The 42,345-nt window shown below is 48.7% G+C and carries 35 protein-coding genes and 1 tRNA gene; 10 read left to right on the forward strand and 26 right to left on the reverse strand.

Annotated features, from left to right (window positions below; genetic code table 11):
• Positions 1-52: 52 nt before the first annotated feature.
• From PY479_RS16085 to PY479_RS16110, 6 genes are all read right to left on the reverse strand, one after another.
• On the reverse strand, positions 53-1,099 hold the full coding sequence (locus tag PY479_RS16085) for a hypothetical protein (protein ID WP_275484382.1): 1,047 nt from the start codon (positions 1,097-1,099) through the stop codon (positions 53-55).
• 433 nt (positions 1,100-1,532) lie between these two features.
• The gene (locus PY479_RS16090; protein ID WP_275484383.1) at positions 1,533-1,841 is read right to left on the reverse strand and encodes a hypothetical protein; all 309 of its coding nucleotides are present in this window, start codon (positions 1,839-1,841) and stop codon (positions 1,533-1,535) included.
• Positions 1,842-2,423: 582 nt separating this feature from the next.
• Positions 2,424-3,008 carry a class I SAM-dependent methyltransferase gene (locus PY479_RS16095; RefSeq protein ID WP_275484384.1) on the reverse strand — a complete coding sequence of 195 codons (585 nt, stop codon included), beginning with the start codon at positions 3,006-3,008 and terminating at the stop codon, positions 2,424-2,426.
• 107 nt (positions 3,009-3,115) lie between these two features.
• Positions 3,116-4,099 (reverse strand): MDR family oxidoreductase, encoded by a 984-nt coding sequence (locus PY479_RS16100; protein ID WP_275484385.1) that lies wholly within the window; start codon positions 4,097-4,099, stop codon positions 3,116-3,118.
• A gap of 301 nt (positions 4,100-4,400) precedes the next feature.
• On the reverse strand, positions 4,401-6,125 hold the full coding sequence (gene poxB / locus PY479_RS16105; RefSeq protein WP_275484386.1) for a ubiquinone-dependent pyruvate dehydrogenase: 1,725 nt from the start codon (positions 6,123-6,125) through the stop codon (positions 4,401-4,403).
• A gap of 256 nt (positions 6,126-6,381) precedes the next feature.
• Positions 6,382-6,996, reverse strand: a complete 615-nt coding sequence (locus tag PY479_RS16110; RefSeq protein ID WP_212594396.1) for a YitT family protein — start codon at positions 6,994-6,996, stop codon at positions 6,382-6,384.
• 491 nt (positions 6,997-7,487) lie between these two features.
• Here PY479_RS16110 and PY479_RS16115 point away from each other — a divergent pair, with 491 nt between their 5' ends.
• The 3 genes from PY479_RS16115 to PY479_RS16125 all read left to right on the forward strand — a co-directional run bounded on the left by PY479_RS16115 (position 7,488) and on the right by PY479_RS16125 (position 11,422).
• Positions 7,488-9,011, forward strand: a complete 1,524-nt coding sequence (locus PY479_RS16115) for an alkaline phosphatase (protein ID WP_275484387.1) — start codon at positions 7,488-7,490, stop codon at positions 9,009-9,011.
• Positions 9,012-9,027: 16 nt separating this feature from the next.
• Positions 9,028-10,659, forward strand: coding sequence for an alkaline phosphatase (locus PY479_RS16120; RefSeq protein WP_275484388.1), 1,632 nt, complete (start codon positions 9,028-9,030; stop codon positions 10,657-10,659).
• Between the two features lie 61 nt (positions 10,660-10,720).
• Positions 10,721-11,422, forward strand: coding sequence for a hypothetical protein (locus PY479_RS16125; protein ID WP_275484389.1), 702 nt, complete (start codon positions 10,721-10,723; stop codon positions 11,420-11,422).
• Between the two features lie 53 nt (positions 11,423-11,475).
• Here the strand turns inward: PY479_RS16125 and PY479_RS16130 are convergent, their stop codons facing one another.
• Together PY479_RS16130 and PY479_RS16135 are read right to left on the reverse strand one after the other, a co-directional pair.
• Entirely contained in the window at positions 11,476-13,575 is a 2,100-nt protein-coding gene (locus PY479_RS16130) for a TonB-dependent receptor (protein ID WP_275484390.1), read from the reverse strand.
• 143 nt (positions 13,576-13,718) lie between these two features.
• The gene (locus PY479_RS16135; RefSeq protein WP_275484391.1) at positions 13,719-16,817 is read right to left on the reverse strand and encodes an EAL domain-containing protein; all 3,099 of its coding nucleotides are present in this window, start codon (positions 16,815-16,817) and stop codon (positions 13,719-13,721) included.
• A 434-nt stretch (positions 16,818-17,251) separates the two neighbouring features.
• Between PY479_RS16135 and PY479_RS16140 the strand changes: the two genes are divergently transcribed.
• The 6 genes from PY479_RS16140 (at position 17,252) to PY479_RS16165 (ending at position 24,875) form a co-directional block, all read left to right on the forward strand.
• Positions 17,252-18,280 (forward strand): ABC transporter substrate-binding protein, encoded by a 1,029-nt coding sequence (locus PY479_RS16140; protein WP_212594402.1) that lies wholly within the window; start codon positions 17,252-17,254, stop codon positions 18,278-18,280.
• Positions 18,277-19,260 carry an iron ABC transporter permease gene (locus PY479_RS16145; protein WP_275484392.1) on the forward strand — a complete coding sequence of 328 codons (984 nt, stop codon included), beginning with the start codon at positions 18,277-18,279 and terminating at the stop codon, positions 19,258-19,260. Before PY479_RS16140 ends, PY479_RS16145 begins: the two co-directional genes overlap by 4 nt.
• Complete coding sequence (locus PY479_RS16150; RefSeq protein ID WP_212594404.1) at positions 19,257-20,012, forward strand: ABC transporter ATP-binding protein; 756 nt, start codon at positions 19,257-19,259, stop codon at positions 20,010-20,012. Before PY479_RS16145 ends, PY479_RS16150 begins: the two co-directional genes overlap by 4 nt.
• 19 nt (positions 20,013-20,031) lie before the next feature.
• Positions 20,032-20,841 (forward strand): class I SAM-dependent methyltransferase, encoded by an 810-nt coding sequence (locus tag PY479_RS16155; protein WP_275484393.1) that lies wholly within the window; start codon positions 20,032-20,034, stop codon positions 20,839-20,841.
• Between the two features lie 171 nt (positions 20,842-21,012).
• The gene (locus PY479_RS16160) at positions 21,013-22,986 is read left to right on the forward strand and encodes a TonB-dependent receptor (protein WP_275484394.1); all 1,974 of its coding nucleotides are present in this window, start codon (positions 21,013-21,015) and stop codon (positions 22,984-22,986) included.
• A 263-nt stretch (positions 22,987-23,249) separates the two neighbouring features.
• Positions 23,250-24,875: a glycosyltransferase family 39 protein gene (locus tag PY479_RS16165; protein ID WP_275484395.1), complete on the forward strand. Its 1,626-nt coding sequence runs from the start codon at positions 23,250-23,252 to the stop codon at positions 24,873-24,875.
• 44 nt (positions 24,876-24,919) lie between these two features.
• Here PY479_RS16165 and PY479_RS16170 read toward each other — a convergent pair whose 3' ends face one another.
• The 7 genes from PY479_RS16170 to petA form a co-directional block, all read right to left on the reverse strand.
• On the reverse strand, positions 24,920-26,629 hold the full coding sequence (locus PY479_RS16170; RefSeq protein ID WP_275484396.1) for an FAD-dependent oxidoreductase: 1,710 nt from the start codon (positions 26,627-26,629) through the stop codon (positions 24,920-24,922).
• Between the two features lie 413 nt (positions 26,630-27,042).
• The gene (locus PY479_RS16175) at positions 27,043-27,342 is read right to left on the reverse strand and encodes a DUF134 domain-containing protein (protein WP_212594411.1); all 300 of its coding nucleotides are present in this window, start codon (positions 27,340-27,342) and stop codon (positions 27,043-27,045) included.
• Between the two features lie 166 nt (positions 27,343-27,508).
• Positions 27,509-27,970, reverse strand: a complete 462-nt coding sequence (locus PY479_RS16180; protein ID WP_212594412.1) for a ClpXP protease specificity-enhancing factor — start codon at positions 27,968-27,970, stop codon at positions 27,509-27,511.
• Complete coding sequence (gene sspA, locus PY479_RS16185) at positions 27,970-28,599, reverse strand: stringent starvation protein SspA (protein WP_212594413.1); 630 nt, start codon at positions 28,597-28,599, stop codon at positions 27,970-27,972. Before sspA ends, PY479_RS16180 begins: the two co-directional genes overlap by 1 nt.
• Before the next feature lie 95 nt (positions 28,600-28,694).
• Positions 28,695-29,423, reverse strand: a complete 729-nt coding sequence (locus tag PY479_RS16190; RefSeq protein ID WP_275484397.1) for a cytochrome c1 — start codon at positions 29,421-29,423, stop codon at positions 28,695-28,697.
• The gene (locus tag PY479_RS16195; protein ID WP_212596673.1) at positions 29,420-30,637 is read right to left on the reverse strand and encodes a cytochrome bc complex cytochrome b subunit; all 1,218 of its coding nucleotides are present in this window, start codon (positions 30,635-30,637) and stop codon (positions 29,420-29,422) included. The genes PY479_RS16190 and PY479_RS16195 overlap by 4 nt, the downstream gene beginning before the upstream one ends.
• Positions 30,634-31,221, reverse strand: a complete 588-nt coding sequence (gene petA / locus PY479_RS16200; protein ID WP_275484398.1) for a ubiquinol-cytochrome c reductase iron-sulfur subunit — start codon at positions 31,219-31,221, stop codon at positions 30,634-30,636. The genes PY479_RS16195 and petA overlap by 4 nt, the downstream gene beginning before the upstream one ends.
• A 24-nt stretch (positions 31,222-31,245) precedes the next feature.
• Here petA and PY479_RS16205 point away from each other — a divergent pair, with 24 nt between their 5' ends.
• Positions 31,246-31,524, forward strand: coding sequence for a hypothetical protein (locus tag PY479_RS16205; protein WP_275484399.1), 279 nt, complete (start codon positions 31,246-31,248; stop codon positions 31,522-31,524).
• Here PY479_RS16205 and hflC read toward each other — a convergent pair.
• From hflC to PY479_RS16260, 11 genes are all read right to left on the reverse strand, one after another.
• Positions 31,474-32,397, reverse strand: a complete 924-nt coding sequence (hflC, locus tag PY479_RS16210) for a protease modulator HflC (protein ID WP_212594417.1) — start codon at positions 32,395-32,397, stop codon at positions 31,474-31,476. The two genes, PY479_RS16205 and hflC, sit on opposite strands and share 51 nt — an antisense overlap.
• Before the next feature lie 3 nt (positions 32,398-32,400).
• The gene (gene hflK / locus PY479_RS16215; RefSeq protein WP_275484400.1) at positions 32,401-33,564 is read right to left on the reverse strand and encodes an FtsH protease activity modulator HflK; all 1,164 of its coding nucleotides are present in this window, start codon (positions 33,562-33,564) and stop codon (positions 32,401-32,403) included.
• Positions 33,565-33,599: 35 nt separating this feature from the next.
• Complete coding sequence (hflX, locus tag PY479_RS16220; RefSeq protein WP_212594419.1) at positions 33,600-34,907, reverse strand: ribosome rescue GTPase HflX; 1,308 nt, start codon at positions 34,905-34,907, stop codon at positions 33,600-33,602.
• Positions 34,908-34,924: 17 nt separating this feature from the next.
• A complete protein-coding gene (hfq, locus tag PY479_RS16225; protein WP_212594420.1) occupies positions 34,925-35,200 on the reverse strand; it encodes an RNA chaperone Hfq in 276 nt (91 codons plus the stop codon).
• 87 nt (positions 35,201-35,287) lie between these two features.
• Entirely contained in the window at positions 35,288-36,214 is a 927-nt protein-coding gene (gene miaA, locus PY479_RS16230; protein WP_212594421.1) for a tRNA (adenosine(37)-N6)-dimethylallyltransferase MiaA, read from the reverse strand.
• Positions 36,207-37,991, reverse strand: a complete 1,785-nt coding sequence (gene mutL / locus PY479_RS16235; protein WP_275484401.1) for a DNA mismatch repair endonuclease MutL — start codon at positions 37,989-37,991, stop codon at positions 36,207-36,209. The genes miaA and mutL overlap by 8 nt, the downstream gene beginning before the upstream one ends.
• A gap of 7 nt (positions 37,992-37,998) precedes the next feature.
• Positions 37,999-39,327, reverse strand: coding sequence for an N-acetylmuramoyl-L-alanine amidase (locus tag PY479_RS16240; RefSeq protein WP_275484404.1), 1,329 nt, complete (start codon positions 39,325-39,327; stop codon positions 37,999-38,001).
• Positions 39,320-39,793: a tRNA (adenosine(37)-N6)-threonylcarbamoyltransferase complex ATPase subunit type 1 TsaE gene (gene tsaE / locus PY479_RS16245; RefSeq protein WP_275484402.1), complete on the reverse strand. Its 474-nt coding sequence runs from the start codon at positions 39,791-39,793 to the stop codon at positions 39,320-39,322. The genes PY479_RS16240 and tsaE overlap by 8 nt, the downstream gene beginning before the upstream one ends.
• A 38-nt stretch (positions 39,794-39,831) precedes the next feature.
• Positions 39,832-41,307 carry an NAD(P)H-hydrate dehydratase gene (locus PY479_RS16250; protein ID WP_275484403.1) on the reverse strand — a complete coding sequence of 492 codons (1,476 nt, stop codon included), beginning with the start codon at positions 41,305-41,307 and terminating at the stop codon, positions 39,832-39,834.
• A 200-nt stretch (positions 41,308-41,507) separates the two neighbouring features.
• Entirely contained in the window at positions 41,508-41,963 is a 456-nt protein-coding gene (locus PY479_RS16255) for a hypothetical protein (protein WP_212594425.1), read from the reverse strand.
• A 306-nt stretch (positions 41,964-42,269) separates the two neighbouring features.
• Positions 42,270-42,345, reverse strand: a tRNA-Gly gene (locus PY479_RS16260).

Genomic DNA, 42,345 nt, shown 5'->3' on the forward strand with positions numbered 1-42,345 from the left:
TTGGCGACTTATCTGATCGCTCATTTCACACTGAGTTCCCTTCGCAGGTGATCTACACTTCGGAACAGCTATTTAGTATGAAAGCAGCACCTACGCGAAACAAAGCCAACTTCCAATCAAACCCGTTAGTTGCTGTTATAAAAATTGTTAGAAATATTATAGCAACCATAATAATCATCAAGCTCAGTGCTATTTTTCTCCAACGATCAGCGGCGACTTTATTTGAGTTTGCTATATTTTGATAATTTCCTGTGATTCCAATATTACCAATTATCTGTAACAAATTTGATGCATCTTTTTTATTTTCCAGCAATTTATCTAAAACTTCTTTAGCCTGACTTTTCTGTCCTTCCAATTGCTTTGAATATTTTTCATTATTTTCAGATATGATAGCATCAATTTTTAATTTGTTAGTTTCTAATGCATCTGTAAGTTGATTTTCAAAATGTTTAGAGTAATTGTTGTAGTTTTGCTCAAAAATTTTTAATTCAGAATTCATATCATTTAAAAAATTCGATTTAATAGCTTCTATTTCATTATTAAGTTTATCTAGTGAGATATTGTTTATATCGTTGTTTTTACTTATATCAGATTCAAGATTTTTAATTCTACTTAATTGTTTTCCTGATTCCGATTTTAACTCAGATATAGAATTAGACAATTCATCTTTTTTATTCCTTAAATCAATTAACGAATTTTCAGCTAATTTCTTGAATTCAACTAGTGAATTAGTAAAAGACTCTTTAGATATCTTTTCCTTAGAAACTGGCAGCGCATTAATTTGAGAAATATAGTTAGTTACATGACTTTGCGTATTATTTAAGTGCGCAATATTTTTATTGGAAATATAATGATTTAATTCATTACTAATGATGTTTAGATATTCATTTGCTTTATCTAGATTTGCGAAATTAACCAATGCTGGAATTATATTATTTAGACATACTTCTGAATAAGATATGGCTTGTTTTATCTTATCCAAAATATCAATAATATTTAAATCTTCAGTTATAAGTGCATTATTATTCAATCTTTCGTTAAGATTGTTGATGTTAGTATGTATTGCATGCTCTGCAAACTTATCATCCCACTGAGACATTAAAACTCCCTTTTTCGCTAAGCGTGAATTATAATTATTAGTGGTAAACTAAACGCAACTACAATCTAATACAATGATTTTATTAATTCTCTAGATACCAGATAACGCCAGTTCCCCTTGGCGCGGCGAAGGAGCGTTGGGCAGCCAATGAGCAATCGAGGCATGGATGCCGAGAAGCAACGCTGAGCCATGGATGGCGAATCGGTGCGATTTGCGAAGATGGCAAACCATAAGCCCGTAGCGTTTCGCGACGTGGGGAGGCAGGGGGTTTGATAAGGGGGCGAAGCCGTCTAGCCCCCTTATCCTCTGGTGTGGAACGAGTAGTTCCACGACTTTAGCAACCGCAGGTTGCAATGGCTGCAAGCCATTCAGCATTCGCAAACGCAGTTTGCGTCAATCAAAAGCGCGAAACCGTTTCGCGCCATCAAACGGCCTAATCCTCTGGGCCTGCCAAGGTAAACATCAAATTCTTCCGCATATCCTTAAGCACCACCCCTTTTTTCAGCATCGCTGTGCTTAACCGCTTTTGCCACTTCAACAGCTCTGGCGCGGCCGCCGCTAACGCTGGTTCATTCTCAAACTGAAAATACAACAGTAATGAACCGGGAAATAGCTGGTACTCAACGGCAAACCAACATTGCACCATGCCGGGAATTTCCGCACGGGCTTGGGCTTCAAGAGCATCCGCAACGGTCTGCACAATCGTTTGTTGTTTTTGTTGTACTTTCGAGAGATTTTTCATGGTTGAAACCTGGTTGTTGAAGCCCAAATCAGGGGCAAACGTGCCACGCAACGCCGTATAAGCCGAGCATTTTACATGTTTTTAAAAGTGACGACAGCCATCGAAAAATGAGGACAGCCACCAATTTAATTCAAGCTAACGCACTGAATTAATAGGCAATACCAATTCCCCTTGGCGCTGCACAGGTGCGTTGGGCTGCCATTGAGCAATTAAGGCATGGCCGTTCTCGGACATCCATGTCCTTCACGGCATTTGGGCTTCCTGCCCGACAGATATCGAGAAGCAACGCTGAGCCATGGATGGCGAATCGGTGCGATTTGCGAAAATGGCAAACCATAAGCCCGTAGCGTTTCGCGACGTGGGGCAGCATGGGGTTGTAAGGCCGAATACTCATCGGTGATGAGTGTGCTTATGAGCGCGAGCCATAGATGGCGAGCTGGCCGTTAGACATGGATGTCATTCGAGGCCGTCCAGTCCCCTTGTCCTCTGGTGTGGAACGAGTAGTTCCACGACATTCTGCAAACGCAGTTTGCATAGGCGCAGCCTATTTAGCCGTAGTGTGAGCACGCAAGCTCACAACACTCACTTTTGTGCTAACAACTGCAACACCGCGCCAGTGCCGGTGTGTTTAACACCTTCAATCACTTGCCGATCCAACGCTTGCAGATGCAACATATTCAGCGCCGCTAATTCGCTAGCGACTTCATCTTTATCCAGCAGCATCTCCACCGCTTTGGGGCCGCCAGTGCCGAACTGTAACTGTCTTGGGGTATAACCTTCTAGCAGGAATACGCCGCCCGGTTTCAATCCATCAATCACTTGTTGATGCACGCGTTTACGCAGCGGTGCTGGCAGGTGACAAAAAATAGAGACGATAGCGTCCCACTGATTTTCACCAAAGCTGAACTGCGCCAGATCGGCCTGAATATAGTCAACGCTGACCCCATATCGCGCCGCCAGTTTCTTCGCTTTGGCAATGCCGACGGCGGACAGATCGACGGCGGTTACCTGATAGCCCTGTCGTGCCAGATAGACTGAGTTACGGCCTTCGCCATCACCGATACATAACACCCGCCCCTGAGGCAGATCACTGCTGTGTGCCAGCAAAAATTCGTTGGGTTCACTGCCGTACACATACTGCTCGGCACTGTAGACATCATCCCACATACTGCTTCCTTGGTTTTTGTAACAGTCACTGCAACCATAGCGGCGACCATGGTCGCCTTCTATAAATTTTTTCTAATGTATCATAAATGACAAACAACCGCACACGCTTAACGATTGACGTCCACCAGCACCCGCCCCTGAACTTTTCCGGCCAACAAATCACTGGCGGTGGCAATGGCTTCGCGCAGGCCGATTTCACGGGTGTTGTGATCGAACATGGTTCTCGGCAGCCATTGGGCTAACTGCTGCCAGGCGGCAATGCGTTCGGCCTTAGGGCGGGTAACGCTGTTAATGCCCAGCAGACTGACACCGCGCAAAATAAACGGCGCGACCGTTGCCGGAAAATCCATGCCCTGAGCCAGACCACAGGCAGCCACGGCACCATCTGCTTTGGTGGCGGCGCAGGCATTGGCCAGCGTATGACTCCCGACCGAGTCCACCACCGCCGCCCAGCGCTCCTTGGCTAAAGGTTTCCCCGGTTGGCTCAGTTCGCTGCGATCAATGATGGCGCTGGCACCTAAGGCTTTCAGCGAATCCGCCAGTTCAGGACGCCCGGTAGCTGCGACCACCAGATAACCTTTGGCAGCGAGCAAGGCAATGGCAAAAGTACCGACACCACCGTTAGCACCAGTCACCAGCACTTCGCCTTTTTCGGGGGTCAACCCTTGTTTTTCCAATGCCATGATGCACAGCATGGCAGTGTATCCGGCAGTACCAATCGCCATGGCATCTCGTGCCGAGAAAGCATCCGGCAGCGGGATCAGCCAGTCGCCATTAAGGCGGGCAAACTGTGCCAGGCCTCCCCAGTAATTTTCACCGACGCCCCAGCCGTTCAGCAGCACTTTGTCACCGGCCTGATAATCTGGATGAGCGCTTTCAATCACGGTGCCCGCGAGATCGATCCCCGGCACTAACGGGAATTTACGCACCACCGGCCCTTTGCCGGTGATCGCCAGTCCGTCCTTGTAATTGAGCGTACTGTAAGCCACTTGAACCAACACGTTTTCGGGTGGCAATTGCTCGGCTGACAACTGCTGTAATTCACAGCGGTAACCTTGTTCATCTTTATTGATTATCAATGCGTTGAACATCTAGAACTCCCTGATCCAGGCGGTAAATGTGTGCAGCAGTGTAACCAGATTTGCATGCAGAAATGAAGTTAGCGATTAGTCCCATCAATTGAAGCCATTGGGTACTAAGCGTTAAGGACTATCACCACAGCAAGCACCGGTGACTAGGAGTGCAAGGGGGCTCAATGAGCTGCGATGATTGGATAGAGGCATTAGGCCAAGCATGCCAGCAGAATTGAGCAATCGCGAACCAAAAAATAATCCGGTGAGGTCACCGGATTATCTACGTTGTCGTTAACTGAGTGGGACAGGCAAAAAGCGCCTAACGGAACCAGTTGGTCTTACTCAATTCAACAATTTCATCGCCACGGCCGTTGATGATGGCTTTCATCATATACAGGCTAAAGCCCTTGGCGTGTTCAAACTTGATTTGTGGTGGCATTGCCAGTTCCTGCTTGGCGGTATCTACTTCGACCACTACCGGGCCTTCATCATCAAACGCATCCCGCAGCGCCTGTGGCAAGGCTTGCGGATCGGTCACATGAATGCCGCGCACACCACACGCTTCCGCAATGGCGGCAAAACTTGGGTTTTGCAGATCGGTATCGTGTGACAGATAACCACCGGCCTTCATTTCCATCGCCACAAAGCCCAGAGAACGGTTATTGAACACCACCACTTTGATCGGCAGTTTAAGCTGGCGCAGAGATAACAGGTCGCCCATCAGCATTGAGAAACCACCGTCACCGCACATGGCGACCACTTGCCGCTGGCGATTTTCCGCCTGAGCCCCCATCGCCTGTGATAAAGCATTTGCCATAGAGCCATGGTTAAACGAACCAATCAGGCGCCGCTTACCGTTCATCTGCAAATACCGCGCAGCCCAGACTGTCGGGGTACCAACATCGGCGGTAAATACCGCATCTTCGGCGGCGGTTTCACTGATCAACCGTGCCAGATATTGTGGGTGGATCAGGTTGTGAGAAGTTTTCCCATTGGCCAGATCATCCAGATCTTTACGCGCGTCATGGTAGTTTTTCAGGCACTGATCCAGATGGCTACGCGAGCGGCCTTCGTCAATCAATGGCACCAATTCTTTCAATGTGTTTTTGACATCTCCCAGGACGCCAAAATCAATCTGGCAATGACGACCGAGTGACGCAGGATTGTTGTCCACCTGCAGAATGGTGGCTTTTTCCGGATAGAACGCCCGATAAGGGAAACTGGTGCCTAACAACAGCACCGTATCCGCCTGCCGCATCGCGTGATAACCGGAGGCAAAACCAATCAGACCGGTCATGCCGACATCGTAAGGATTGTCATATTCCAGATATTCTTTGCCGCGCAGCGCGTGAACAATAGGTGCCTGCAGTTTGGCTGCCAGCGCCACCACTTCATCGTGCGCTTCGGCACAACCGGCACCGCACAGCAGTGTGATGTTATTGCTGCTATTCAGCTTCTGCGCCAGCGTTTCAATGTCTGCTACGGCAGGTGTATAGGTGGCCGGCTTTGGCAGACTCCATTTGGGATTGACACCTTCCGGCATCGGCTTCAAAGCGACATCGCCCGGCAGCACGATCACCGCCACGTCACGATGCAATATGGCCTGACGCATAGCAGTCTCAAGAATGTATGGCATCTGCTCTGGATTGGAGACTAATTCACAGAACACACTACATTCTTTAAATAATTCCTGAGGATGGGTTTCCTGAAAATAGTTAGTGCCGATTTCAGCCGATGGAATATGAGCAGCTATCGCCAATACCGGCACGCGGTTGCGGTGACAGTCAAACAAGCCGTTGATCAAGTGCATATTGCCGGGACCACAGGAGCCCGCACACACTGACAATTCCCCGGAGATACTGGCCTCGGCGCCCGCAGCAAATGCCGCGGTTTCTTCATGCCGAGTCCCCAGCCACTCGATAGTACCGATTTTTCGTAGGCTGTCGCTGATACCATTCAGAGAGTCACCGGTGACGCCCCACATCCGTTTAACACCCGCTTTGCTAAGAGTATCTGCAATGAAATACGCAATGCTTTGCCCCATAACGATATACTCCACTATTTAATATCACCAAAAACAGATTTTTAATTCAGTGATTCATTGTTTAATAGATGAATAGATTAAAATTCTCTTACCACACACATCATCCTCTCGTTAAAAAGTGTGCGCAAGATCAAATTTATGGGTTCGTTAGGGTAAGTTTTTATATCGATATAGCGTTGAATTCTATTCAGGCATAAAAAAGGCCCTTCAAATGAAGGGCCGGAATGAACTTCTCAAAGATTGAGAAACTCAGGGTTCAGAGTCCGCTGTAACGACCAGGTTTATGGTTAACAGCGAGAACAAAATTTGTCACAACGGCACCGAATACCGACAGTGCCAGCAGCCATGGGCTGATGATAAAGAACGAGGCAATCACGATTGAAGAATCCAATACCATCTGAAATTTGCCCGCGCGGATATTGAATTTATCCTGCAAATACAAGGCTAAGATATTGAAACCACCAAGGCTTGATTTATGTCTGAACATAATCAACATGCCTGCGCCCAACAACAATCCACCAATAACTGATGAATAGAACACGTTCACTTTGGAGAAGCCAAGTACCATCTCCATGTGATCACTCATGACCGACACAACGACGATGGAGACAAAAGTCTTGATGGTAAAAGCTTTACCCATCCGGCTCCATGCCAACCAGAAAAACGGCACGTTGAGTAACACAAACCACTGTCCAAATGTCAGTGGTGACAGGTGGGTTAATAACAGGGATAACCCCGCAGTACCACCTGTAAGTAAACCGGCCTGACGTAGAAAAAACACGCCCAGCGATACAAAACAGCTGCCGATAAAAATGGCAGAAATATCCTCGAGCAAGGAATGTCCCTGCTTGGGAGTTTGTATAGTTTCCATGAAAACACCGTTATTATAATGATTAAAATTGCACTAGAAGTGCCATTTTAGTCACCACTTTGCATAAAAAGATAGCGTCAGAATAAATCTGGCATCCGCGGTAGTGGCAAAATTATTGAACACGTTTGTAACATTCTGGTGCAATCAAAGAAAGTACGTTTTTGAGAACAATGAATTCTAAAATGTAGCAAATATCGTCTACAGCCATTGATTTCACTTATATTTACAGATAAACAATATAGTAAATTTATGGTTGATTGCAGCAAATTTCTGCAGCTAACAACGTTAACACAGTGGTGATTTCTACCAATTTTACACATTCGCTAAAGTTCACCCTGCCTTTTTCATCTATCTGCATAAGTGCCAGGTATCATCCCACCAAAATATTTAACAGTTAAGAAACATTAGTGTCATCTAAATCTTCCAAAATCGGTGCTGACCGGACAGATTGCCGGCACAAAATCACTACAGGAAATCACGCGAGGATAGCAATGAAAACCCGACCACAGGTTCTGACCGTGTTGGCTGCAGCGATGGCAAGTGCGTTTATTTGCCACACCGCAAATGCCACCGTTTTGCCGACTTCTCAGACACAAAGCAGTTGGTTCACCGCAGGCGCTGACGCAGTAGCCGCCAAGGTTGCCGAAGTTCGTAACACAGGCACCGCCAAAAACATTATTTTCTTTGTCGGTGACGGTATGGGAGTTTCCACGCTGACTGCTGCCCGCATCTATCAAGGGCAAATGGCAGGGCATACCGGTGAAGAAAATCGCCTGAGCTTTGAGACCTTTCCATACAGTGCACTCTCAAAAACTTATTCCGTGAATCAGCAAACGCCGGATTCAGCGCCGACCATGACTGCGATGATCACCGGCGTAAAAACCGAAGATGGCATGCTGTCGGTTTCATCAGACTCTATTCGCGGTAACTGCCTTTCCAGCAAAGGTAATGAACTGAAAACGGCACTGGAATTAGCAGAAGATCTGGGCAAATCCACCGGCGTTATCTCCACCGCCCGTATCACTCACGCCACCCCGGCCGCTACTTATGCGCATACACCAGAGCGTGACTGGGAGGCCGATACCAATCTGACCAAAGAAGCTGTCGCCAATGGCTGTCACGACATCGCTTACCAACTGGTGATGGATGCACCGGGAGACGGTCTGGAAGTCGCACTGGGTGGCGGCCGCAGTTATTTTCTGCCTAATACAGTGACCGATGGCGAAGGCGCCAAAGGTCGCCGCGCCGATGGTAACGATCTGACTGCCGCCTGGAGTGAAAAATTCTCTAATGCGGTCTATGTCTGGAATAAAGAAGCGTTTGATGCGGTTGATACCAGTACCACGGACCATCTGCTTGGATTGTTTGAAGCTTCTCATATGCAGTATGAAGCGGATCGTGCCGACGATGTGGCTGGCGAACCGTCATTGGCCGAAATGACCAGCAAAGCCATCGATATTTTGGCGAAAAACGACAAGGGCTATTTCCTGATGGTAGAAGGTGGCCGTATTGACCACGCCCACCACGCTGGCAATGCTGCTCGCGCCCTGGAAGATACGGTTGCGTTGTCTGATGCTGTGCAGGCGGCAATGGATAAAGTCGATTTACAGAACACCCTGATTATTGTCTCGGCTGACCACAGCCACACCTTTACCATTGCCGGTTATCCGGCCCGCGGCAATCCTATTCTCGGACTGGTGCATGAGCCGAATGATGAAACCATCAGCACTGCGCCTTCGCTGGCGGCTGACGGTCTGCCTTATACCACGCTCGGTTATGCCAATGGTCCGGGGGCCAAACAAGGCGCGCGTGAAGACCTCACCGCCGTAGATACCACGGACGTGGAATTTATGCAGCAAGCACAAGTGCCGCTGAGCAGCGAAACCCACGCCGCGGAAGATGTGGCCATTTACGCCACCGGTCCGGGCGCCTGGCTATTCCAGGGCAACGTTGAACAGAACGTCATTTTCCATGTCATGAACCAGGCGGGCGCTCTGGGTGGCAGCAAGTACTGATTTGAGGGATGCAAAAATGAAATTGAAAGCAATTGTACTGGCCATGATGACCCTGTCTGCACTGACATTAGCGGGTTGTGGCAGCGATGGTGAAAAAGGGGCAACTGGAGCAACAGGTGCTACCGGCGCCGATGGCAGTAATGGACAAGATGGTACTGATGGTCGTGATTATACCGCCGCCAACGAGTGGTTTATGGCGGGGCAGGATGCAGTCACTAAAGCCAGCGGCAACAGCATCAGTGACTCGGCTGGCAAAGCTAAAAACATCATCCTATTTGTGGGCGATGGTATGGGAATTTCTACGCTCACCGCCGCCCGTATCTATCAGGGCCAGCAGCAAGGCGAAAGCGGTGAAGAAAACCGCCTCAGCTTTGAAACCTTTCCCTATTCCGGACTGGTGAAAACCTACTCTGCCAACCAGCAGACACCGGATTCCGCGCCAACCATGACGGCGATTGTCACCGGTGTCAAAACCAAAGATGGCATTATTTCAGTATCGGATGCCGCAGTGCGTGATCAGTGCAGTACCAGCACTGGCCATGAGGTGATGACCGCCCTGGAGCTAGCAGAAATTGCCGGCATGAGTACCGGGATCATTTCTACCGCACGCCTGACCCATGCGACACCGGCAGCGACCTACGCCCATTCAGTCGAGCGTAACTGGGAAGCTGACAGCGATATGCCGCAAGCGGCGCTGGATGCCGGCTGTAAAGATATCGCCTCACAACTGATTGATTTCCCTTATGGTGATGGTCCGGAAGTCGCGATGGGTGGCGGCCGTACCTACTTTATGCCGAATACCGAAACTGATCCTGAATATGGTCGGGCCGGTCGTCGCAATGATGGTCGGGATCTCACCACAGAGTGGACCAGCAAATACAGTGACGGCGCTTATGTGTGGAATCGTGCCCAGTTTATGAGTGTCGATACCAGCAGTGTTAAACATTTGCTCGGTCTGTTTGAAAACAGCCATATGCAGTATGAAGCAGACCGGGTCAACGGTGATGGTGCCGGTGAGCCATCGCTGGCCGAAATGACCAGCCGCGCACTGGATATGCTGAAGCAAAACGACAGCGGCTATTTTCTGATGGTGGAAGGCGGCCGTATCGACCATGCGCACCATGCGGGTAACGCTGCGCGGGCGCTGGAAGACACGGTGGCATTGTCTGACGCGGTGCGCGTTGCCATCGAAAAAGCCGACAAAGACACGCTGATCCTGGTGACTGCAGACCACAGCCATGTGTTCACCATTGCCGGATATCCCGTGCGTGGTAATCCGATTCTCGGTCTGGTACGCGGTGTCGATGCGAGTGGTGCTGCCGCGACAACCTACAGTACCGACAGCAACGGCATGCCATACACCACCTTAGGTTACGCCAATGGTCCTGGCTTTGGCTTCGGTAGCGCCGCGGTCAATACTGACAGCAACCGCCCCGATCTGAACCTGTATGCAGTGACCGACGTTGATTACCGTCAGGAAGCCACGGTGCCACTGGGCAGTGAAACTCATGCGGGTGAAGATGTCGCCGTCTATGCCAAAGGGCCAGGCGCGCAACTGGTCACCGGTTCAGTGGAACAGAACATGTTATTCCATGTGATGAACTATGCCGCCAATCTGGTGGGTCGTGCAGAAGCCGCACAAAACTAATGCCCTGCCCTTGCAGGAACAGCTACCTCACGTAGCTGTTCCTTTTGATTGGAGTTATTCAATGAAAATTCTGCCAATACTGCTGTTTCTGTTTCCCGCCATCGTCAGTGCGACTGAGTTCTGTCCCAGTAACCGCCCAACGGACGCTTGGGGCGTCAGTTACCAACTCAGTGGCGACAAGCAGGGAACCTTACTGTTGCTGCGCCAGCAAGCGCAAACGGCTTTTTACAATCCACAAAACCAAATCGCCGAATGGTGGCGCTTTGACAATCCAAAACATCCGCAATTCAGCCGAGTATTTGGTGAAGCCAAACGTCGAATTGATTACTACGCTGGCGATTTACGCACGCTGGGTGTACAGGTATCTCAGGCCGAGATCGAGAGCTTTACTTCAGAACATCTGCGACAGGTGCTGACCAAGGTGCCCCAATCGAGCTGTGCCACTGCCGAAGCCTACGAAGGTGAATATCAGCAGGTACATTATCAGTTGTTATGGAGTACCACTTTAGGTCTGCCTTTAGTGCTGGAAACCGAGGTCGGGGGCAAAGTCAGCCGCTGGCAAGCACAGCAACTGCTCACCAATGACACCGTGAAACAACAACTGCAGCAATGGCAGCGCTATCAACGCACTGATTTCGCAGACGTGGGTGACAACGAACAAGACCCATTTCTGGCAAAAATGATCAATCAGGGGTTTGTTGAACACAGTGAACATGCGGCATATGACAGTCATGGCCATCCACTGGGCAATCATGGCCATTAAGCGCCAACAGGTAAAAGCCGATGTCTACACATCGGCGTTTACTCTATGCAGACTTAGAAATGGTAGGTAACAGAGGCATAGACCCGGCGGTGTTCACCGGGGAACAGACCGGTCCGGTTAATCAAACCACTTACCGCGTAGGCTTTATCAAACAGGTTTTTGATGTTGAGCTGGAATTGCCATTGCCGCCAATGCGTTTGCCAGGAAGCGTCAAATACCGTGTAGGGTTTAATCCGCCCACCTTCCTGATCAAACTGTTCACTGACGTAATCAGCCCCAAACGCAATTGCTGAATCAATCGCGGCAATATCATAACGTGTCCATAAGCCCAATTGATGTCTGGGGGCATTGGCAAAGCGGTTGCCATAGGCACGGCTGATACCATTAGTGGCATCCTTTACCACGGTATCGTTGTAGGCATAGTTCAGATTCAATACCCAGTGTTCGGTGAGATCGCCCATCAGATCCAGCTCTACCCCTTGGCTGCGGACTTTACCCAATGCCAGCAGCTTGTCAGTATCGTCCGGGTCTGTCTGCAGAATGTTTTCCCGCACTATGTGATAGGTCGCCAAGTTGAGGTTTACCGCGTTATCAAACCAGAAGCTACGGATGCCGGCTTCTGCCAGCTGGCTTTCCTCTGGATCAAACGGCCCGCCCTTGCTACTGAGTTGGCTGCCAGCATCCTGAGGCACAAACCCTGTTGCCCAGGTAACATACGGGTGTAAGTGGTCATTGATCTTATAGGTACTACCGATGCGGTAACTCAACCCGGTATCATCGTAGTTGTCGCGAGTTTCTTGAATATTATCAACAATTTTGTCATCAAAACCATCGAGGCGTAATCCTGCCAGAACATCCCAAGCGTCAGTGATCCGCCACTGATCCTGCAGATATAAACCGTATCGCACTGCGGTCGTATCTGAATCCGTATTCAGCTTTAACTGGTAACTGTCGACGTCAGTCACGCCGTATTGAGGGTCGGTATAACTCAGACCTAACACGCCACCAGAAGCCGTGGCCCGCAGATAATAGAAGCCCTCTTTTTGCCGAAAAATGTCACCGCCAAAGAGCAAGGTATGTTGGCCTAACTCTGCAATCAAATTGCCGGTAACTGAACCCGCTTGGGTGTCGCGGGTTTGATCGCGATATTGACGTTCGGTCCAGTCAGCAACACCATCACCATCGGTATCGTCCATACTCACGGGTTCGTGATATTTCTGTACCTCCGTGTTTTCAAAGTAACGGACCGTGAGATTACCACTGAGCCAACTGTTCATGTCGTGGTCGAGTCGCGCCTGATAAACCGTGGCATCTAACTGTTGATAGTCAGACTGTTCATTGCTATTCCACTGCATGCTGGCGAGAAAATTGCCATCTTTATCTGCGGGGATCCCTCGTAGACGTGCACCGCCATAGTTTTGATGCACATCAGTGAGTTGCAGCATCAGCGTGGTGCTATCGCCCATATCGAAGGCATATCCGGCATCAATAATCCGGTTACCTTGATCGGTATTGTAGCGGTAAGGATTCTCGTGATCCTGATAAACGCCCAGGCGATAACGCTGGTCGCCACTGTCGGTGACGGGGCCGGTTAACTCCACGCTACCACTGACAAAATCGTCGTTACCGACTCCCAGTTTGATGTTGTTGTTACGCTGATAAGCCGGCTTTTTCGTGACATAGTTGATCAGTCCGCCGGGGGAACCGGCACCATAAATCGCGCCGCTGGGGCCTTTTAGCACCTGTACTTGCTGGATATTAAACAGTTGCGGAATGGCAAAACCGTTAAACGGATCGCCGCGAACACCGTCATAGAGAATTTCGTCCTGATGGAAACCGCGGAAAGTGACAGCCGAGTAGGCATACTGACTGACGCCACTGATGGAACGATACAGATCTGTCACTTCCAGCGCCGCCTGATCTTCTATCAGACTTTCCGGCAGGATCTGAATTGACTGAGGTGTACGTTCAATCGGGGTGTTGGTGCGGGTTGCTAAGGAACCATCGTCCTTACGATAAAGCGACTGAGCACGACCGGTCACCGTAAGACGCTCCATACTGGCATCCTGACGGGTAGCACTGTCGTCAGCTAGTCCCGGCAATGAATACAACACACTAATAATCGCGAGATAAATGGGAGAGATAGGCTTCATTTCGTATCCTGAATATAAGCACCTCATAAATTTTGATGCGATCGTAAATGATAGTAGTTATCATTTCAATTAATATATTCAGATAAAGCGACGCCCAATCTCAAACGGTGAGATCACTAACCGTGGCAGCAGAAAGCGAGGCTTTAGTGTGGCTGAGAACTGAAATAGCGCTGTTGGAATTGAGCCGCTGTCACCGGCTTAGAAAACAGGTAGCCCTGGAAATAGTCACAGTGCAGATTACGCAGATAAGCCTTCTCTTCGATGGTTTCCACCCCTTCCGCGACCGTATGTAAGCCCATCGTGATGCTGAGTGAAATAATGGCGCTAACAATCCCTTGTTTCTTCGGATTATGATGAATATCGGTCACAAACGCTTTATCGATTTTCAATGTATCGATAGGAAAATCATACAGATAGGCAAGACTAGAATAGCCGGTACCAAAATCATCAATCGAAATACTGACGCCGATGTGCTTTAACGCTCTTAAAGTATTGACGGTATAGTCCAGATCGCCCATCGCCACTCGTTCCGTCACCTCCAGTTCTAACCATTGCGCAGGCACCTGATAACGATCCAGCAGGTAGATAATCTCATCAACAAATTGTGGACGCTGAAACATCGGCAGAGACAGGTTGATGGCAATCGGGCATGGCGTAAAGCCTTGCTGCCGCCAATCACTGAGCTGACGGATGGCCGCCTCAAGCACCCAACGGTCGATCATGACAATCTGCCCAGATTCTTCGGCCAGAGGAATAAAATGCCCAGGTGCCAATTCCCCCCGCTGCGGATGATACCAACGAACCAAGGCTTCAGCACCAATCAGGGTGTCGTCCTGAATATTCACCTTTGGCTGGAAATGCAGACATAACTCATTGTTATTAATCGCTAATGCGAGATCATGCTTGAGATTGAGTTTTTCCAGCGCATTAGTTTGCATATCGGCGGAGAAAAATACATAGGTGCCACGCCCGGCACTTTTAGCACGGTACATCGCCGCATCGGCACTGCCTACCAGATGATCAATGGTGATGCCATCGGAAGGGGAAATGGCAATCCCGATACTGCAACCAATGTTGATCACTTTATCGCCCACTTTCACCGTTTTGCTCACTGTGGCTATCAGCGCTTGCGCCAACTCAATCGTGGCGACACTGTCGTAAGGCGTCAGTAACAGGAATTCATCGCCACTGAAACGAAACAGGGCATCATCGACATCAACCTGCTCTTGCAGACGTAGCGCAACGGCTTTGAGCACCTCATCACCAAACTGGTGCCCCATCGCGTCGTTCACATGTTTGAAATCATCCAAGTCGATGAACATCACCGCCAGTGAACGTCTGGTTTTTTCAGCCTGATTACTCATTTTAAAGAACACATCACTGAGCCTGTTGCGATTGGGCAGGCCGGTCAGGGTGTCAAAGTTAGTCAGTCGGCGGGCATATTCTTCGGCCTGATGCTGACGCGTCACGTCTTCCATCACGCCAATAAGATGCTTAATTTCACCACGTTGATCCGTCACGGTAGAGATGGTGCCGCGCTGCAAATACAGTTCGCCATTTTTACGTTTGTTCCAGAACTCGCCGGACCAACTGCCTTTATCCAGTATGGATTGCCACATGTCACGATAGAACTCATCGGACTGCTTTGAAGATTTCAGCAACCGCGGATTTTTGCCCATCACTTCATCCACAGTGAAGCCGGTGATCCGACAAAATGACGGGTTAACGTTAATGATGTTACCTTCAGGATCGGTGATCACTATCGCTTCCTGGCTATATTCAAACGCTTCGTAGCCAAGTTGTAGCTTGATATGGTCATCTAAGGAGGTCAGCGCGAAGCTGATGTCTTTTACCAGGTCTTCAAACAACCGGTGGATATCATCATCAAAAATGGCTCCGCGACTGTCGAAAACCGTGAGCACACCGTGGATGTAACCAGAGCGATAGATAGGAAATGACACTACGGTGTTGTAATGGCAGTTCCAGTCGCAACCGCTGCAGCAACCGGTGTATTGCAAAGCACTGTAGCCGCTGCTATCTAACACCCGATCCAGTTCTAGCGGAAATGCAGTGCCGCCATGAGTGCAATCATGTTCCGGATAGACATATCGCCAGTCAACGGCATAGGTATGTGGTTTCTCAGGTTGCCCAGTATAAGGTTGAAAGACGGTAATGCAGGTCTGCTCCAGCCCGATATCTTCGGTGATAATGCGACAGACTTTACTGAAAATTTCCTGCTCGGAGCTGTCAAAACCAATAAGATTCTGATTAACCGTGCTTAATGCTTCAAACATCTGGCGGCTACGACGACTGCGATTAAACGCCGCGACTTTTTCATTGATCAGCACGCACACGGCCAGCTTGACGCTAAACACGACAAAGATAAAAAATGCCAACAAGACAAAATCGTTTAAGCGGGAATCCAGCCCTTCATCTATCGCCGTCGTCTGCATTGACCACAGTGCTACCAGCCCCACACTGCATAACACCAGGCTATTAAATCTGATAGAAAAGCTGACGGCATATAGAGCTAATACAAACACCAGCAACAAGATTTGTAGCGGAAGTTTATGAGCAAAAACAGGATAATGGCTAAATGTCCAGACAGAAATCACCAAAGCCAACGCCCAATAAAACCCGGCCTGAAGAGAATTGTCCTGCTTTGCATACCGGTCCGTCGGCATAAAAACACCGTAAACAAACAGCGGTGTAAATAATAAGGCCGATAAGCCAAGGTTGCAGATCCACCTCGACCATTTCAGTACATAGGCATCAACCCCGGCGACCGGCAACAATGCCGGGAGATGACTGACAATAAACGCTGGCAGGATCGCGCCAACAAATAGCAGTTTCACCATGCCCTCAAAGGTGGAAAATCCTTGAAAGCTTTGGCTAAACATTTGTAGTAGCCAAGCCCCCAGCAATCCTTGGGCGACCACAGTGATTGCCAGTATGACAGCCGCAGGTAGGGGTTCATGATAAAAAGTGATGCTGGCGACGATGCTCAGCAAAGACACGCCAACAATGGGCCAGAAATCGTTAGGGACCGGTTTGGGTTTGACCACGCGCAACGCCAGAACCAACGCCCCTGCTGCATCCAAATGTACTAAGAAATGGGATTGTTGGAACAATAATCCCAACGCTACGGTAAGCACGCCATAAGCAACAACAATAAGTAAACTGGTAAGCTGCGCCGAGCCGTCGCTTATTACTTTTAGTTGTGCCACTAATTGGCGAATCATAACGTCATCCTTAATCCTGCCAACAAATGCTTTGGCTACAACCCATTGTGATATGAACCGCTTAAACCCGACGCGCTAACTGCGAGGGTTGTTAATTCTATACCCGTAACAAATCCAGGGCATTAAATGAGTAGGTTAACATCTTGATTGAATATTAACCACGGATAATATTTAACCAAGATCAAACATTTACGTTTCTTTATAAACGCTACCGATGTTTGACCGCAACCACACAGGTAACGCAACCGACGAATACCCAACATGATGCAACACCTCTATCGTATAAGTATTCCGAGGTAAGCACTGACCTCAGTCACGCCATAAGCTCAGATCTGCAAGCAAGCTCACACTCAGTTACCTTGACAGCATCGCTGATTTCCATAGCATATCGTTATATATTTTTTTATATATCGAATTTTCCAGGATTTTAAGATATGGATATGCAGCGCCGCATGTTGCTACAGGGACTGATGGCCAGTGGCACCCTCGCAGCATGGCCGCAATTAGCGATGGCAGATACCCCTTTGGTATTGCCCTTCGGTAAAATCCCCGCCCCGACTGACGTACGCAAGGTGCTGAGTGCTGGCGCACCAGCAGATATGCTATTGCTGGCCCTGGCACCGCAACACCTGCAAGGGTTCTCCAGTTTCAGCCTACAGCAGGATTTTCCCTGGTTTAGCCAGTCAGTGCGTGGATTACCCAAGCTCGGTCGACTTGCAGGGCGAGCCAGTACACTGTCGCTGGAACAACTATTGGCGCTAAAACCGGATATCATTGTCGACTGTGGTGACGTTACCAATACATTTCGTTCAGTGGCCCAAAGAACCGTCGCTCAGACCGGCATTCCTTACGTGTTAGTCAGTGGTCAATTGACCGACTCACCAGCGCAACTGACACAAACCGGAGCCCTGCTGGGGGTTGAAGCCACCGCGGCACAATTGGCAAGTATGGCTAAGCAGATCCTGAGTGATGCCAAAAATTTTGCCGCCAATACGGGTAAAAATATTCGCTTTTATGCCGCTCGCGGTGCCCGAGGTTTAGAAACCGGCCTTGCTGGCTCCTTACACACCGAAGCGATTGAGCTACTGGGATTACGCAATGTCGCCGAAGTCAGTGGCCGTAACGGGCTTGCCCAAGTATCGATGGAACAACTGCTACTGTGGCAACCCGATCTGATCATCACGCAGGACATCACGACGTGGCAGCACATTACACAGTCGCCGCAGTGGCAAGGCGTTCGAGCCGTCAAACAGCAACAAGTGTTGTGCTATCAGCGCTTCCCTTTTGGCTGGTTGGATGCACCGCCAGGTGTCAATCGTTTACTGGGACTTAGAAGACTCCAGGCGCATTTGGATAGCCGCTTGAGGCCTACTTTTAAGACTGACATGCAGCAGTTTTTTCAGACGTTTTTTCACAGCAGTCTGAGCGATGATGACTATCGCATACTGGTACCGGCAATATGAAGTATTGGTCTGCAGCCGTTGTCTGCACATTACTGCTAATAGCGATGGTGTTCGCGCTGACGTCTGGGAAATATCCGTTAAATCTTGCTGACATTGGTCACTTGTTGATTGACAACAAGAGCGCCGATCCCCAGTTATCCATTGTATTCTGGCAGATCCGGATGCCAAGAATGCTGGCAGCGGTAATGATTGGCGCCGGGTTAGCCGCGGCCGGGACCGCCTATCAGGGAATGTTCCGTAATCCGTTAGTATCACCGGATATTCTGGGAGTCGCGGCTGGCGCGGGAATGGGCGCCAGTGTGGCAATTTTGCTCGGATTATCAATGTTATTGATTCAATCATTGGCATTTGCTGGCGGATTACTGGTGGTCGGACTGGTCTGCGTTATCGCGCGCTTTACCCAGCGCCAAGACCCAGTGTTATCACTGGTGTTAATCGGCATTGCGGTTGGTACCGTGTGCAGCGCCATGATCTCCCTGATCAAAGTGCTGGCTGACCCTTATACCGAATTACCGTCAATCACCTTTTGGCTGCTCGGGGGATTAAACAGCATTACCTTGAGCGATTTAAAAATCGCCGCACCGCTGACGTTACTTGGCATACTCCCGCTATGGTTGCTGCGCTGGCGCATGAACTTGCTGAGTCTGCCAGATGAAGAAGCCAGCGCCTTGGGCGTTAACGTTGTACGTCTGCGAGCAGTTTTCATTATCAGTGCCACGCTTATCACCGCCAGTGCGGTTGCTATTGCTGGCATCATCGGCTGGGTCGGGTTAGTCATACCGCATATTTGCCGCATGCTTACCGGGGCCAATAATCAACGATTACTGCCGATGGCGATGGCAACCGGCGCAATTTTGCTTTTGGTAACAGACACGCTGGCACGTACTGTCAGTGCGGTAGAATTGCCGCTTGGCATATTGACGGCGCTGATCGGTGCACCGTTCTTTCTGTTATTGCTGATGCGGAGAGAACGGCTGTGACACTGGTGCAATTTGAAAACACTGCGGTGGGTTACCCACAACATCCGGTACTGCAACAGCTCTCTTTTACGATTGCACAAGGTGAAGTTTGCTGTCTGCTCGGCGCCAATGGTTGTGGCAAAACCACATTAATTCGCAGTTTGTTGGGCCGATTACCCTTGCGTGGCGGCAATATTTTGTTGCAGCAACGCGCGATAAAAGCATGGCGTAGTGAAGATCTGGCGAAATGGATGGCCTATGTGCCACAGGCGCATGATGGTCCATTTACCTTTAGTGTTTTGGACATGGTATTGATGGGACGCAGTATTCATCTGCCGTTGTTTTCCTCACCATCGGCAAAAGATCGACGATTGGCGCTGGAGTTATTGGACAATCTGGGGATCTATCACCTCGCGGCACGATTATATCCGTCACTTAGCGGTGGCGAGCGGCAGTTAGTGCTGATTGCCAGAGCACTGTTACAACAGCCGAAATTACTGGTGATGGATGAACCGGCGGCCAGTCTCGACTTCGGCCACCAGATCAAGTTACTGGAAAAAATCCGCCAGCTGAAAAGTACTGGAATGACCTTGTTGATGTCGACCCATCATCCGTTACATGCCAGAGCAATTGCTGACCGGGTTGTGCTACTGTCAAAGCACGAGGGCGCACGACAAGGCAGTGCTGCGGCCATGCTCACGGGACAAAAACTGGCAGCACTCTATGATGTACAGGAAGCGGATATCAGACATCACCTGGGAATCGAAATTTAAGCCTATAAGGAATCAGTCAATGATACTGGACGAGTTAAACTTTGCCGAACTTTACCGGCAACAGATGCAGCAGGCAGGCCGCACCACTAAAGCGCCGGAACACTGGGATGCCCGAGCTGAAAAAATGGCAGAAGTGTGTGCTAATCCGCAGGATCCTTATCTGGTACAACTACAAAGCAAAATTGATCTGCGAAATGCCAGCACCCTGTTGGATATGGGTTGTGGCCCCGGCTCAGTCTGTCTCAATTTAGCGGGCTCACTCACCCAGGTTTGGGGCGTCGATTACAGCCGAGGGATGTTGGAAGTAGCCGGAAGACGAGCCGCAGCCATGGGCTTACAAAACGTTACCCTGCTCAATAAATCCTGGGAAGATGACTGGACAGAGATCCCCGAATGCGACATTGCAGTTGCATCGCGCTCAACGCTGGTTGCCGATCTGCAGCAAGCGCTGATCAAACTCAATAATAAAGCCCGATTGCGCGTTTATACCACTCATACGGTAGCCACATCGTTTGTCGATGTGGCAGTGCAACGTGCAGTGGGTCGCCCGGTCGTTGAACTACCTAACTATATTTTTGCTGTTAACATTTTATATCAACTGGGGATCCATCCTAAGGTTGATTATATCCGTGGCCCCAACTGCCAAAATAAAACAGAAAGCTTTGAACAGTTTTCAGAATCCGTCAGTTGGTCATTGGGAACTCTCGACGACACAGAATTACAACGCCTGTTTGATTTTTACCAACAGAAAAAACGTATGGGGCAAGTGATTGTTCCGCCATCCCGTGACTGGGCATTGGTTTACTGGGACAAAACCCAAACACTGTAACTTAGCGAATATCAGGCTTACCTGACGGTAAGCCTTTCTGACGGTGCAATGATCCCCAATTGCTACCGATAACCACCGCCTTTCAGCCATTCTGACAGGCAGCGAATTACTGCCAAATTTTGGCATAGTCATCGATATATATTAATTTATATATCGAATTTGAGGTTCAACATGATATTGAAAAAACTCTCACTGCTCATGATCATCGCAATATCAGGGCAACATTATGCTCAGGCAGATGAGCCATCAGACACCGAACGTCTCACTATCTGGGGTAGTCAGGTTGCCGATAGCAGCGACGCTATTGATCAACAAACATTGGAACAGTTAGGAAAGACCAATGTTGCGCAGGCACTCAGTGTTATCCCCGGTGTATCGTTGCAAAAATCCGGTAGCCGGAATGAACTCCAAGTCAGAGTACGTGGTTTTGATAGTCGCCAGGTGCCGGTATTTTACGATGGGATCCCGATTTATGTGCCTTATGATGGCAACCTTGATCTGGGACGTTTTCTGTCATCCAATCTTGATTCCATTGAGGTTTCCAAAGGTTATACCTCACTGCTCCAGGGGCCCAACCAGATGGGTGGGGCGATTAATTTAACGACCCATAAACCACAGGCGCCATTTGAAGCCAGTGCGGCGTATCGCCAAGGGTTTACCCGCAATAGCAGCAATGCCTATGACGCAGATTTATCCCTCGGTATGCGAAGCGATCTGGGTTACTTGCAGTTTACCGGCAGTCAGCTGAAACAGGACTATCTTGGATTGCCATACGGCACCAATAATGATGTCGCCGGTACCGATGGCAAACTTATCAACTCTGCGGCAAACGATAAACGCGGCGTCATCAAATTAGGTATTACCCCGAATGCTAACGATGAATACACCTTTACCTATATAAAGCAGGATGGCCAAAAAAATAACCCACCCTATGCCGGGACCTCAGATCAGTCGTCTCGCTACTGGCAGTGGCCGGACTATGATAAAGACAGTTATTACTATCAGGGGCTTACACAGATAGGTGACATCTTCACCCTCAAAAGCCGGCTATACCATGATGTTTTTGCCAATACGCTGATGATGTACAACTCACTTTCAGCACTGGAAAAGAAAAGCGGCTATTACAGTCGTTATGATGATTTCAGCAATGGCGCAGCCCTGCAACTAAGCGCTGATATGCGCCAGCGTGATCAACTATCGTTTGCGGCGCACTGGAAAGAAGATGTCCATCGTGAAAAAGACGCCCCGGATGCACTATATGATCGTTATAAGGATCGTACGATCTCGCTAGCCGCTGAATACCAATGGGCAATATCAACGCAGTTTGATGCGGTTGCGGGCATCAGCTATGACAAACGCCAAAGCCTTGAAGGGATGCAGCATGAAAATGACGGCAGTATCACCCAGTATGATGACAACGATCAGCATGCATTTAACTGGCAAGGGCTGCTCAAATACCATGTGAATGACAGCGATGCGCTGACAGTGTCCTTATCAGATCGTAGCCGTTTCCCCACACTTAAAGAACGGTACACCACATCAAAACCTGCAACTGGACAAGTGGCACTGGTAAATCCGCAGCTAAAACCAGAACGTGCACGGGCATTGGATATCACTTACAACGGCTTGTTTAATTCGCAATGGAGCTATGAGGCAAGTGCTTATTACAACCGCGTCGATGATGCCATTCTTGCCATCAATATTGACGCAGACACGGTACAAAATCGCAACAGTGGCCGCGTAGATTACCGCGGCGTAGATTTAGGCATCTCAGGACATGTAAGCACATATGCTCAAATGGGACTGAGCTATAGCTATACCCATGCCGATGTTAAACGCCAAGAGCTTGGTGAAATCACCGGATTACCCGAACAGATGGGAAATGCCTGGGTCAAACTGACGCCTTGGGATCCCTTGAGCCTGACCGTATCCGAAGAGATCCGCTCATCAAGCTATAGTGATAGTGACGGCTCACAAATTGCTGCGGGATTTGCAGTGACCAATCTGCGCGCTGACTATCAGTTGCTGCCACGACTCAGTCTGAATGCTTCAGTAAATAACCTGTTTGACCGTAGTTATGAATATGCCGAAGGTTTTATCGAGCAAGGTCGTAACTTTTGGCTAGGCGTGGAATACCACTTGTAAAGCATATGGGTTGTAGCACAGCAGCCTGTTACCTCGTCTGATCCTCTGTGCAAGCAAAAGCCGGTGATTACTGGTCATAATCACCGGCTTTTTATCATTTAGTCGGCGCTAGGCTTATTTGAACGGTCCGAATTTAATTCACGCTCAGATATGTGACCAATGGTCAGCGATAAACCAGAGAGACTTGATACCGTTAATAAATTATTAATAATTGGCAGTCACTATCAGACACTTAGAATCAATAGGTATAAGTTTTTAACGGTATGAATAACCGCCTCACTCCTGCACCTACTTCAGTGGGTCATATCTCTTCGACCGCTTTTCTTTGGTGCACCTTACTCGCGGCATTAGGTTTAATTGCGGCACATCTGTGGTTACGACCGCTGATGCCAGTCGATGAAACTCGCTATGTCTCTGTCGCCTGGGAAATGTGGCGAGATCATAACTGGCTAGTACCACATCAAAACGGCGAAACTTATGCCCATAAACCACCGCTGTTGTTTTGGCTAATTAATCTTGCGTGGGCGCTGTTTGGCGTTAGCGAATGGCCTGCCCGGTTATCGGTCCCCTTAGCGGCTTGCATTAATTTCTGGCTGCTGCATTTGCTGGCCAAAAAGTATTATCCATCCTCCGAGACTGCGGCGCGCTTTGCCCCGGTGATCTTGTTGGCTTTGGGAGGCTGGAGTTTTTATCTGCCGACCATCATGTTTGATCTGCTGTTAAGTATCTTTGTGTTGCTGTGGATACTGAGCTGCTTGGAATTCAGTGAAAGTGGCAGCAAAAAGGCGCTGGCATTAGCGGGTTTTGCTATCGGTATGGGATTACTGGCAAAGGGACCGGTAATGCTGCTCTATGCGGTTCCTTTCATGTTGCTCAGACGATGGTGGCAAGCGGAAAACAGTATTGAATCCAAGCGTTTTGCTAAAGGCTGTGGACTGGCAATCTTCATCGGCTTGTTGTTGTTAGCGTGTTGGGTGATCCCCGCCGTTATTGCGGGTGGTGGCGCTTATGAAAATGAATTGATCTGGAAACAGACCACTGGCCGGATGGTATCGGCCTTTGCCCATGCGCGTCCAATATATTGGTATTTATATTTGTTACCCATACTGTTGCTGCCATTACCGCTGTTGGGGGGGGTCTGGAAAAGTAGTCTGTTTAAAGTGACCGTCGCCAAAGACAAAGCGCTGCTGATTTACATTGCACTGATCATTGGGTGTTTCAGCCTGATCAGCGGTAAACAGATCCACTATCTTTGTCCACTGATGCCAATTATTGCGTTATATGTGGCTGGAAAGGTGCAACCAAACAAGTTTGGTCGCAGCTACCTGTTAGCTGCTGCCAGTGCCCTAATTGCCGCGGCGATTATTTCATTACCTTACTGGGCATCGCACATTTTCAAAAATATTCAGCAACCTCAAGTGTATACCTGGGTGGCTATTGCACCACTGTTGATGGTAGCAGTGTCGCTAGTTAAATTCCGGCAGGAACAACTGACGTTATACGTGCGTTTTCTGGTGTTTCCGGTATTAATTACCAGTTTACTGATGACGGTCAGACTCCCGTTGCACCAGTCCTATGACATAACTCAAGCGGCAAAGGAAGTTAAAATACTTCAGGATCAAGGCAATACACTGGTATTTTGGGATAAATATGACAATCAATTTCAGTTTGCTGGCAAGCTGTATCAGCCCATTATTGATTTGCAGGGCGATTATCCAGAACGACTGAGCTGGCTAGAAGCACATCCTCAGACAATTGTGATATGCCCTATCAATCACCCTTCTGATGCATTGCTTAAAGGCGCTATCTACTCGCAAACCTATCGTGGCCGATATTTGTTGATAGTGAAAGCTACTGACTTTATCAGCTTTATGCGCACCCAAGGTTAGCGGCATAAAAAAGAGCGGCTTGACCGCTCTTTTTCATTGTCCACTTAGAATTTCGCCATAGTCATCTGAAAGGTTTTATAACCGCCAGTAAGGTTACGGACATTAAAACCATTTTGCTGCAACATGCGATAAGCCACATGTCCACGCAAACCGACCTGACAAGCCACTAATATTTCTTTATCTTTCGGCAATTCATTCATTCGTTGACGCAACTGGTCAACCGGAATATTCACCGCCGCAGGAAATGCTCCGACGTTCACCAGCTCTGGTGGATTACGCACATCCAGCACTAGTTGATCAGCCGTTGGGTGCGCCACGTCTTCAGAATGGCAAACATGTTCATCACCATCGAGCACATTGGTTGCTACCATGCCGGCTTGATTCACTACATCGCGCGCTGAGCCAAAAGGTGGAGCATAAGTCAGCTCCAGATCCTGCAAATCTCGGACAGTCATCCCGGCTCGCTGAGCTACAGCCAACACATCAATACGCTTATCTATGCCATCCATGCCCGCAGCCTGTGCCCCAAGAATCTTGCCATTGTCAGGATCGAACAATAATTTCAATGTTACCGGATGCGCCCCAGGGTAATAGCCGGCATGGCTGGCAGTATGGACGTAGACTTTCTGATACGGCAATTGCAAGCGTTTCAGTGTTTTCTCATTCAACCCCGTGCTGGCAATGGCTAAATCAAACAACTTACAGATAGCGGTTCCTTGAGTACGATGGTACTGCTTATCCATTCCCAACATATTGTCTGCTGCAATGCGACCCTGACGATTTGCGGGGCCAGCCAGTGGCACTAATGCCGGGTTACCGGTAACGAAATCAGGAGTCTCCACCGCATCGCCAACAGCATATATGTCTGGATCAGAGGTACACATACCGCTATCGACTTTGATACCCCCACGTTCACCCAAGGCGATACCTGCGCTATTGGCAAGTGCAACCTCAGGCTTAACACCTACGGCCAGAATGACCAGATCCGTTGCCAACGTTTGTGCCGATGACAGAGACAGGCTCAACAACGCGTGATGGGGTGTCGGTTGATCATAAGCATCAACTGCTTCTGGTTCTGCAGGCAAACTGTCGAGACTTTCCACGGCAGTCAGTCCAGTGTTCAGACGCAGATCGACCCCGTTGTTAAGCAATTCGCGGTGAAGCAGATTAGCCATTTCAGGGTCAACCGGTGCCATCACCTGCGGAGCTAGCTCCAACAACGTTGTGCGAACACCTCGTTGATGCAGCGCCTCAACCATTTCTAAACCGATAAAACCACCACCGACCACAGTGGCATGTTGTGGTTTATGTGCCACAAGCGCCGCAATAATTGCGTCCATATCGGCGATATTACGTAGCGTAAAAACATGGGGATTATTGATACCAGGAATGGGAGGCTTGATTGGGGACGCCCCCGGACTCAATAACAACTTGTCATAGCTTTCTTCGTACGTTTGCCCTGTGAGTACATTTTTAACCTGCAGTTTTTTAGTTACGGCATCAACGGAAAGTACTTCATTGAAAATTCTGACGTCAACATTGAAACGTTTTTTAAAACTTTCAGGGGTTTGCAATAGCAAAGCATCCCTGGACACAATATCGCCACCAATGTGATACGGTAAGCCACAATTCGCAAACGAGACAAATTCCCCCCGTTCAAGCATGATAATCTGAGCGGTTTCCGACATCCGCCGGGCTCGCGCCGCTGCAGAAGCCCCACCGGCCACTCCACCGACAATGACGATCTTGGTCATACTCACTCCTGTTATTACTATGCAGTAAGTTAATTTCGATATATTGGGTTCGATAGCAAATAAAACGCCTAAGTATCCATGCCAATAGAAACGATTCAGGTTGCAACACTCGCTTTGACTTCATTGAAAAGCCCAACCAGAGCCGTTCAGGGAAGTCGTCATCGGCAGCGTTAAACTAACATCTATAAGAATAAACTTATGGACTGAATGCAACCCTTTTCACCAAAAACCGCGATAAATGTCGTGGAGAAGCAAGCTGCACGCGAAAGGAGATGAGTACCGTTTTTACCCGTTAAACTGAGCAGCTTATTTACATTGCGCTTTAAGGTAGAGCTGGAGACATTCTTATAGACATGCGGCATGTATCATTATTGGCATAAGCCAATAATAAGCTCTTCTGTGGGAATGTACAGTTAATCGGTAGATTTATCCGAGGAGTCTGACGCCATCATGAGCGCCTTACCATGCATAAGACAATCGGCCATTTTAAATCGGGCGGACTTAACCAGATTCGCCAGTGTCTGTCGTGAAACGCCCATTTCCTGGGCGGCTTCCTGTTGTTGCATCCCTTGAAAGTCCACGAGTCGTAACGCCTCAAATTCATCCGACCCCAGATAAACCTTGGCTAACTCAGTCATAGGAATTCCATTAGGTTTAAAGCATGAATCTGCTGGTCTTCCACATATCCTGCGGGGAATTTTTGGACGCCCCATTACGGCTCCTGCATAAAATTTAAGTTAATTTTAATAGAGTATGCTTTCCAACTGATGAGTAAAGTATTATTGGTCAGGAGTATGACCCTTGTAACGCTCATCAGCAGGCATCAATGCTCATTAAAAAGCCAGTCACTAAGACTGGCCTTTTCTTATATCTACCTGCTTATTTGACCAAGGTCAAATGCGGTTTACTCTTTGGCTTATCACTGATGGATGTTGAGGTGGCAGTATCCTTCTCATCAGTTTCAGACGGAGAATCATCGACCACATTCAGGAATGACTCTTCGCCATCTTCCAAGAGATAGGCATCTTCCATATCAAATACAGTACCGGCACCATTTTCTCGAGCATAAATTGCGACAATTGATGCCATGGGTAAGACAACTTGCTGTGGCACGCCACCAAAACGGGCGTGAAATTCCACAACATCGTTAGTCATCTGCAAATTTCCCACCGCTGACGCAGCTATATTCAGTACGATCTGACCATCTTTGACATACTGTAAAGGAACTTCAGTTCCCGGAATATTGGCGTCCACTACCACATGAGGCGTCAGATGGTTGTCCATCAACCATTCATAATACGCCCGCAACAGATAGGGGCGACTGGGAGTTAACTCTTTCATTACAGACCCATACGCATTTCGCGTTCGGCTTCAGTTAATGATGCCTTAAACGAATCCCGTTCAAACACACGAGTCATATATGCTTTGATATCTTTTGCAGTCTTGCCTTCCAGCTCGATTCCCAATGCTGGCAAGCGCCACAGTAAAGGACCAAGGTAACAATCTGCCAAGCCAAATTCTTCACTCATAAAGAAAGGCATTTCAGCAAATACCGGCGCAATCGACAGGATGCTTTCCAGCAGCTCTTTACGGGCATCTTCTGCACGCTCACCCTTACGGATGCGATCTACCAGACTATACCAGTCACGCTCAATACGGTGCATCATCAGACGAGTTTGTCCACGAGATACCGGATATACCGGCATCAATGGTGGATGCGGAAAGCGCTCATCCAGATATTCCATGATGATACGGCTTTCATACAGCACCAACTCACGGTCTACCAAGGTAGGCACAGAATTATAGGGATTGAGTTCGAGTAAATCTTCAGGCAGATCATTAGGGTCAACCTGCAAAACATCCACTGTCACCCCTTTTTCAGCCAATACAATGCGAACTTGATGGCTATAGAGATCGTCAGCCCCAGAAAACAGGGTCATAATAGAGCGTTTATTGGCAGCGACAGCCATTGATACCCTCCAGATTCAGAAAAAACAAATGTAAACGAGGGGCTAAGCCCCCCGTTTACATTATGCGGATGATATATTCTACCTTGTAACTGCCGTTAGTGTACATCTTTCCAATACTCTTTCTTAAGTAACCACGCCAGAAATAGAAAGATAACCAAAAAGCCCAATACCCAAATGCCAATCTGCTGACGTTGGGTTTTCATCGGTTCCGCGGAATAAGCTAAATAGTTTATCAGGTCGGTCACCAAGCGATCATACTCTGTCGCTGACAACTGTCCCCCTGTGGGCGATGACACCCCCACCACTTGTTGTCTTGCTTTGCCATTGATGGTTTCCGTTTCCAATATCGGCTCAGCCAATCCTTGAAGATCCTGCAACACATGGGGCATTGCCACGTACGGGTACTGTAGATTATTAACCCCAAAAGGCCGCTGCGGATCCCGATAGAAACCCTGCAGAAAACGGTAGACCCAGGCTTCGCCTCTGACTCTTACCACTAAGGTTAAATCGGGTGGCGCAACACCAAACCAACGCGCGGCATCCTTTTTCGACATCGCATTTTCCATTAACTCGAAAGGCTTGGCATCGGTGAGGATAGCATCCGACATCTGTGCGTCTGATAACTGCAGATCGTTCGCCACCTGGTTATAGCGTTGATAATGGGTACTGTGGCAGCCAGAACAATATTGTTGGAATGCCTTAAAGCCACGCTGAAGCGAGGAAACATCTCGACTGCCTAAATCTATCGGCAATGGCGGAATGCCATCAGTTGCCCAAACACATGTTGGCAACAGTATCAAAAACGCGAGTAATATGGCTCTCATTTGAAGGTCACCCTATCTGGCACAGGCTTGGTTTTCTCGCGTTTACTGTAAAACCACAGCGCAATGAAAAAGCCAAAATAGCCCACTGTTAATATCCGGGCCAGCAGTTTCAAAAATAGCGTTTCCGGTTGTAAGCCGATGATGCCTAATGCCACAAAACAGCAAGCAAATTGCAGCAAATTGATTTTGTGCCAACGGCTACGGTAACGCACAGATTTAACCTTACACCGATCGAGCCAAGGCATAATGAATAGCATGACCACCGCCATCGCCATTACCACCATCCCGCCTAACTTGTCGGGGATTGCCCGCAACATCGCGTAAAACGGCGTAAAATACCAAACGGGAGTAATATGATCGGGCGTTTTTAACGGATCAGCCGCTTCAAAATTGGGCCCTTCTAGCAATAAGCCTCCACCTTGCGGCATGAAAAAAATCAGGTAACAAAAGACCAGTAGAAAGCCAGCAACGCCCACCAGGTCTTTAACGGTATAATAGGGATGAAACGGAATGCCATCTAACGGCCAACCATTCTCATCTTTGAATTTCTTAATCTCCACACCATCGGGATTGTTCGAACCGACTTCGTGCAGCGCAATTAAATGCAGAAAGACTAAAACCACCATAATCAGCGGTAACGCAATCGCGTGTAGCGCGAAAAAGCGATTAAGTGTGGCACCGGACACGACATAGTCTCCCCGCACCCATAGTGCTAAATCATCGCCAATAACGGGAATTGCACCGAACAGCGAAATAATGACTTGAGCCCCCCAATATGACATCTGTCCCCAGGGCAACAGGTAGCCCATAAAGGCTTCCATCATTAGTACCAGAAAGATCACCATGCCAAAAAACCACAGCAATTCTCGCGGTTTTTGATAAGAGCCGTACATCAGGCTACGGAACATGTGCAGGTAAACCACAAAAAAGAATGCGGATGCACCGGTAGAATGCATATAACGCAGCAGCCATCCATATTGTACATCGCGCATAATGTATTCAATGGAAGCAAACGCGCCTTCTACAGTCGGCACATAACTCATGGTCAGCCAGATACCAGTTAGCAATTGGTTAAACAACACCAACAATGACAACGCGCCAAACAGATACCAGAAATTGAAATTCTTCGGTGCCGGATATTGCCCAATATGCCGTTTATAAGTGGCGCTAACGGGTAATCTTTCATCAATCCATTGTAATAATCTGCTCATCAGCTTGCTTCCTGATCAACACCGATAAGCACTCGCTCATCATCCAGATAACGATGAGGGGGGATCACCAGATTCAATGGTGCGGGCTGTCCCTGAAAAACACGTCCTGCCATATCGAATCCTGAGCCGTGACAGGGGCATAAAAAGCCAGAATCCACACCTTCTATTTCCCGGGAAAAGTCGTCACGGACATATGTTGGCGAGCAACCTAGGTGGGTACAGATCCCGACTGCAATAAAAATATCCGGCTTGATTGAACGGGTGGCATTTGTTGCGTAATCAGGTTGTTGCGGTTCTAGCGAATGAGGATCGCGTAACTTGTCATTATGGCTGTTTAAATTCTGCAACATCGCTGTTGTGCGGCGCACGACCCAGATCGGTTTGCCACGCCATTCCACTCGGATCATCTGTCCCGGCTCCAACTTGCTGATATTGACTTCTACCGGCAACCCCGCGGCTTTCACCCTTAATGTTGGGTTCCAGGATTTGATAAACGGTATCGACGCGGCAACAACACCGGCACCACCGACGGCAGCAGTTGTGATTGCCAGAAATCTACGCCGACTATTATCTGCTGCGTCACTCATCCTTTATCTCCAGAACTGCTTGGCATGGGATTATTGTTGTGGGTTGCCAATGCTGACTACCATACAGGGACAAAACCTGCGCCGCATTATAAAAAAAAAAAAGAAGCAGATCATGGAAAATACTTCATTGTCGACAGCTTAAGCAATCGAACATCTGCACCACTTTATTATCTTACGGTACATGTCATAACGGATGCGCCAGTTAAGGCAATAAAAAACCCGGCATTAGCCGGGTTTTTTATACGTTATCGCTTAGTTGCTCTCTTTCTTCATATATTTGAAGAAATCGCTATCGGGCGCTAACACCATAATGTCAGACTTGTTATTGAAACTGGCTCGATAAGCATCAAGGCTTCGCAGGAAGCGGTAGAATTCCGGATCTTTCTGATAAGCATCCGCATAGATTTTAGCGGCGACGGCATCACCTTCCCCGCGAACGACTTGCGCCTGACGCCGTGCATTTGACAGAGTCACAACAACGTTAGCATCGGTACGAGCGCGGATTTTTTCGGCTTCTTCCTTACCACGAGCACGATGTTCTTTGGCTACCGCCTGACGTTCGGCACGCATACGCTGGTAGATGCTGTTACTGACGTTAGCTGGCAAGTTGATCTGTTTTACCCTGACGTCAACAACTTCGATACCGAGATCTTCTGCACTCTTCGCGGCATTTTCCAATGCCTGACGCTGCAATTCATCACGGGTACTTCCTTCACCCTGACGGCTGGCATCTTCACTCACACCCGATACGATCTCTTTGATGGTGCGTTTACCGAATTCAGTACGCAAATCACTGTTGATCTTGCGTTGTAACAGTGCTTCAGCGTTGGATTTAATACCACCGTTTGTTGCCAGATAGTATTTTTCGAAATCCTTAATACGCCACTTCACATACGAATCGACCATCAAATCTTTCTTCTCGGAAGTAACAAAACGGTCTGCAGCACCATCCAGTGTCTGAATGCGGGCATCCAGATAACGGATCTTGTCGATCATCGGGATCTTGATATGCAAGCCAGGACCATAGACGCGGGTCACCATCTTGCCATCAACGTTATCTTTCAACACTTCACCGAAACGCGCCACAATAGCGCGCTCGCCTTCATTCACCACCATCAGTGAGGACAAAGCAATCCCGATACAGAAAGCTGCTACTACGATTAAAATTCTGCCCATGGATTATTCCCTCCCCTGACGAGTACGATCTTCGCGGGTAGGCCGCCCGGTAATACTGGTATCGCTACCACTGACGTTACGGGACTTCATACTACCAAAACTATTAGTTGGATCAGTGCTAGCACTGGTGTCAGTTGTTGCTGCAGCGGCAGGCGCCTGTTGATGTTCACCGGACAACAGTTTATCCAATGGCAGATACATCAAATTGCCGTTGTTTTTGGTGTCCACCAGCACTTTACTCGTGTGGCTGTACACATCCTGCATCGCATCCAGATATAAACGGTTGCGGGTAACTTCCGGCGCTAACTTGTACTCAGGCAATAACTTGTCAAAGCGAGCAACTGCCCCTTCGGCATCCTGCACCACCTGTTCTTTATAGGCTCGAGCATCTTCACTGATACGCTGCACTTGGCCGCGAGCTTTTGGCTCAATTTCACGCTCGTACGCTTCAGCCTGACGAATATAGGTCTGTTCATCTTCCTGTGCAGCGATGGCGTCATCGAACGCTTCTTTCACTTCCTCTGGCGGACGAGCCGGCAGGAAGTTTACGTCGACGATGGTCAGCCCCAGATTGTAGGTCTTGATAATGCGATCAATTTCAGCCCAGGTATCGTCACGGATCTGTGCACGCCCGGTAGTCAAGATATCATCCATATTGGAATGACCAACGACATAACGTAGTGCACTGTCAGTTGCTTCGCTCAAACTCGACCGAGGATCAACGGCACTAAACAGAAACTGATAGGCATCACTGACTTTGTACTGCACATCCAGTTCGACCTGCACTACGTTTTCATCTCCGGTCAGCATACTGCCAGACGCCGGAATTGAACGTACGCTAGCAATGTCAACTGGTGTAACCGTATCAATAAACGTGGCTTTCCAATGTAGGCCAGGACCAACATCACCAATATGGTGTCCGAAACGCAATACTACGCCGCGCTCAGCTTCCTTAATGGTGTAAAAACCAGAGAAAGCCCATACTGCTAATGCAATTGCCAGCACAATGGAGATAGCACCGATACTAAAACCGGAACCGCCACCTTTACCGCCAAATCGTTTAGACAAATTACGGAACACTTCGTCCATGTCTGGCGGACCTTTATCGTTGCCGCCCTTATTTCCCCAGGGGTCATTGCCCTTGTTACCGGGCTCATTCCAAGCCATTTAATACTCCGTTAAAGGATGAATTAAAGAGAATATCAACAGACGGCATTATCTTCTTCAGGGATGTAGACAAGATGCATAATCTCACCGTCACTCTGTTTAATAAGCCGCTGCCAATCCGCTTCAGGCAAACGCACGGACAGGATACAGTTCCCCATATCGTCATACGATTTCTGCTGTATCGCATCCAGGTTATAAAACTGACCAAGATAATGCCCTTTGGCCGCTGGAATTTTCAGCGTCACGCTGACAATTGTACTGCCGGTAATCTGCTCAATCGCCTGCTTCAGCAGATCCAAGCCCAGGCCTTTCTGTGCTGAAATCCACACCCGATAAGGGTTGCCCTCAGCATCGGTATCAATCTTGGGTTCAACATCTTCAAGTAAATCAATTTTGTTGCACACTACCAACTGCGGAATGTCATCTGCATCAATTTCATGCAGAACATCCTGCACCTGGGCAAAATTGTCATCCATGTTAGCGTCAGCACAGTCCACCACATGCAGCAATAAATCAGCCTGCCGGGTTTCCTGTAATGTCGCTTTAAAAGCCGCAACAAGTTCATGTGGCAGGTGACGGATAAACCCCACGGTATCCGCCAAGAAAACTGCACCATGCTGCAACTCTAACTTACGCAACGTTGGATCCAGTGTTGCAAAAAGCTGGTCTGCCGCATAAACGGTAGACTCGGTCAGCGTATTGAAAAGTGTAGACTTACCTGCGTTGGTATAACCAACTAAAGAAACAGTGGCAAGGTCGCTACGCTGCCGGGCACGCCGACTCTGCTCACGCTGCTTGTCCACTTTTTCCAGACGTCGATTAATATATTTGATTCGACCACGTAATAAACGACGGTCTGTTTCTAACTGTGTTTCACCAGGACCACGCATACCGATCCCCCCTTTCTGACGCTCAAGGTGGGTCCAGCCTCGTACCAAGCGAGTCGATAAGTGGCGCAATTGCGCTAGCTCCACTTGCAACTTACCTTCATGAGTACGTGCGCGTTGGGCAAAAATATCAAGGATTAGCGCAGTGCGATCTAATACACGGCATTGACACAACATCTCTAAGTTGCGTTCTTGAGCCGGACTGAGTGCATGGTTAAAAATCACCACATTAGCACCGGTCGCCGCGACCATTGCGGCCAATTCCTCAGCTTTGCCCGTCCCGACAAAATATTTGCGATCAGGCGTCTTCCTGCTTCCAGTGATCACGCCTACCGATTTGGCACCGGCAGATTCCACCAGTAACTGCAATTCAAACAGGTCTTCCCGACTATCTTCATCGTTAAAGTCGATATGCACCAGAACTGCAGTTTCCCCCGCTTCATAGCGTTCAAACAAGAAGAAACCCCTCGCTGTTACTGCTCGCTACTGCTGTCATCACTACCATTGTAGCCGGCTTGTCCGCCCTGATGACCACTTCCCATATTAAACGGACGGGAAGGTACCACTGTGGAAATCGCGTGCTTATAAACCATCTGACTTACAGTGTTTTTCAGCAGAATCACAAACTGATCAAAAGACTCTACCTGCCCCTGCAATTTAATGCCGTTAACCAGGTAGATCGAAACTGGAACACGTTCACGGCGTAACGCATTCAAAAATGGGTCTTGTAATGATTGCCCCTTAGCCATTTTTATTTCCTTTTTGCTTTATATGTATTAATCCAACAGTGACACTTTCTTATTTAGTTTTAGTATTATACAGCAACAACCATTAAGCTAGCGGCATTGGCGTATAAGTGTAACTAAATTTCCTTTTGCACCGCTCTCGAGCCAATTTAGCTCCGGCCATCCCCGCAACCATGTTAATTGACGCTTGGCCAATTGCCTAGTAGCTGCTATGGCTTTTTCTGCCATCGTGGCATAGTCATAATCGCCATCCAGATACTGCCAGCACTGGCGGTATCCAACACAACGCATTGAAGGTAGTTCCAAATGCAGATCGCCCCGCTGCCGTAACCGAACCACCTCATCTACAAACCCTTGCGCCAGCATCTGCTCAAACCGTATTGCGATATTACGGTGCAACTCGGCTCGCTGGTTTGGCGCTACTGCAAACTGCACAAAATCATAAGGTAGTGCAGTCCCTTTAATCTGCGTCAGTTCAGTCAGTGTTTTACCACTGATCCGATAGACTTCTATGGCCCGCGATAATCGTTGCGGATCATTAGGATGGATCCGCTGCGCGGCAACCGGATCGATCCTCTCCAGCTCTTGGTGTAATGCTTGCCAACCGTTACGCTCAACCTCAGCAAGGATCGCTGTTCTGACATTTTCATCCGCGCTGGGCAAAGGTGATAAGCCCTCCAGCAACGTTTTGAAATACATCATGGTGCCGCCGACCAGCAAAGGCGTTTTTCCCTCTGCCAGGACGTCCTCGATTTCCTGCAAACAATCGCGGCGAAAATCGGCGGCAGAGTAACTCTCCGCCGGATCGAGGATATCAATCAATCGATGCGGAGCCCGACTTAATTCAGTTGGTGAAGGCTTTGCCGTACCAATATCCATTTGCCGGTATATCAGCGCTGAATCCACTGAAATAATTGCACAGTTATGGTGTTCAGCCAGCTCCAGTGCCAATGCCGTTTTTCCGGAAGCCGTCGGCCCCATCAGAGAAATAACTCGGGGTAATGCTTTATCACTCACGCTGTTGTTCCAACCAATGTCGCCAAGGTAAAGCTTTACCTAGCTTTAAAAGCTCAGCTTGCGCTGCATCATCCAATAAACACAATGTCTGCCATGTTATCGGAGCGGAGATATAGCTTTCGCTACTCTTGCTCGCCAGCCACTGTGCCAATTCACTATTTCCAGTTGTGCCATGAAGGAGCTGCTGCAACAGTTCAGGGATCACAATCGCAAGTTGGGTGTCCCTGAGATATGGGGGCACTTTTTTGATTATCAACTGCTGATAACGGATATTCAGTTCCAACCCCAAACGTTTAATCAAAGGTTCATGTTCCAGCAGCAGCTTTTTCCATTCTTCTGCGGCATCTATCGCAACCGGCATCAATAACGGCTGAGCCGGTAAGCCCTCTGATATTCTGTTCACAATTTGCTGGTACCGCAGCGCTTCAGCTACATGTTTTACCGGTAATAAATGTAAATTGTTCTCTTCCACCAACACCCAGTATTGGCCATCTAACAAGGGCGGCATGGTTTTGCTTGCCACATCACTGCCCTCGTTAACCTCGCCTGGGGTAGTCAATAATGCGCCATAGCTTTGCAGCGCTGAGCGTGAAGGCGCTCTCGCCGGATAATATTCTCGACTCCCCGAGGAGGCAGAGTTCCGGCCTCCAACAGCATTGCCGACATCAGCGGCTGAATAATCACGCTTGCCTGAACTTGACGGAGCTGACGCAACTTCCCGCTCAATATACGGATTTTCGCTTAATTGCGGCTTAATGAAGGGCTCGTTGACCGCCGATATAGCGACAGACTGCTCAAGGGCAGAGGTCAACGCCTGCAAGATAAAATCATGCACATAGCGCGCTTGGTGGAAACGGACCTCATGTTTCGCTGGATGCACATTGACATCTACCTGATGCGGATCCAACTGCAACATCAACACATAACCGGGTTGTTCGAGTTCATTAAGATCCGCAAATGCCTGGCGCACAGCGTGATTGACCAGGCGATCTCTCACTAAACGACCATTCACATAAAAGTAGTGAATATCCTGCAATTCCGACTGTTGTGGTGACTGCAGATAACCACTCAGTTGCAGTTCTTCATGGTTGCATTCCACTTTAACGGCTTGTTCGGCAAAGCTACGCCCGGCGACTTGTGTCAGTCGCTGCAGGAATTGATTGTCAGTATTCGCCGGACGATAGTGGCGCACCTGTTTGCCATTGTGTTTGAGTGTCAGTTGAATATCAGGCCGAACCAGCGCCATACGTTTCAACCACTCATCTATATGGGCAAACTCTGTTTTGTCACTTTTCAGAAAACGTCGCCGCGCAGGAGTATTAAAAAACAGATCAGCCACATCAATCGTCGTACCTATGGGATGGGCTGCGGGCTGGATTTTGACCGCCATTTCTGAGCCTTCGGCATATGCCATCCAAGCTTCAGCTTGCTCTTCTGTACGTGAGGTCAAAGTCAAACGAGAGACTGAACTGATACTGGCCAGCGCTTCACCGCGAAAGCCAAAGCTGAGAATGGCTTCCAGATCATCCAGTGTGTGCAGCTTTGATGTGGCATGACGCGACAACGCCAAGGCTAAATCTGTTTTACTGATACCACAGCCATTGTCCTGAATGCGGATCAGCTTGGCGCCGCCTTTTTCGATCTCAATATCGACTTTAGTGGCACCGGCATCAAGGCAGTTCTCAACCAGCTCTTTAACCACAGACGCAGGACGTTCAACCACTTCACCTGCCGCAATCTGGTTGGCCAACTGCGGCGGTAATATCTGAATAGCCATGTAAACCTCAGGCTCTGGGGATGATCAGCTTTTGCCCGACGCGCACCACGTCGGATTTTAGATTATTGGCTTTTTTGATTGCAGCTACCGATACCTGATAGCGCGTCGCGATAATGGATAGCGACTCGCCACGAGACACTTTATGTTTGATATTACCTTGTTTGGCAAGCAGCGTGCCTTCCGGTGGATAGCTCTCAAAATATTGGTGGATCCCTTTAGAAATCGCATCTGCTAATTGTTCCTGATGCTTGGGATCCTTTAGCAATTTTTCTTCTGAGGGATTTGAGATAAAACCGGTTTCCACTAATAGAGAGGGGATATCCGGCGCTTTCAGTACCGCCAGACTGGCATATTCAGGACTACTCTTGTGCAAACGAGTCACCTTGCCGAGATCATTCAGAATATTGCTGGCAACCCGATAGCCAGTGGAGCGGGAATTATCCATAGACATATCGATCAAGGTGCGCATCAGATACTGTTCGTTATCGGTGTTTTGCACAATCTCACCAACCCCCCCCAGCAAATCAGACACTTTTTCACTTTGCTCAAGAAGTCGCCCCATTTCACTGTTGGCGCGACGATTAGACAGCACCCAGACTGATGACCCTCGCGGCTGCGGCGAGGTGAATGCGTCAGCATGGATAGACACCAGAAGATCTGCTTTGGCTTCTCGCGCCAATTCTGACCGCCGATTTAGCTCCACAAAATAGTCGCCGGAGCGGATACGTATGGCTTTTATGCCCGACATTGCATTGAGTTTTTCGGTCACCCGATTCGCAATTTGGAGTGCCACTCTTTTTTCGTAGGTCCCCGACGGCCCAATAGAACCTGGATCATCACCACCATGCCCGGCATCAATCGCAATTACCACATCACGATCATTACCTGCGCGGTTATCCACTTCTCGCGCAATACTGCTGCTATCACTTTGTTCGAAATCCACCACCAAACGATCGCCATAGGGCCCCGTGGGCGGCAACGAGAACATGTTTGCTTTGGCGGCTTTACCTAGGTCGACGACCAAGCGCAAAGTCCCTTTGGTCGGTGGCGAGCTATAACGGATGCGTTTAACTAACTTGCTGTTATTATCCAGTTTATCCAGCGCTGATTTAGCGCCACGGGTATCACCGAGATCAATCACTAAGCGATCAGGATTTTTCAGAGTAAACGAGTCATATTGTGGTTTAGTGGCAAGATCAAATACCACTCGCGTGGAATCTGGTGCAGCCCAAATACGCACACTATTGAGGGTATTGGCCGCCACGGCCGGAGCCCCCGCCGTAAAAAACGCAAAAAAAACTATATATTTTAATAAGATGTTATTAGTTCTAGGCATCATTCTGTAATTTTTCTAATAGCATCCTTCCGGATTCCGAGCAGGCGCTGATGACAACTTCACGCTCAGTATTAACATACTTAATATGCAGCTGTATATCCGCAGGAGGCAAACAACCCTCACCTTTTTCAGGCCACTCCACTATACACAAGCTGTGATCGTTAAAATAATCACGGATCCCCATATATTCCAGCTCTTCCGCTGAACTCAGGCGATACAAATCGAAATGGTATACATCAACCCCGCTGAGCTCGTATGGCTCCACTAAAGTGTAGGTAGGGCTTTTGACATTGCCTTTATGTCCTAATCCCTGAATTAAACCACGACTGAAAGTGGTTTTCCCTGCGCCCAGCTCGCCGGTCAGATAAATGATTAACGGTGGTGTAAACAGTGCGGCCAGACGTGCGCCTAATGCGATAGTTTGCTGTTCATCATGCAATTGTAAAATCAGTGGCTGATTTGTCATTCTCTCAGGGATCCAGGCTCAGGGCCTAAAGGCCCGCTTTATTCAGTGTTGACCAGACGGCGAATCCAGGGCATCAAATCGCTGGCCAGCATCCCACGTTCACCGTCGCGCGCAGCAAAATCCGCCGCTTCACCATGAACGACTACACCGGCAACGGTTGCCCGGCAATTATCCAACCCTTGCGCCATCAGCGCGCCGATTATACCAGATAACACATCACCACACCCACCACTGGCAAGCCCGGGGTTTCCTACCGGTGCAACATATAGCATATTGCCATCATAAATCAGGGTTCCGGCCCCTTTAAGTAATACAGTTCCACCATACTTCTGTTGCAAGGCTTTCACTGCGGCAAAACGGTCAGCTTCAACGGTCTGAGTGTCAGTTCCCAGCAATCTCGCCGCCTCCCCAGGATGAGGTGTCAACACCCAGTGAGCTTGCTGCTGCGGCTCAGTACTCAGCATATTCAGGGCATCGGCATCGACGACGGCGCGTTTGTCGGTCAGCCCTACCGCCTTATACAGGTTATAGCCCCAATCCTGCTGTCCCAAACCTGGACCTAACACTAAAACGTTGGCCCAGCCCAGCCGTTGGTAAACTTCCATATCAACTAACTCGCAGCCGTGAAACATCAGTTCTGGTCGCCCATTGTTGACCGTGAGTTGATGTTCAGGGCGACTAACAACAGTAACCAGCCCCGCACCGGCGCGCAAACAGGCTTCACCGGCCAAACGAATGGCTCCGGCCATACCATGATCGCCGCCAATAATCGTCACTTTACCGGATTGCCCTTTATGGCTATCGCGCGGTCTGGCTTTGAAACAAGCAGCGAGGAAATGGCGATCCACACGCATCACCTCAGATGGTGGCAGATAAGGCGTCAAACCAATATCTGCGAAATGCAGTTCACCACAACAATGGCGAGCACGGCCGGTAACGAGTCCTTGTTTAACCGCCCCCATAATAATGGTGAGATCTGCGATGACGGCACATCCTGCCACTGCACCCGTATCTGCCATCACGCCTGAGGGCAGATCCAGACTCAACACTTGAGCAGGACTGCGGTTGATCTGTGCAATTAACTCTGCCACTGCAGGGCGTAACTCACCATGAATACCGGTTCCCAATAAACCATCGACAATGACGTCCGCTTCCGGCCAGTTATCTAGCGTCACCATGTCGAATGCGAAATCTTGCAGTAACTGCCAGGCCTGTTGCCATTCACTGGTGGGTTGGGTAGCGGGATGTATTAGCAGGGAGGTTTCAATACCGGCTTGCAACAGATGACGCATACACACCAGCGCATCGGCACCGTTATTGCCCTGACCAGCAATCACCAACACTTTTTGCGGTAGCTTTAGATGAGGCCTCAGCAGGTCAAAAGCCGCTTTCCCCGCACGCTCAACTAACTGATAAAGTTCACCTTCAGCAGCAGTCACCCACGCCATTTCGGCCTGTCTGACCGCAGCGGCAGTGTAAAGAAGAGAGGGTAATTGTGACAAATCCTGCGCCATATCTATCTCCGGAGCCACCTGTGTCGTTGTAACGATTTGAAAACGGGCAATTGCTGCCTTTACCTTATGCAGACTAACAACACCACCACAAGCGGTTTATGACCTATATCAGAAGATCATGCTATTACCATAAAAAAGCCCGGCTCTCGGCCGGGCGTAATCAAGTGCTATTTACTCTTTACTAACTGTCAGTCTTACACCTAAATATCTTCCATTCGAATAGTACTGTGTACTAAGCGGTGCTGATGAATTTTTTCCACTCGTACCAAATCTTCTAACGCACTTTTCACTTCAGCAGAAGATGAGGATGCCGCAGTTTTTTCCAACAGACCAATCAAGGCATTGTCCAATTCCAGATGCAACTCGAGAACATCGTCCTCAGTCATATTGGGAGGGAGCATCACATCCTGACAACGCTTTTTAAAATCTTCGAATACAAAATCTTTATACCAGGTATCAAGAATCTTAGCTGGTGCGGCATCAATGTAGTCTTCCAGATGCTGAGCCACATCTTTCTGATGTTTTTCAAAATATTCCAACACCAGTTTTGCCCGGGAAGAATCAGCCTGATTATGTAGTCGACCGTACATCTTGGCCATATCAAGACGACATTCAGCGACATAATCCAGAAGTTCACGCAATTGTTGGATACGCATCCGGCACCCTCCATTTTGGCAGCGATTTGCTGAGGTTGATTCGAAACTATGTTCATTATGGAAGCAAATGTCAGTTGAATACATGACAAGTGTCATAATTTACAGGTTATGGCGAGCCGTATATTAGTGATAACGTAATAAACCTGCAGTTGATCACGAAATCAGCATGGTCTGACCTGTACGCAACAATGAATATTTTACGCAGTATATGCCGAAAGAAAAAAGAAAAGCCAATATATACAGCGAATAAGCAGGTTGAATTGCTGACTGTTATGGCTATAGCTAAAATGGGCTAAAAGGGAAGATTGGAGCGACATACCGGGTTCGAACCGGTGACCTATACCTTGGCAAGGTATCGCTCTACCAACTGAGCTAATGTCGC

The sequence above is a fragment of the Shewanella sp. A32 genome, from assembly GCF_029167175.1.
In the GTDB taxonomy this organism is placed as follows: Bacteria; Pseudomonadota; Gammaproteobacteria; order Enterobacterales; family Shewanellaceae; genus Shewanella; species Shewanella yunxiaonensis.

Bases quoted from the DNA above. Each gene is read 5' to 3' on its own strand.
- PY479_RS16085 (WP_275484382.1), bottom strand. From the start codon at position 1,099: ATGTCTCAGTGGGATGATAAGTTTGCAGAGCATGCAATACATACTAAC.
- PY479_RS16090 (WP_275484383.1), bottom strand. From the start codon at position 1,841: ATGAAAAATCTCTCGAAAGTACAACAAAAACAACAAACGATTGTGCAG.
- PY479_RS16095 (WP_275484384.1), bottom strand. From the start codon at position 3,008: ATGTGGGATGATGTCTACAGTGCCGAGCAGTATGTGTACGGCAGTGAA.
- PY479_RS16100 (WP_275484385.1), bottom strand. From the start codon at position 4,099: ATGTTCAACGCATTGATAATCAATAAAGATGAACAAGGTTACCGCTGT.
- poxB (WP_275484386.1), bottom strand. From the start codon at position 6,125: ATGGGGCAAAGCATTGCGTATTTCATTGCAGATACTCTTAGCAAAGCG.
- PY479_RS16110 (WP_212594396.1), bottom strand. From the start codon at position 6,996: ATGGAAACTATACAAACTCCCAAGCAGGGACATTCCTTGCTCGAGGAT.
- PY479_RS16115 (WP_275484387.1), top strand. From the start codon at position 7,488: ATGAAAACCCGACCACAGGTTCTGACCGTGTTGGCTGCAGCGATGGCA.
- PY479_RS16120 (WP_275484388.1), top strand. From the start codon at position 9,028: ATGAAATTGAAAGCAATTGTACTGGCCATGATGACCCTGTCTGCACTG.
- PY479_RS16125 (WP_275484389.1), top strand. From the start codon at position 10,721: ATGAAAATTCTGCCAATACTGCTGTTTCTGTTTCCCGCCATCGTCAGT.
- PY479_RS16130 (WP_275484390.1), bottom strand. From the start codon at position 13,575: ATGAAGCCTATCTCTCCCATTTATCTCGCGATTATTAGTGTGTTGTAT.
- PY479_RS16135 (WP_275484391.1), bottom strand. From the start codon at position 16,817: ATGATTCGCCAATTAGTGGCACAACTAAAAGTAATAAGCGACGGCTCG.
- PY479_RS16140 (WP_212594402.1), top strand. From the start codon at position 17,252: ATGGATATGCAGCGCCGCATGTTGCTACAGGGACTGATGGCCAGTGGC.
- PY479_RS16145 (WP_275484392.1), top strand. From the start codon at position 18,277: ATGAAGTATTGGTCTGCAGCCGTTGTCTGCACATTACTGCTAATAGCG.
- PY479_RS16155 (WP_275484393.1), top strand. From the start codon at position 20,032: ATGATACTGGACGAGTTAAACTTTGCCGAACTTTACCGGCAACAGATG.
- PY479_RS16160 (WP_275484394.1), top strand. From the start codon at position 21,013: ATGATATTGAAAAAACTCTCACTGCTCATGATCATCGCAATATCAGGG.
- PY479_RS16165 (WP_275484395.1), top strand. From the start codon at position 23,250: ATGAATAACCGCCTCACTCCTGCACCTACTTCAGTGGGTCATATCTCT.
- PY479_RS16170 (WP_275484396.1), bottom strand. From the start codon at position 26,629: ATGACCAAGATCGTCATTGTCGGTGGAGTGGCCGGTGGGGCTTCTGCA.
- PY479_RS16175 (WP_212594411.1), bottom strand. From the start codon at position 27,342: ATGGGGCGTCCAAAAATTCCCCGCAGGATATGTGGAAGACCAGCAGAT.
- PY479_RS16180 (WP_212594412.1), bottom strand. From the start codon at position 27,970: ATGAAAGAGTTAACTCCCAGTCGCCCCTATCTGTTGCGGGCGTATTAT.
- sspA (WP_212594413.1), bottom strand. From the start codon at position 28,599: ATGGCTGTCGCTGCCAATAAACGCTCTATTATGACCCTGTTTTCTGGG.
- PY479_RS16190 (WP_275484397.1), bottom strand. From the start codon at position 29,423: ATGAGAGCCATATTACTCGCGTTTTTGATACTGTTGCCAACATGTGTT.
- petA (WP_275484398.1), bottom strand. From the start codon at position 31,221: ATGAGTGACGCAGCAGATAATAGTCGGCGTAGATTTCTGGCAATCACA.
- PY479_RS16205 (WP_275484399.1), top strand. From the start codon at position 31,246: ATGGGATTATTGTTGTGGGTTGCCAATGCTGACTACCATACAGGGACA.
- hflC (WP_212594417.1), bottom strand. From the start codon at position 32,397: ATGGGCAGAATTTTAATCGTAGTAGCAGCTTTCTGTATCGGGATTGCT.
- hflK (WP_275484400.1), bottom strand. From the start codon at position 33,564: ATGGCTTGGAATGAGCCCGGTAACAAGGGCAATGACCCCTGGGGAAAT.
- hfq (WP_212594420.1), bottom strand. From the start codon at position 35,200: ATGGCTAAGGGGCAATCATTACAAGACCCATTTTTGAATGCGTTACGC.
- mutL (WP_275484401.1), bottom strand. From the start codon at position 37,991: ATGGCTATTCAGATATTACCGCCGCAGTTGGCCAACCAGATTGCGGCA.
- PY479_RS16240 (WP_275484404.1), bottom strand. From the start codon at position 39,327: ATGCCTAGAACTAATAACATCTTATTAAAATATATAGTTTTTTTTGCG.
- tsaE (WP_275484402.1), bottom strand. From the start codon at position 39,793: ATGACAAATCAGCCACTGATTTTACAATTGCATGATGAACAGCAAACT.
- PY479_RS16250 (WP_275484403.1), bottom strand. From the start codon at position 41,307: ATGGCGCAGGATTTGTCACAATTACCCTCTCTTCTTTACACTGCCGCT.
- PY479_RS16255 (WP_212594425.1), bottom strand. From the start codon at position 41,963: ATGCGTATCCAACAATTGCGTGAACTTCTGGATTATGTCGCTGAATGT.